This is a genomic window from Hyphomicrobiales bacterium, assembly GCA_016710435.1.
Lineage (GTDB): Bacteria > Pseudomonadota > Alphaproteobacteria > Rhizobiales > Aestuariivirgaceae > Aestuariivirga.
Genome location: JADJVV010000044.1, coordinates 1 through 47,720, shown reverse-complemented (window position 1 = coordinate 47,720; position 47,720 = coordinate 1). Strand labels below are relative to the sequence as shown.

61 protein-coding genes and 2 pseudogenes are annotated in these 47,720 nt (G+C 62.0%); 20 read left to right on the top strand and 43 right to left on the bottom strand.

Annotated features, from left to right (window positions below; all coding sequences use genetic code 11):
• Positions 1-221: 221 nt before the first annotated feature.
• The 22 genes and pseudogenes from IPM06_21570 to IPM06_21465 all read right to left on the bottom strand — a co-directional run bounded on the left by IPM06_21570 (position 222) and on the right by IPM06_21465 (position 19,250).
• Positions 222-686, bottom strand: a pseudogene (locus IPM06_21570) (lysozyme).
• Positions 679-936, bottom strand: coding sequence for a hypothetical protein (locus IPM06_21565; protein MBK8773001.1), 258 nt, complete (start codon positions 934-936; stop codon positions 679-681). Before IPM06_21565 ends, IPM06_21570 begins: the two are co-directional and overlap by 8 nt.
• A 96-nt stretch (positions 937-1,032) precedes the next feature.
• Positions 1,033-1,233: a hypothetical protein gene (locus IPM06_21560; protein ID MBK8773000.1), complete on the bottom strand. Its 201-nt coding sequence runs from the start codon at positions 1,231-1,233 to the stop codon at positions 1,033-1,035.
• A gap of 113 nt (positions 1,234-1,346) precedes the next feature.
• The gene (locus tag IPM06_21555; GenBank protein MBK8772999.1) at positions 1,347-1,685 is read right to left on the bottom strand and encodes a hypothetical protein; all 339 of its coding nucleotides are present in this window, start codon (positions 1,683-1,685) and stop codon (positions 1,347-1,349) included.
• Positions 1,673-1,825 (bottom strand): hypothetical protein, encoded by a 153-nt coding sequence (locus tag IPM06_21550; GenBank protein MBK8772998.1) that lies wholly within the window; start codon positions 1,823-1,825, stop codon positions 1,673-1,675. Before IPM06_21550 ends, IPM06_21555 begins: the two co-directional genes overlap by 13 nt.
• On the bottom strand, positions 1,822-2,292 hold the full coding sequence (locus tag IPM06_21545) for a hypothetical protein (protein MBK8772997.1): 471 nt from the start codon (positions 2,290-2,292) through the stop codon (positions 1,822-1,824). Before IPM06_21545 ends, IPM06_21550 begins: the two co-directional genes overlap by 4 nt.
• Before the next feature lie 392 nt (positions 2,293-2,684).
• A complete protein-coding gene (locus IPM06_21540; protein ID MBK8772996.1) occupies positions 2,685-2,852 on the bottom strand; it encodes a hypothetical protein in 168 nt (55 codons plus the stop codon).
• A gap of 624 nt (positions 2,853-3,476) precedes the next feature.
• Positions 3,477-3,977 (bottom strand): hypothetical protein, encoded by a 501-nt coding sequence (locus IPM06_21535; protein MBK8772995.1) that lies wholly within the window; start codon positions 3,975-3,977, stop codon positions 3,477-3,479.
• Positions 3,978-3,979: 2 nt separating this feature from the next.
• Positions 3,980-4,528: a hypothetical protein gene (locus IPM06_21530; GenBank protein MBK8772994.1), complete on the bottom strand. Its 549-nt coding sequence runs from the start codon at positions 4,526-4,528 to the stop codon at positions 3,980-3,982.
• A gap of 11 nt (positions 4,529-4,539) precedes the next feature.
• Positions 4,540-5,007, bottom strand: a complete 468-nt coding sequence (locus tag IPM06_21525; protein MBK8772993.1) for a hypothetical protein — start codon at positions 5,005-5,007, stop codon at positions 4,540-4,542.
• Between the two features lie 22 nt (positions 5,008-5,029).
• A complete protein-coding gene (locus tag IPM06_21520) occupies positions 5,030-5,188 on the bottom strand; it encodes a hypothetical protein (protein ID MBK8772992.1) in 159 nt (52 codons plus the stop codon).
• 41 nt (positions 5,189-5,229) lie between these two features.
• Complete coding sequence (locus tag IPM06_21515; GenBank protein MBK8772991.1) at positions 5,230-5,826, bottom strand: hypothetical protein; 597 nt, start codon at positions 5,824-5,826, stop codon at positions 5,230-5,232.
• 23 nt (positions 5,827-5,849) lie between these two features.
• Positions 5,850-8,723, bottom strand: coding sequence for a PLxRFG domain-containing protein (locus IPM06_21510; protein ID MBK8772990.1), 2,874 nt, complete (start codon positions 8,721-8,723; stop codon positions 5,850-5,852).
• Positions 8,724-8,800: 77 nt separating this feature from the next.
• Positions 8,801-12,382, bottom strand: coding sequence for a hypothetical protein (locus tag IPM06_21505; protein MBK8772989.1), 3,582 nt, complete (start codon positions 12,380-12,382; stop codon positions 8,801-8,803).
• Positions 12,383-12,465: 83 nt separating this feature from the next.
• Positions 12,466-13,695, bottom strand: a complete 1,230-nt coding sequence (locus tag IPM06_21500; protein MBK8772988.1) for a hypothetical protein — start codon at positions 13,693-13,695, stop codon at positions 12,466-12,468.
• An 11-nt stretch (positions 13,696-13,706) separates the two neighbouring features.
• Complete coding sequence (locus IPM06_21495) at positions 13,707-14,660, bottom strand: hypothetical protein (GenBank protein MBK8772987.1); 954 nt, start codon at positions 14,658-14,660, stop codon at positions 13,707-13,709.
• An 11-nt stretch (positions 14,661-14,671) separates the two neighbouring features.
• On the bottom strand, positions 14,672-14,884 hold the full coding sequence (locus tag IPM06_21490; protein MBK8772986.1) for a hypothetical protein: 213 nt from the start codon (positions 14,882-14,884) through the stop codon (positions 14,672-14,674).
• 22 nt (positions 14,885-14,906) lie between these two features.
• Positions 14,907-15,386: a hypothetical protein gene (locus IPM06_21485; protein ID MBK8772985.1), complete on the bottom strand. Its 480-nt coding sequence runs from the start codon at positions 15,384-15,386 to the stop codon at positions 14,907-14,909.
• Complete coding sequence (locus IPM06_21480) at positions 15,383-16,480, bottom strand: hypothetical protein (GenBank protein ID MBK8772984.1); 1,098 nt, start codon at positions 16,478-16,480, stop codon at positions 15,383-15,385. The genes IPM06_21485 and IPM06_21480 overlap by 4 nt, the downstream gene beginning before the upstream one ends.
• Before the next feature lie 48 nt (positions 16,481-16,528).
• Positions 16,529-16,783 (bottom strand): hypothetical protein, encoded by a 255-nt coding sequence (locus IPM06_21475; GenBank protein ID MBK8772983.1) that lies wholly within the window; start codon positions 16,781-16,783, stop codon positions 16,529-16,531.
• A gap of 998 nt (positions 16,784-17,781) precedes the next feature.
• On the bottom strand, positions 17,782-18,852 hold the full coding sequence (locus IPM06_21470) for a hypothetical protein (protein MBK8772982.1): 1,071 nt from the start codon (positions 18,850-18,852) through the stop codon (positions 17,782-17,784).
• Between the two features lie 8 nt (positions 18,853-18,860).
• Entirely contained in the window at positions 18,861-19,250 is a 390-nt protein-coding gene (locus tag IPM06_21465; GenBank protein MBK8772981.1) for a hypothetical protein, read from the bottom strand.
• A 741-nt stretch (positions 19,251-19,991) separates the two neighbouring features.
• Between IPM06_21465 and IPM06_21460 the strand changes: the two genes are divergently transcribed.
• The gene (locus IPM06_21460) at positions 19,992-20,789 is read left to right on the top strand and encodes a hypothetical protein (GenBank protein ID MBK8772980.1); all 798 of its coding nucleotides are present in this window, start codon (positions 19,992-19,994) and stop codon (positions 20,787-20,789) included.
• 45 nt (positions 20,790-20,834) lie between these two features.
• On the opposite strand, the gene IPM06_21455 is transcribed toward IPM06_21460, so the two are convergent.
• From IPM06_21455 to IPM06_21360, 20 genes are all read right to left on the bottom strand, one after another.
• Entirely contained in the window at positions 20,835-21,380 is a 546-nt protein-coding gene (locus IPM06_21455) for a hypothetical protein (GenBank protein MBK8772979.1), read from the bottom strand.
• 308 nt (positions 21,381-21,688) lie between these two features.
• Positions 21,689-22,942, bottom strand: coding sequence for a hypothetical protein (locus IPM06_21450; GenBank protein MBK8772978.1), 1,254 nt, complete (start codon positions 22,940-22,942; stop codon positions 21,689-21,691).
• A 2-nt stretch (positions 22,943-22,944) separates the two neighbouring features.
• Positions 22,945-23,718: a hypothetical protein gene (locus IPM06_21445; protein MBK8772977.1), complete on the bottom strand. Its 774-nt coding sequence runs from the start codon at positions 23,716-23,718 to the stop codon at positions 22,945-22,947.
• Positions 23,719-23,727: 9 nt separating this feature from the next.
• The gene (locus IPM06_21440; GenBank protein MBK8772976.1) at positions 23,728-24,096 is read right to left on the bottom strand and encodes a hypothetical protein; all 369 of its coding nucleotides are present in this window, start codon (positions 24,094-24,096) and stop codon (positions 23,728-23,730) included.
• On the bottom strand, positions 24,093-24,257 hold the full coding sequence (locus IPM06_21435) for a hypothetical protein (GenBank protein ID MBK8772975.1): 165 nt from the start codon (positions 24,255-24,257) through the stop codon (positions 24,093-24,095). Before IPM06_21435 ends, IPM06_21440 begins: the two co-directional genes overlap by 4 nt.
• A 31-nt stretch (positions 24,258-24,288) precedes the next feature.
• The gene (locus IPM06_21430) at positions 24,289-24,588 is read right to left on the bottom strand and encodes a hypothetical protein (GenBank protein MBK8772974.1); all 300 of its coding nucleotides are present in this window, start codon (positions 24,586-24,588) and stop codon (positions 24,289-24,291) included.
• Positions 24,589-24,591: 3 nt separating this feature from the next.
• Positions 24,592-25,023: a hypothetical protein gene (locus IPM06_21425; protein MBK8772973.1), complete on the bottom strand. Its 432-nt coding sequence runs from the start codon at positions 25,021-25,023 to the stop codon at positions 24,592-24,594.
• Between the two features lie 56 nt (positions 25,024-25,079).
• On the bottom strand, positions 25,080-26,081 hold the full coding sequence (locus tag IPM06_21420) for a N4-gp56 family major capsid protein (protein ID MBK8772972.1): 1,002 nt from the start codon (positions 26,079-26,081) through the stop codon (positions 25,080-25,082).
• A gap of 80 nt (positions 26,082-26,161) precedes the next feature.
• Positions 26,162-26,752 (bottom strand): hypothetical protein, encoded by a 591-nt coding sequence (locus IPM06_21415; protein ID MBK8772971.1) that lies wholly within the window; start codon positions 26,750-26,752, stop codon positions 26,162-26,164.
• A 79-nt stretch (positions 26,753-26,831) separates the two neighbouring features.
• Entirely contained in the window at positions 26,832-27,725 is an 894-nt protein-coding gene (locus IPM06_21410) for a hypothetical protein (protein MBK8772970.1), read from the bottom strand.
• Between the two features lies 1 nt (position 27,726).
• Positions 27,727-27,966, bottom strand: coding sequence for a hypothetical protein (locus IPM06_21405; GenBank protein MBK8772969.1), 240 nt, complete (start codon positions 27,964-27,966; stop codon positions 27,727-27,729).
• Positions 27,963-30,110 carry a hypothetical protein gene (locus IPM06_21400; protein ID MBK8772968.1) on the bottom strand — a complete coding sequence of 716 codons (2,148 nt, stop codon included), beginning with the start codon at positions 30,108-30,110 and terminating at the stop codon, positions 27,963-27,965. The genes IPM06_21405 and IPM06_21400 overlap by 4 nt, the downstream gene beginning before the upstream one ends.
• A gap of 9 nt (positions 30,111-30,119) precedes the next feature.
• On the bottom strand, positions 30,120-31,064 hold the full coding sequence (locus IPM06_21395) for a hypothetical protein (protein MBK8772967.1): 945 nt from the start codon (positions 31,062-31,064) through the stop codon (positions 30,120-30,122).
• Positions 31,065-31,573: 509 nt separating this feature from the next.
• A complete protein-coding gene (locus tag IPM06_21390) occupies positions 31,574-32,590 on the bottom strand; it encodes a GIY-YIG nuclease family protein (GenBank protein MBK8772966.1) in 1,017 nt (338 codons plus the stop codon).
• On the bottom strand, positions 32,590-32,832 hold the full coding sequence (locus tag IPM06_21385) for a hypothetical protein (GenBank protein ID MBK8772965.1): 243 nt from the start codon (positions 32,830-32,832) through the stop codon (positions 32,590-32,592). The genes IPM06_21390 and IPM06_21385 overlap by 1 nt, the downstream gene beginning before the upstream one ends.
• Positions 32,829-33,272, bottom strand: a complete 444-nt coding sequence (locus IPM06_21380; protein MBK8772964.1) for a hypothetical protein — start codon at positions 33,270-33,272, stop codon at positions 32,829-32,831. The genes IPM06_21385 and IPM06_21380 overlap by 4 nt, the downstream gene beginning before the upstream one ends.
• Before the next feature lie 2 nt (positions 33,273-33,274).
• Positions 33,275-33,469 (bottom strand): hypothetical protein, encoded by a 195-nt coding sequence (locus IPM06_21375; protein ID MBK8772963.1) that lies wholly within the window; start codon positions 33,467-33,469, stop codon positions 33,275-33,277.
• Complete coding sequence (locus tag IPM06_21370; GenBank protein MBK8772962.1) at positions 33,466-33,774, bottom strand: hypothetical protein; 309 nt, start codon at positions 33,772-33,774, stop codon at positions 33,466-33,468. The genes IPM06_21375 and IPM06_21370 overlap by 4 nt, the downstream gene beginning before the upstream one ends.
• 70 nt (positions 33,775-33,844) lie before the next feature.
• Positions 33,845-34,159, bottom strand: coding sequence for a hypothetical protein (locus tag IPM06_21365; GenBank protein MBK8772961.1), 315 nt, complete (start codon positions 34,157-34,159; stop codon positions 33,845-33,847).
• A gap of 156 nt (positions 34,160-34,315) precedes the next feature.
• A complete protein-coding gene (locus tag IPM06_21360) occupies positions 34,316-34,672 on the bottom strand; it encodes a hypothetical protein (GenBank protein ID MBK8772960.1) in 357 nt (118 codons plus the stop codon).
• 922 nt (positions 34,673-35,594) lie between these two features.
• Here IPM06_21360 and IPM06_21355 point away from each other — a divergent pair.
• The 13 genes and pseudogenes from IPM06_21355 (at position 35,595) to IPM06_21295 (ending at position 42,301) form a co-directional block, all read left to right on the top strand.
• Positions 35,595-36,020, top strand: a complete 426-nt coding sequence (locus tag IPM06_21355; protein ID MBK8772959.1) for a hypothetical protein — start codon at positions 35,595-35,597, stop codon at positions 36,018-36,020.
• Positions 36,021-36,998: 978 nt separating this feature from the next.
• Entirely contained in the window at positions 36,999-37,205 is a 207-nt protein-coding gene (locus tag IPM06_21350; protein ID MBK8772958.1) for a hypothetical protein, read from the top strand.
• A gap of 113 nt (positions 37,206-37,318) precedes the next feature.
• Positions 37,319-37,519, top strand: a complete 201-nt coding sequence (locus IPM06_21345; protein MBK8772957.1) for a hypothetical protein — start codon at positions 37,319-37,321, stop codon at positions 37,517-37,519.
• Positions 37,509-37,724, top strand: coding sequence for a hypothetical protein (locus IPM06_21340; GenBank protein MBK8772956.1), 216 nt, complete (start codon positions 37,509-37,511; stop codon positions 37,722-37,724). Before IPM06_21345 ends, IPM06_21340 begins: the two co-directional genes overlap by 11 nt.
• 198 nt (positions 37,725-37,922) lie before the next feature.
• Positions 37,923-38,129, top strand: coding sequence for a hypothetical protein (locus IPM06_21335; GenBank protein MBK8772955.1), 207 nt, complete (start codon positions 37,923-37,925; stop codon positions 38,127-38,129).
• On the top strand, positions 38,126-38,347 hold the full coding sequence (locus IPM06_21330) for a hypothetical protein (GenBank protein ID MBK8772954.1): 222 nt from the start codon (positions 38,126-38,128) through the stop codon (positions 38,345-38,347). Before IPM06_21335 ends, IPM06_21330 begins: the two co-directional genes overlap by 4 nt.
• A gap of 267 nt (positions 38,348-38,614) precedes the next feature.
• A pseudogene (locus IPM06_21325) lies at positions 38,615-38,907 on the top strand (pentapeptide repeat-containing protein).
• 200 nt (positions 38,908-39,107) lie between these two features.
• Complete coding sequence (locus IPM06_21320; protein MBK8772953.1) at positions 39,108-39,314, top strand: hypothetical protein; 207 nt, start codon at positions 39,108-39,110, stop codon at positions 39,312-39,314.
• 166 nt (positions 39,315-39,480) lie between these two features.
• Positions 39,481-39,912 carry a hypothetical protein gene (locus IPM06_21315; protein ID MBK8772952.1) on the top strand — a complete coding sequence of 144 codons (432 nt, stop codon included), beginning with the start codon at positions 39,481-39,483 and terminating at the stop codon, positions 39,910-39,912.
• Positions 39,913-40,253: 341 nt separating this feature from the next.
• Positions 40,254-40,973 carry a hypothetical protein gene (locus IPM06_21310; protein ID MBK8772951.1) on the top strand — a complete coding sequence of 240 codons (720 nt, stop codon included), beginning with the start codon at positions 40,254-40,256 and terminating at the stop codon, positions 40,971-40,973.
• A 141-nt stretch (positions 40,974-41,114) separates the two neighbouring features.
• Positions 41,115-41,543: a hypothetical protein gene (locus tag IPM06_21305; protein MBK8772950.1), complete on the top strand. Its 429-nt coding sequence runs from the start codon at positions 41,115-41,117 to the stop codon at positions 41,541-41,543.
• A 269-nt stretch (positions 41,544-41,812) separates the two neighbouring features.
• A complete protein-coding gene (locus tag IPM06_21300; GenBank protein ID MBK8772949.1) occupies positions 41,813-42,070 on the top strand; it encodes a hypothetical protein in 258 nt (85 codons plus the stop codon).
• Between the two features lie 33 nt (positions 42,071-42,103).
• On the top strand, positions 42,104-42,301 hold the full coding sequence (locus IPM06_21295; GenBank protein ID MBK8772948.1) for a hypothetical protein: 198 nt from the start codon (positions 42,104-42,106) through the stop codon (positions 42,299-42,301).
• A 699-nt stretch (positions 42,302-43,000) separates the two neighbouring features.
• Here IPM06_21295 and IPM06_21290 read toward each other — a convergent pair.
• Positions 43,001-43,405: a hypothetical protein gene (locus tag IPM06_21290; protein ID MBK8772947.1), complete on the bottom strand. Its 405-nt coding sequence runs from the start codon at positions 43,403-43,405 to the stop codon at positions 43,001-43,003.
• On the opposite strand from IPM06_21290, the gene IPM06_21285 reads away from it, so the two are divergent.
• The 6 genes from IPM06_21285 (at position 43,398) to IPM06_21260 (ending at position 46,792) form a co-directional block, all read left to right on the top strand.
• Positions 43,398-43,913, top strand: coding sequence for a hypothetical protein (locus tag IPM06_21285; GenBank protein ID MBK8772946.1), 516 nt, complete (start codon positions 43,398-43,400; stop codon positions 43,911-43,913). The genes IPM06_21290 and IPM06_21285 overlap by 8 nt on opposite strands.
• Positions 43,892-44,803, top strand: a complete 912-nt coding sequence (locus IPM06_21280) for a hypothetical protein (GenBank protein ID MBK8772945.1) — start codon at positions 43,892-43,894, stop codon at positions 44,801-44,803. The genes IPM06_21285 and IPM06_21280 overlap by 22 nt, the downstream gene beginning before the upstream one ends.
• Positions 44,804-44,935: 132 nt before the next feature.
• A complete protein-coding gene (locus tag IPM06_21275) occupies positions 44,936-45,331 on the top strand; it encodes a hypothetical protein (protein MBK8772944.1) in 396 nt (131 codons plus the stop codon).
• Positions 45,324-45,689, top strand: a complete 366-nt coding sequence (locus tag IPM06_21270; protein MBK8772943.1) for a hypothetical protein — start codon at positions 45,324-45,326, stop codon at positions 45,687-45,689. The genes IPM06_21275 and IPM06_21270 overlap by 8 nt, the downstream gene beginning before the upstream one ends.
• Positions 45,690-45,881: 192 nt before the next feature.
• Positions 45,882-46,418: a hypothetical protein gene (locus IPM06_21265; protein ID MBK8772942.1), complete on the top strand. Its 537-nt coding sequence runs from the start codon at positions 45,882-45,884 to the stop codon at positions 46,416-46,418.
• Entirely contained in the window at positions 46,415-46,792 is a 378-nt protein-coding gene (locus IPM06_21260) for a hypothetical protein (protein ID MBK8772941.1), read from the top strand. Before IPM06_21265 ends, IPM06_21260 begins: the two co-directional genes overlap by 4 nt.
• Positions 46,793-47,720: the final 928 nt, after the last annotated feature.

The following is a 47,720-nucleotide window of genomic DNA, read 5'->3' as shown; positions in this document are numbered from 1 at the left end:
CGGGAACGAAACGACCGATAAAGGCCATGGTCGTCCCCACGACTTTCGGGATACTCCCGTGACGCCTTCTACGTCCACAAAAACATCTGCTGCAACCGCTTCCGCGCCTCTATCAATACTCATCATCGCCTCGCGTCGGATCGGTAGCCGCATTGTCGATTGCACTGTCCAGCATGTCGACGATCTTGTTACGATTCGCCTTCATGTCCAATGATCCGCACTCACGATGTTTCTCCTATACATTGTTGGTGTTCCTGCTGCCGGCGGATAGTGAGTCCGCGCAACGACTTGCCTTTGAACTTATCCCAAACGAGTATCTGCTGGCATGCGCCAATGTAGTCTCCGGCGTTTAGCTTGCGCACCAGTGTCGAACCACAGAACGCACCGGGGCCGATGTTGTACGCCGATTTACGTAAGCGTCATACTCGTGCTGATGCAGCGGAACCCTGACGCAGTGTTTTAGCGCGCCTTCAAATTTTGTACGTCATCGCAAAGCGCGCTCCAGCGCCTTCGGCGGCGTAATCGTGTCACCGAGGCTTGACACCATCGGTCGTGCCGAAGCCGATCGTCGGAACATCACCGGGCACCGGCACGTACGCCCGGTCCCGGTAGCCCTCGAAGATCGCAAGGCTCACCAGCGCAGTGGCAGATAACGACAGGGCGGCGGTAGCGCGTCGATCAATCATTGCCGGCCTTAAATTCTTCGTCTGTCGGACGGTCTGTGGCTCGACGTTCCAGATCAGGCTGGTCGAGGATGCGCGCCACAGTACCTATGCAAGCTGACAGTGCCGCAAGGATGGAAAACACACCCTGTGGTATTCGATTGGCGAAGATCAGCGGTGCCGCATCTATACCGGCGAACAAAGCGGCGACGAGCATCCAGCGGATAGACCACGCCTTCGTGATGATGCGCTTCCAGTTCTGTACCAGTGTCATCCTCGTATCCCCAATACCTCGGTGATCTTCTGATGCGCAGCCACTGGGTCGTGGATCAGCACCATCACGAATGCGGTGACGGCCCGGAACAGTCGCTTAAATATTGTCGCAATCATGGCGGTGCTTGACCAATGGGCACTGCGTGCAAATGTCGCCCCTGCGTTCCTCTTTGCGCCGGTCGAAATCCCCGGACTTGACATATTCCTTGACAAGGTTGAAATGCTTTTGCCGAAAGTAAAAGTTGATCATCGCCGCCGTCACGCCGCCGCCGAAGGCTATGAACAGACCAATGAACATGCCAGTTCTTGCGACGTGATGCCGAAGTACGCGGCGATCCCAAGTCCGCCCGCCGCGGCTGCCGTGGCGACCTTCTGCGTAACGGGTACTGCGATGGTTTCGTGGATGTTCATTCACCTTCTCCTTGCCCATTCCTTGGCGGAATCGAGATTGATCACGGCTTCACTGCCTTCTTCAACGAGTCCTGAAACCTCGTCATCGAGTCGTTGTAGCGCCGCGCCAAGCTCGGGCCGGTCGAAGCAGGCTCGGTCAGGACTGTCGGGAGTGGAGGCGGCGACGGGCACGTAGCTGCCACGGGTACGGGTGTTGCGCAGGCGCTGATTGTCAGCGCGCAGAGTATCGAGATCGCGTTTCGTGGCAGCATCGGTCTGCTCCTTGTTGAGTTTGTCCCTGGACTCCTGCGCCGCCGTCGCCTTCTGCGCCGCCACGCCTTGCGCCTTCACGGTCGCCACGAAGCCATCGAACTTGGATTGTACCGCATCAGCCGCCAGCCCTGCGCCGTCCACGCGGCGCCGCCGGCCACGCCGCCCGCCGCGGCGATCCACAGGATCAGCAGCGGGTTGCCGACGATCTTACCCAGTATCCAGTTCATGGGGCCTCCACGAATGTTTCACGGCGCCCGGTCGCCACGAACACTTCGGAGAAGCCGTGTTCGACGAACAGCTCTTGCGGGCGTATCACGCCTCCCGACAGCGGCGGCGACAGCGCGCCCGCGTACCCGGTAGCCAGTATGCCAGATAGGTTCAAGGCGAACGATGGGGCTAGCAGGCCGTACTGCCCCGTGCTGGCAACGCCGGTGAGCGCGACGAACGTCCCAGTCGATGGGCTGAGCGTACCTACCGCGCCGGTAGCGGACACGCCCGAGACGGACAGGCCGAACCCCGGAACGAGTACACCTGCCGCGCCGGTAGCGGACACGCCGGCGACGGATAGACTGAAGCCCGGAACGAGTAGTCCGACAGCCGACGCGCCGGAGACGCCGGCAAGCGCGACAGTGGTTCCAGAGACTGGGGTCAGCGTGCCCGCAGCGCCTGTCGCCGCCGCGCCTGTAATGGACAAGCTGAACGCCGGCGCAAGTGAACCTGTGGCTCCAGTGCCGACGGCGCCGGTGAGCGCGACAGTGGTGCCGGTGACTGGAGTGAGAACGCCGACCGCCCCCGTGGCCGCCGCGCCGGCAAGGGCCGCGATGATGGATGGAACCAGTAGTCCGACGGCGCCGGTAGCCGCGGCGCCGGTGAGTGCGACCGTCACCCCTACCGTTGGCGTGAGTGTGCCTACCGCGCCGGCGGCCGCCGCGCCGGACAGCGCTACAGACATCGACGGGGCCAGCGACCCTGTCGCGCCAGTAGCTGCGGCACCGGTGAGTGCGACCGTCACCCCTACCGTTGGCGTGAGGGTACCTACCGCGCCCGTGGCGGCTACGCCAGCAAGGGCGTTGGTGATGGTGGGAGCTAGCGCCCCGCCGCTCCTGTGGCGGCTACGCCTGAGAGCGCGAGCGTCGCACCCCCCGTACTCGGCACCCAGATGTCTATCGGCGGCGATTCGAATATCTGCCACGGATTATCGACCAGTGCCCAGGCTTCTGCCGCCGTGAGTGAGACGTTGAGCCACTGCGCCAAGGCAATGTTTCCACCCCACGGATAGAGCGCTACGCTGCCATTGTATTGGCCGTATGCCAGGCGAGTAAGCGGGACAAGAGCACCGACGTTTGTCGAGGAGGATGCACTACTACGGCTCACAGGTCCTGCGCCGTAAACCCTTACATCTGTCGCCGAGCCAAATACTGCTACAGCTGTAAACTGTTCGCCAAAGTTGAAAATCTGCGCGCTAGTAGCCGTTGCGCTTGTCGTGCCTCCTATATGCTGCGCTGCTACAGAGCCATCGCTTTTGCCAAAAAATCGGACTGTTTTATCGCTCGCCGTGGCCAACATGGACGGGCAGCGAAAGTCGACCGCGTTGAAGGGCGTCGACCCCGCGAAAACAAAACTCAGCGGGTAGTTGGCAGAAACAGCCAGATTGCGTAGGTAGCCGTTTGTATTGTCAGTGAGGGAGATTATCCGCCCTTGCCGTGATACCCCGGAAGAAACTCCAGAGCCCGCAGTCAGGGGGACGCCAGAGGTATCAAGTAGGCCGAAGCCGCCAGGCTGCAAGCCGTAGAGCGGGCGCAGTTCCTGCCTTACCCTAAGCGGGTCTTGCGGCTGCTCAACCGCAAGATCAAACTCCTCTGCGAAATACCCCGCCACTTACTGCCCTTGGACGTAGAACGGAACGATGTCGAAGCGGAAGTTTGAATCGGTCGCATTGACCGTCGCACCGCTGGCGTTGTAGGCAACGATGCTCATGTACCGCTGCGTGAACTGGAACTTTCCAGATGCGACGCACTTCTCACTTGCTGCCGCGTTCTCACTCACGACGTAGCCGATTAATCGCAGGTTGCGGCGCATGTCCACGTCGCCGAGTGCAGCATCACTTGCGCCGATGTCGCCATCTATTTGCGTGCTGTCCGCGTCAGGGGCTCCAGCGACGTACAACTCCAGCCCGAGACCCTGCGTCGGTGTTGCCTGAAACTGAACCTCACAGGACCACTCATACCAAGACGGACGCGGCGCAGCACCCCAGTCGATCTGATCGGATACGCGGCCGTTGGCGTTGGTCACACCTTCCACCGAAAACGCCGATGCGGCTCCAGCCTCGCCATTGACGAGCTTCGAGGTTCCCTTGCGGATGTAGCTCTCGTTGGCCATGATCAGCTATTCCACATTTCGCCAATGTCATTGACGTTGAGATCGCCCTCGAATACCAGATTGCCTGGAATGCCAGTAGTTCCAGTGCCAGTTGCGAATACACGTTCCGCAACCGTTGCCAGTCGAGTAATGGTGGCTTTTACGCGGCTTGCTCCTGCCCAGCCAGCGTCTTGCGTAGCGCCTCCAATGCCGGACGGGACGTTCTGTAAAGCGTCAGACAGTCCAGCGCGAAGGTTCGGCCTGCCCGTCCCGATGCTGTCGCGTCCTTGCAACAACACTTGCAAGTTGATCTGCTTCGACTGGCACAGCAGCAGGCGATTGGTCTGGATTGCGCTGCCATCGGGCGCGTCTGCCGGCGTGAGGCGGTCCCACAGAATGGCATCGGCTACCTCATCGGCCGGAACGGTGCTGCGCCACACGTAGAACGTGCTGGGCAGGTTCAGTAGGCGGGCCAATTCGGTGTCGTTTCGGCTTGCCCCTGCTGCTTGCACTGCCGGATCGACCGACGCGAGAACGGCGGCTTTGAGTGTTTGAAGTTGTGCTGGTGTCATGGTAGTGCTCCTTATGCGATCCGAAGCAACGCATTACTGGCGTCGTTGGTCGGCATGGTCAGCGTGAACGTGCCGGCCGTGATCGACTGCGACGAGAACGTGTGCACGCTGATCTGCTTGTCGCTCTGCGAGCTGTTATACAGCACGCAGGCATCGAACGCGCCCGACGACGTGAGCGCAGCCCACGTGAAGCTGGCGCTCGGCGTGAAGATGCCCGTCGTGCCGCTCGTGCTCGGCGCCGTGGCCATCGTCACCGTGACGCCGCCCTGCGTGTAGTTGCCCGACGCCGCGAGTTCGCCGGTCGTGTTATACACGGTGTCCGCGACGCCACGCGACGCCGATGCCAGGAACAGCGCCGCCTTGACGACGTCCGCCGTGGATACGGTGCGTGCGGGAACCCCCGTGCCGGGGCCGAGGGCGTGGATACCTGTGAGAAGCTCCCCTTTGAACGACGTGCACATGCCGGCGCTGTTAGCCATTTGTCATACTCCTTTGAGTTAATTAGAACAGTGAAACGCTGGCGGCGCCAGCAACGGGTTTAAGAACGACGGCGGCGGAACGATGGACGAGTTCGCCGTCGTGCCAGTATTCAACCCACTCGGTCGTCTCGTTGGCGTCATCCAGCCCGCCGGTTCGCTTTTCGAGCAGGGACTCGTCCATGAGCCCCCTTGGTCGTCGTGATCAATGCCATTTCAATCTCCTCAAGTTGTGGTTACTTCGGTATCTACGGTGACGGCGCCCGACATCACGAGGCTCACTACACCGGTAGCCGACACCAGCTCCAAGTCATACACGCCTTCCAGCCACGTGATGGCCGCCGTGTCGGCTGCCGAGATGGTAAGCGCAATAGTTTTGGCGGCGTTGTCGAGCGCGATGCGTGCGTTGGTCGTGTCGAGCCGGAGCAACTCGGTGCCACCGACGACATCCTTGATGGACATGCGCGCCGTGAAGCCGGTCAGGTCGACAGGCGTCTTGTACTGGAGATAGCCACCGGACGTGTACGTCGAGTAGTTCGTCGAGTTCACGTCGTTCAGCGCCACGGTGCTCGTGTCAGGCACTGTCGCGCGACGGTAGTCCGTGGATCTGGGCGGCGTGTTCTTGGCGTTGATCTGCCGCATGCCGCCGGCCGACACGACCGCCACGCGCCAGCCGTCGGGGACGCCGTGTGCCGAACTGGTGATGACAGCCGGCGCCGCCTTCGTGATCGCCGTGATGGCGGCGTAGACGAACGGCAGCGTCGCCCAACGAACGATCAGCGAGAACGTCTTGCCTTGCTCTATCTTCAGGTCGTCGGTCATCGTATGTCCTTCATTTCATTGTATCACTGCGCCGTGACGTCGGCAAACTCGGCGCCCAGGCGGCGTCCCAGCAGGATCTGTTCCCTGCGGTTCAGTGGCATGCCGGCCAGCATGATGGCACGCCGCGTCGCCGCCGGGTTCGACAGGATCGGCATCATGGGGTTCTGGGCGTTCCACTTGGCGCGCAGGTCGAGGACGCGCGCTACCTGTTCGGCGTCGTCGGCACGGTACGCCTTGACCAGCCGGGCCTCCAGATCCTGGCTGACCTGCGTGTGGAACGCCTTGGTCTGGATGATGATGCTCTCCATGTCGTTCGCCTTGGTCACCGCCGCCGACGACAGCCCGGTCAGTTGCAGGATACCGTCGACAGTTGAGACATCAACTACTTTCCGCCCCCTGGAGTCGGATGCGTAGCCGGTGCTGAGCTGCTCGGCGCCCTTGACCAGGTTACGGGCGGCGATCGGGCCGCCGGCTCGCAGGGCGTCCGCCGCCCGCCGCCAGTCGCCGCCCGCCGCCGCGCTGACGAGCGGGCCGGCGTTGCTCAGCGCGTCGTGCAGCATCGAGAACGGCGCGCCGGCGATCTCGGCGAGCACGCGCCCCTTGTCGGCGTCGGCGGCGCCGATGCGCGTGCCGGGGATGAAGCCAGACGATACGCGAGTGGCCACGCCGATGCCGGTGATCTCGTTCACGACGCCGCGCATGACGGCGTCAGACAGGTCGGCGGCGCCGATGGCGTCAGATGCCGACTTGATGGCGTTGCGCATGGCGCGGCGGCTGTTGAATGGCGAGTTGAACAGTTGCTGCGAGATCACGTCGACAAGGTTCAGGATCTCCTCGGCGAACGGCAGGCCCTGCACGCCGGCCATCGCCGTCAGCCCGAGCAGCATGTACACGGCGCTCTTCGGGCTCACCTTATACATCAGCGCCGCGGCTTCGATGATGAACAGCGGGAACGACTTGAACTGGAACATCAGGGCGCCGAGCGGGTTGTTCATTATGCCGGGGCGATTATTGACGTTGTAATTATTTTGCGTCTGATCCACCGTCTCGCTGGCGAAGCGGAACAGTTCCTGCCCCGAGAGTTTCTTGAAGGTGCCGTCCGCCTGCCTGACGCCGCCGCCCGTCGTGGCGATCCTGTAGGCCGCCATGAACGACGCCAGTCGGTTGGTCTGCTCGGCGACTCGGAACGGCGTCATCCAGACCTCGGCGGCGCGCTGGACGTTGCGACTCCTGGAGTACAGGGAGCCCTGCGAGATGCCGAGCATCATGTGGATCTCGGTGTCGAAAATATGATCTGCCGCCGCGACGATGGCGGCGCGCATCTCCTTGCCGATGCCGGCGGCGTCCAGCCGGGCCGCCGTCTCTGGGTCGGGGTTCTTCATCTTGTCCATGTCGCGCAAGACGTTGTAGTGCTGCCACGAGTCCTTCCACGTCTTCAGCGACGTCATGGTGGCGTTCAGGTAGTCGGTGTGCGTCGACAGGTAGGGCGTCAGCACCATGGGGATCGACAGCGTGTTCACGGCGGCGCCGGAGATGGAGCCGCCGATGAAGTACATGACGCCGGCCGTACGCATCTTGGTAGCCCACTCGCTCTGCCGGTCCGGCACCAGTGTGGTATCTGCCATGGCGTTGGCGCGGTCCCGGTAGAACCCCGACATGGGGCCGTCCTGCTCCCACAGGTTATGCGGCACGCCGTCCTCGCGCCGGCCGAACGACTCGCCGACAGTGATGACTGGCTCGCTGGTCACGGCGTCGATATCGGCGGCTACTTCGGCGCCGTCAAGGGCGGCGTCGAGCACCGGCGCGAAGCGCGCGTAGGCGATCTCACTCGTCGTGTTGACGCCGAACTCGTGGAGCACGCGCATGCTGTCGCGGGAGAACCCGGCCAGGCCCTCGCGACGCATCATCTGCGTGCGCACCAGCGAGTCGGCGTTCGTCATGGCAACGACCAGGCGCTCACGTTCGGCCTGCGAGATGTCGATGCCCTGCCTGCGCAGCGTGCCGAGGAACTGCTCAAGCGAGACGCCGGTATCGCGTTCGTTCTTGCTGCGCCTGCCCATCTCGACCTTCAGCGCGACGCCCGAGCGTTCGATCTCCTTGGCGTAGGCGAGGGCCGCCGTCTTCGCCTGACTCGGCGAGTTGAAGAACTCCAGGCCAGCCTTGACCCGCTTGCCGTCCGGCGCCTCCATGTAGACCTCGACGCTGTAGTCGCCGTACCGGCGCAGCGGGACGTAGCCCTGATCGAGTAACGCCGTCATCTGCTCCTGCCGGCCGGTCAGCCACTTCTCGTAGGCTTCGGCACCTAGTTGGCGCCTACGTGTTTCCTTCTGGCTGTCGAACTGGCGCCGCAGCACGGCGGCGATCATGCCGGTAGCCTGGTCGTACAGCTTGCGCTGCGCCGGCGTCAGCGTGTTGAGCAGGTCGGCGAGTTCCTGCGACGACGTCGAATACTTCTCCAGCGTGCGCGTCAGCATGACATCGAATGCTGCCTTGCGGTCGGCATCGGATGCCCGGTACCAGTCGGGGACGCGTTCGCGCACCAGTTGCTCGCCGAGTATCTTGCGATAGCGACTGTAGGTGTTGAACGCCTGGTAGACGTTCTTGAAGCCCCGCGACGACGCCGAGATGAAGTTCGGCGTCGACACGTTGTTCGTCCACCACCTGCCGATGCCGCCGACGATGTCATCTTTGGCGACGCCGAGCAGGCGCGTCAGCAGGTCGCTGGGGGCCTTCGCGTTCTCCACCAGTCGCGCGTACTGCTCGCCGATCTGCACGGCCTCCAGCTCGCCGCCAGCCATGCGGTTGCGCATCTCGACGGCGGCACGGGAGAACAGCGGCAGGCCGTTCGCCGCGGCTTCGGCGAGCTTCGGGGTGATGATGAAGCCGGGTTGCTGCATCACTGGGACTTCGCCCTGCCAAATACGTCGAGCGCCTGCGCGTTTTCCTTCGTCTGGACAAAAAGGCCGAATGACCATCATCCAGCCTGACTACCGCTTATGTCCCTGTTGTCCGAACAGCGGGTGCCCACTGCGTATGCAACCCCCTTACTCCCCACCTTCCCGCCGCCGAGCTTCCGCAGGATCTCGTTGGCTACTGACGGCACGATCTTGTCGTAGTAGCCCTTCATGCCTTCGCCGCCGACTTTGAGGTCTACCCCCTTCAGTTCGTGATTACCGGCCCCGTTGAGTTCGGTCTCCAACAACTTCTGCGCCGCATCCTTGCCAACATAATCGGCGATCTTCTCAGGCGTGACGCCTTGTTCCTTCAGCACCTGCTGGCCGCCCTTACGCGCCGACAGTTGCTTGTTGTAGGGGTCATAGTGGAGTGAGTCAATATGCTTGCTAAGGTCATACCGCTCCGCCTGCTGCTCGCCCGTCGTCCACGCCACGCGGTCGAAGCCGTTCTCGGCGGCGTAGCGGATCATGCGCTTCAGCACCAACGCGGTCCAGGCTTCGGTCTTGCCGACGAAGGGGGCGGAAAAGGGTCCACCTTGTCGCTCAGCAGCGAACTTTATTGCTGCCTCCTCTGAGCGCGCGCCCCATCCTATTCCTGGCTCGCCAATTTCGCGTCCCTTTGCGTCATACACGCGGTATGATTTGCCGTCGGACGAGAATCGCCCTGTGTCTTCTGCGCGCCATCCTGTAGTGTCAGGCTTGAACCCCTCCTTCCGCCCTTTCTGCGCCCAGTCCGACTGAAGCTCTTCCAGGAACAGCACGCGGCGGCCGCTGGCGTCGACGCGCTCGTTGAAGCGGACGTGGGCGAGGATGTTCGGCTGGTCGAAGTGGGAGGAGCGGAACTCGTTGTTGACGTCTGGCGGGTTGCGTAGTATATCCACTTCGTCTTGCGTCAACACTCTTCCACCTGCCCTCTTCGACATAATACGCTCATACTCATCGAGTCTTGCATCCGGCAAAGTCAGCAGCAACTCGCGGTAATTCGTGCCGCCCGGTAGTTGGTAGCCGGAGAATTTGATGTCTGCGGTATATTTATCGTTGTGTCGTTCGAGGTAGGCTTCTGCCTGCGGATACGAATTGCCAACGGACAAAATTTCCTCTGTTACATTATCGATGACATTGAACTCGCCTTGTCCATCGGTCTCTATGCGCAGCGATGATCGTTCACCCAACATCACTTCCTGAACCTGAACGCCGTGCTCGCCAAGGAACGCCATGACTTGGTCCTTGGTGATCTTGCCGCCGCCCTTCTTTCCGAAGTCGATGTTAGGTAGCGCCTTGATCGAGTACCGGGCCTGCGCGCCGCTGTCACTCCGCGCCGCGCCGAGACTGGCAACCGTCTGCTCCGCTTCCGCTCTGGTGCGCGCGTACATGCCGAGATCATCGACCTGCTCCCACGGGCCACTACCGTCTCTCCACTCTTCTATGACGGCGAACCCCGACTCGTGGATGGGCATCCCGGCCTGCAAGTCCAGCCACTCGTTCAAGCCGACGGCGTCGAGTTCGACCTGCTTGACCGCGCCCCTGGCTACCAACCCCTTGATCTGATCCCGCCAGCCCTGCGCGCTCGCCTGCCGGGTCGGCATGGCGGCGACGGCGTCAGTCAGCGCCGAGTAGTACCACGAGTTGCCGCGCGCCCGCGACTCGTACGCCGCCCGACCCTCTGGCGCCACCATCTCGCGTTCCGCCATCTGGCCGCTAGCCAGCGCGACGAACACGTCTTCGATCGACTGGAACCCCAACCCGTTGACGGCGTTGGCGACGCGTTCGAAGAACTGCTTGATCTTCTGCCAGGCGCGGGCGAGCGCGCCGTCAGCCTGGAACTCACCGCGCCGCCAGAACTCGAAGGCGTAGGCCCGCGCCTCGGCCGGGACGCCAGTGACTTCGTCGGTCAGCCGGGTGCCGTTCTCGCGGTCGTACTGCTGGAGCCTCTGCTTCAGTTGCTCGAACAGCGGCTTGCCGTCGCGCAGCGCGTTGGCGACAACCTTCTTCTCGCCGCCAGTCAGCAGCCAGTCCTCGGCGAAGTGGTAGCCCTCGTGGTCGGCTACGCTCAGCCCCTCCTTGGCGTTGGTCGCCATGCTGATGACTGCCTTGAGCGGGCCGACGCGCGTGTAGGAGCCGATGTGACCACCCGGCGCGGCGGCAAAGGTCGACACCGTAAGTTCAGGCCGGTCGCCGATGAGACCGAGCAGCCGGGCGAGCAGCGCCGTGCCCTTGGCGCGCATGGCCTGCGTGTAGGCGTCCAGCGCCGCCGTCTTGGCTGCTGGGGATAGGGCCTCGAACTCGTCTTGGGTTAGGGCGGCGCGGGATTCGGACTGCATGCCAGCCTGTACTTTCTTCCATTCGTCTGCGGTCAGGTACTCTTTGTTTGCGTGGAAAAATTTAGCCGCTTCCCACTTCAGATCACCGGATTTAGTTCCATCGTTCGCAGCGGCCTCTCGCCTCACGCTCTTGAGTTTGCTACCTACGTGCGGGCCATAACTGCCACCATCTTCAACTGGGTGCAGTCCGATTTCAGGCTTAGGTCGCGCCTGAAACTCAAACGCGGCTACGCCATCCTGAGACACAGTACCGGAGGTGCCCGAAAACGAGACTGTGAATTTCGAGTCCGGGAAATTATCCCGCAAGCCCAATAGATTGTTCGCCACGTTCTCAGTCACAAACCGGACTGGGTAGCGCTGGAACTGCGTCCCGCCCTCAGTTACGCGCGTGCTAGTGCCATCACTCCGAACATGGTAGATTGATCCGCGTTCTCCAGACGCGACATAATCTGCAATCAGATCGTTTGCGCGCCGTGCTCTGCCTGCTTCGAGCCTCTCTTGTATCGACTGGCGCGGCGATGTCTGTGGTTCTGTCGCCCCCTTCGAGAACTGAGTCCGCGCCAGCCCGACGCCGGCGTTCACGGCCTTGGCCATGTCGACGGCGTCGGCAGTCACGCCGAGGCCCTTCAACGCGGTCGGCAGGTTCTTGGTGACGTACTGCTGCGCCGCCTCGATGGATCCGGTCTTGGCGGCTTCCTGCACGACGCCGCGCATCGCCTTGGCAAACTTGGCGGCGACCTTGGCCTGCCCCTTGGGGGTCTTCGTCTTGGTTGCCGCCATCGTCGCGGCCAGCGGCTCGATCACCGCCATGGCGTTCTCTTCGACGGCTGCCATCTGTGCGGCGGCCTCGTTCTTGACGGCCTCTCGCGGCGCGCGCTGCTCGACTCTGGCAAGCGCTACTTCGCGGCGAGTCAGCGGCGGCGTGGCGAGGCTTTCCTCAGTCGTGGTGAGCGGCATGCGCTGCTCGCGGAACAGCGCGTGGACGCCCTTCACGGCGCGGTCGACCTGCTCGGCCTCAGCCGGCGCCGGCAGGTTCGGGTCGGCGATGGTGTCGGAGCCCAGCGGCGCGGCGCGAGCGGCGATCTCCGGCTGTACCAGGTCGGGCACGGTGCCCGTGCGCTCGTACGGCGTCGGCGTGCCGGGATAGTCGATGGTGGGGAAGGTCAGTGGTGTTACTTCTTGGGCGGGCGCTTGCCCTTCGATTTGCAGGCCATTGGTATCTCCTTGTGGGGTTAGGGCTTGTCGTGCAGTCTCTATCTGTGGAGTCAGTGCATCCACCATGTTCCTGGCGGCGAACACCTGGCCGCCGAGTTCCTCGATCTGTGCTCGCGCGGCCTTGATCTGCGCCGTCGCCGCCTTCTTGGCTACCGTGAGTTCGCTCTTGGTGCGCCGCTGGCCGGCTCCATCTTGGACTCGTTGTCCAGTTGCGCGCGGGCAGCCACCAGCGCGTCGTGCTGTTGCTGGGCCTGCGTTACGGCCTGCCCCAGCGACGTCAGTTGTTCCGTCGCGGCGGCGTGCTGCGCCACGAGGTCGGCGTGCATGGCTTCGGGGGTGGGGGGCGCCGGCGCCGGTTCGACAAGGCCTGCGGGTGCCGCCGGCTCCGTGGGTGGCGCCACGACGGGCTCCGCTCCGGCTACCGGACGCTGCATGCTGTTTACGCCGCCTGCGATGCCGCCGGTCAGGACGCCCATGATGGCGCCCATCACGCCGGAGTTCAGGTAATCGCTGCCGGCTTCCGGCCCGGACAGCGGCTGGTTAGCTGACGCGCGTTCGATCGCCGACTGCGCGGTCTCCTGCCCGGCCTCGAACGCGCCGACCCTGGCGGCGCCGACGCCTACATCCTTGGCAACGGCACCGATGCCGGCGGCTCGCGGGGTCAGCGCGCGCTGGGCGGCACCCATCAGCCCCATCTGGCGGGCGAGATACACGGGAATCATGGTGTCCAGGGCGCCGGCGGCGAGCGCGCCCGTAGCCATCTGGAGCATCGAGGCGTTGTTCTCGGGCTTCAGTCCTTCGGGAGCGATCTGCCCGAGTTCCATGCCGACAGCCGAGGCGCCGAGACCGAGCCCGGTGCCGAGGTCGGCCGCCTTCACAGCCGACGCTATGGCCGCCTCTCCCGGCGTCGCTACGCCGGCGGCAGTCTTGGCTACGGCGGCAGCCTTCTCTGCGGCGCTGACGCCCGCAGCCGCCCGCGTGGCCCCCAGCGCGCCAGCCGCCAGCCTGCCGCCGACACCGCCGGCGACGGTCGTGGCCAGCATCGGCAGTTGGTTGCCGACCGTGTACTTGACTAGGTCGGCGGCGGCGCCGAGCCCCGGCCCGACTCCCTGATCGAACGCGGCGCCGACATCCTCGACCTGCATGCGGTACGGCGCGGCCTCGGCGGCGGCGCTCTCCACGACGCCGGCGCCGTAGTCTTCCAGCGGCTTGGCGCCGAGCCCGCGACCGGCGTACTGGAGAACGCCGCCGCCGATCGACTTGAGGTCGGCGACGCCCGTCTTCAGGCCGCGCCTGAACGGGCCGGGCTGCGGTGGCGGCTCGACCAGTTGGTCGATTAGAAGGTCGCCAACCGGGGTGTATGTAATCGGGGCAGCCATGTACTCAGCACCTAGCCCCGCGTGCCGCCCTGCTCTGCCAAACTCTTTGCCATCCTCGTGCGCTCGTCTTCAGTCGCCTCACGCAGCGGCTTGCCGTCCGTACCCATCAGGTATATTCTCCCATCAGACCCCTTACTGAAGGCCCCCTGTTGTCTGATCGGAACAGATCTGGGCACCCCGTCCTCGACTATGACCATGTTCTTGTCGGCACCAATGGTAGGCTGATTCGCCAGCGGTATTTTAATGCGGTCTGCTGAGGCTTGTAGACCCGACAGGATCAGCCGGCGCTTTTCGAGATCGGGTTCCGCAGCAGCGATCCGGTTAAGTTCCGTCAATTTCGCCGTCTCGGCGCCCGTCTTCATGATCTCCGGCAATTTCATCCCCAGCGCCTGCGCTGCCGAAGCTGTAGCCGCATCCCGTTTCATGTTCATCGCGGCGCCGAAGAATGACGCCAGGCTGCCGGGGGCAGCTTGAAACCGCGAGGCGGCGGCCGGGGCGTTCGTCCTCGGAGCCAGGCTGGCCGCGATATCCTTCGCCCGCTCTGCATCGGCCGCAGCGCCTGTGAAGCGAGTCACGGGGCCGTTCGGCCCTGCGGTTGTGTAGACGCCCGTATCTACTGGTGTCATCCCGTACGGGGCCGAGTTACCTGCTATCGCGGCGGCCGGAGCAGTAGGCGCGCGTACAGCCCCGAAGTTCACCATCTCTGGGCTGCTCGCATCAATCGCGTTATCCAATTTGCGCACGTCGGCTTGCGCCGCAGTCGGGGCAGTAAGCGGGGCCAACCCAAGAAGCGCGCGCATCTTATCCCCGGCGTCCGTAGACTGCGAGCTGACCGGCGCCGTGTTCCCGCCTAGCGCGCCGAATATGTTCTTCAACGTGACCCTCTGCTCCGGCGGAACTTCGGGGGAATTGCCATAGTAGTCGCGGTAATCGTATCCCGCGGTCGCGCCATATCCTGTAGCCATGATCGTTCCTTTTACGTTGACTGCATCGCAACCGAGAGCGTGCCTATCGACCCCATCAACTGGGTTAGGATTGCATAAAACTTCTCACTGGCGTAGTGCGCGCCTTCCGTCCTGAATTTGAGCGCCGCCACAGCAGCTTCCAGTTTTGCGCGGGCGTCGGCAATCGTCATCTCACTGATCTGGATATTCTGCTGGGTTGTCGACTTCAGCACTTCCTGCTGCAACGCGCTGCGCCCGAGAATTCCTTCATTGTATCTTGGTGGCGCCAACTATCCCATTGAAATACTCGATCTGTAGCCGACCGGACTGGATCTGGCGGTCTATATCGACTTTGTACTGCTCCAACTGCCCTTGATACGCCGCCAGTTTCAGGCGCGCTTGCTCTGTCTCCTGCTGGAGTTTGCCGAGCTGTACCTTGGACTTGATCTCGGCGGCGCCGACCTGGCCGACGAACGCCCGCACCTGGGCTTCAAATGCCTGTACCTTCGCCGTCTCGCCCTCTATCTGTGACCGGTACATGCCAAACTCGGCGACCTTGGCCTGCACCTGCGCCGTGTAGGTGTCGACCTGCGATCGATAGGCTTCCAGTTTGATGCGTTCGATCTCCGCCTGCACCTTCGCGGCCTCCATCTGCACACGGAAGATGCCGACTGTCGTCTCCACGCCCTTCAATTGCGCCAGATACGTCTCGACCTGGTTACGCTGGAGTTGCGCGCCGACGTTCACCGCCTCTCTACCTGCGCACGGTATATCTCAGCTTTGGCCAGTTCGCCGCGGATCTTGTCGGCAAACACTTCGGCTTCCACGCGGTAGGCGTTCACGCGAGCACTGTACCGCTCCACGAGGGCCTTGAATATGGCAACGGAGAACTCTATTGTCAGCCGGGCCACATTCAGGGCGCGCTCCTGCACGGCGTTGTGGAAGTTGATGAGGATCTGCTCGACGTCCTTGACTTCGCGAAGGGTGAATTGGCGATTCTCCACAAAGAGTTTGCTGCGCTCCAGCGTGATGTCCCGTGACGCCGACGACACCTTGTCCTGCATCTCCTGATATGCCCTGTCGACGTAGACGCTCAGCTCGCCGGGCGGCAGCGGGAAGCCGCGGGCAGCCATCGCGCGGCCGGCGTCGCCGATCCTCGACATCATGGCTTCGACTTCGCGGTCGCGGGCGCGGTTGAACAGCGCGATCTCGTCGGCGGTCTCGATGCCGTAGCCGCCGTTGACCAAGTTGTCGAGGAGGATGGCTTTCAGGGGGTCGAGCAGGATGGAATCGTAGGCGGCCTCCGCGAACTGGAACTGCGCGGTCGGGGCGACCAAGTCATCCAGCGGGGGGATCGCGCTGAACGACGGCAGCGCTATAGACGGCGGATCAGGCAGTGCCAGCGCGGCAAACGTCGGCACTGCGGGGAGATTGAGCAGCGGCGCAGTAGGTATCGTCGGCGACGTGAAACTCGGCGCGGCATTCGGGGAATTCGGGAGGTTAGAACTAGGGACAGCGGGGAAGTTCAGCGTCGGCGGAACCGCTGTCAGATCAGGCACGGCGACATCAGCGACGGTCGAGAACGACAACGTCGGGGGCGTGGGCACCGCAGCTGACACGATCGCGATGTTCGGATTGAATCCTACCTGCTGTAGAGAGTCATTGATGTGGGGGACAGTGGCGTAGTTGTACGCATCTGGGAGAATGGAGTCAATATTGAACCCATTCGAGAAGCTAACTTCCGTGGCTTCCAGAAGGGAATCCAGATAGCTTTGCGCCTGCTCAGTGAAGTCCGCAACAACCGCCTGCTGGGCGGCAAGATCCTCAGCAAATGCCATCATGCACCCCGATTCATGTAGTAAGACTCCTATGGCCTATGCTACATAGTATCATAGTTTTCGAGTCACAAAGGCCATGGCGGTGTCAGCCTTGTTAGGCGCCGGCACGCCATCCGTGACGTCTGGCAGGTCTACTTCAGTGCGCGTGAGCACCAGCCGGTTCACTGTCGTCGGCCTGCCGATGAAGTACCACGGCATGTCGGCGTGCACGGCGAAGAAACGCAGCGTGCTCGCGTTCAGTCGGCACCCCGGCAGTTGCTGGAAGTCCAGCATCCAATACTCCTCGATATCGACTGCGTAGCTCATATCTGCGTGTTCCTGACCCCGTGGAACAGGTAGGTGTTCTGCGTGTTGTTCTTTATTACTGCCGCCCCCTTCCGCATATCCGCCGCCGCCACCCTAACTTTGTCCATCGGCGCCGCCGTGGTATTTGAAGCCGGGTAGGCTCTACTCCACCCGAGAGTACGATCCACTGAAAGTACACATTTCGGCCACTTCTTACCGTCGAAAAAGAATTCTGATTGATATACCTGAACACCAGCCCAGGCCCTGCAAAACCGACATCCCGACCGGCGGTTACGTCAACGCTGGTTTCCGCCCCGCTTACTATCGATGCACCATCAATGCCTATATCCTGAGTGCGCACCGTTGTCTGCGTTCTATAGGTTGCTTGCCCATTAACATTGAATATAACCCCATCTTGATCGGGAGTAATGTTCCCATAAACAACCTGATAGCGCTCCAAAAGATCGGCCAAGTATGCAGATGTGTACGCTGCGGGCGAATACAGATCCCCGTTCAGTAGTCCGACAGACCACAGAGGCGCCTGTACACCTGAAGACCCCGGGAGGTATTCGCTATATGTATGATCTAGGTCAGGGTCGAGATAACTATTCCCGTAGCTTTGGAATGACACGTACTGATTGCTAGTAACCGGAGCCCCATTCTCAGCCAAGTACCACGCCTGCAATAGTGGTGGACATGCGGCTGTAATATCTATTACTGTCTGAATATTAGCCGCCCTCGCTATGGCTTCAGTACCGCCGCGCCATACGTATTCGTCATTCGCATATTGCGTGGCCTCCGAGTCCGCGTGACTCTTGGTAACTGTTTTGCTGTCGGTGCGGATCATCGTCGTGGAACTGCCCGCCGGCGGTAGGGTACACCGCACAGCGTCTGCTTCGTTTCGACGTGCTCGTACCTAGAATCCACAGCCGCGGCGGCGTCACGCTGGATCTTGGCTACGCATGCCGGTTGCGCCAGAGTACATACTGCCGTCGCGCAGTCGATGCTGAACACATAGGCTACCGCCGCATGCACGTTCTTGCTGCCGAAGTCCTGCCAATAATACTTGCTGGTCGCAGCCCCCAGCCGGTTTCCAGAATGCCGGCGCACACCGAGCCGTCAGCACTGAAATGTGGGGCTTGGGCGAGAATCGACTCGTTAGACAGCGTGCTCAGGTTGATGTATGGCACTTCGATAATCTTTACGTCGAACGTTCCATCCTCGCGCTCGTCATACAGATAGAACCCGGTGAAGCTGTATGCCTCGAAGAACAGGTCTGGATTACCCTGCACTAGATTCGTCTGTATGGGGTCAACGAACCACCGCACGCACAGCACGCGCAGGCGTGGCTTGTCGTCGACCATGACCTCGCATGCGGCTGTCACGGGCCACGGCACCACCGCCACGCGCTTGCCATTACGGTAGACGGCGCAGTGACTGCCATACCCTAATTCTGGCTCGGTGACAGTGAAGTACCGATCTCCAAACAAATGAAACGCGCTATCGGGGGCAGTATATGCTTCTGACCGCCGCGGGTAGTACGTGCGCTCGTATGCCAATTGTGTGTAGAACGTGCCGGCCGCCGAGGTCGAGAACTCCCTGTAGTCGTTTCCGCACGCATCCATGCTTCCTATGCCGTGCCAACTTATCACGTTCGGCGAATCGCCGTACCACGTACTCGTCCCGCATACGCCCAACTGGGGTGTGTATGCGACCACATCGGTGTCCTTGTTTATCGTCGCGTGCATGACCAATCTGCCTGGCAGCCGATCGCCTACAGACAGCAGCGGGTGTTCGTCAGCGGTGGACTCAGTAACTCTGACCCCGCTTACTCCGTTCCTGTAGTTCTCCCGTACATCGTCTGGATCAGGAGGTAACGCGGACGCTACTGGATTGAACGTGAAGTCGAACCCGCCCGAAACCACGATGACCCGCTTCTCCGCGGCGCTCCTAGTGATGATGCATACTTTATCGTTGATCAGCAACGCCTTGCGCTCGCCGATTCGTATATTCTTGGTGAGCGCGTGCGCCTGCGCAGCCTCGTCGGCGTCCTCTTTCGCGCAGATCAGTCGTAGCCGTACGTTTCCCATGCCGCCTGCTACATCACCCGGCGGCGGAGCTTGGTCGGCATCACGAGCACGTCGTTCAGCGAGAAGTCGGCGCCACCCACGTTGGTCACCGAGAACTGCCAGAAACGTGATTTCGGCCCCTTGCCGACCGGCACGCGGCGCTGCTGTATGCCATGCAGGTGGTTCCAGTCGAGCGCGTAGGTTCGCGTGCCACCCTCGGTTGTGATCGTGGAGAACCTCATGTCGCCGTCCGTGCTGTAACTGGTGTACGCGCGCGGCACACGCTTGTGCTCCGACGAGCCGAACGACTCCTGCCCAGTAGTCACTGTGCTGTTGATCGGCACGCCGGCGTCGTCGCTCTGTAGCCCGATCTCGACAAGCCCCGCCGGGCCAGCGGCGACAACCTTGCCATTGAACACGGCATAACTGTTGGAACTCGAAGGCGTTGTACTCCGTGAGCGCACCGCGGCGCGTGTTCAGCGCCCACGTGCGATAAGTTCGCCGATAGCGCCGCCACTACTGTCGCGCTGAGGTACGGCGGCGACGCGACGACGGATGCCATGACTATGTACGCTGGATATCCGGCTGCCGCCATGATAGGTGTGGCGGCGCCGAGGATCAGCGCCCCAACCGCGCCAGTCAGCGCCTGGGCTTGCAGCGTCGGGGCGCGGGCAAGCAGCGCCGCCTCGATTACGTTGCCGGCTGCTATGGCGGCGCTCAACTGCGGCGGCAGCGCCGCCATGTCCGCCGTGATGATGGCGGGGTTGATGGCGTCGGTCGACAGGAGCGGTGTCGCCGCGACTGCGGTGACTGTGACGACCCCCCCTACTAGGAGCGTAGTGTCAAACGTTGGTGCTGGTGCCGCCAAGTCTATGCTCGCCCACCCGATCTCAACTTGGGTGGCTGGGGCGGCGATATCTACCGTCACGTCAGCCCCAACAAGTGATTCGGCATACAAGATGGGTGCCGGAGCCGCGCACTCTAACCCGGTACGTGGGAGATGTGTGATGCCCAGTATTGGCGCCGCCGACGATACATCGACACCATTCGACCCGGTATCTAGTGTGGGTGAAGTTGCAGATACTCCTACCGACCCTAGCGCTGCACCTATAAGGTAGGGCATGGTCCCTATCGCGCCTTGCCAGGTGCCAGATGATGGCATGGAACGCGCTGTCCAGGTGATGCCGTCCGGAGACGTATTGGCATTCGTGGTGCCTGCTACAGCGCAGAACACCGACCCGTTCCAGGCTATAGAATTGCATCCGCTTACTGCCAGCGTTCGCGGCGTCCAAGTGATGCCGTCTGGAGACGTGGCTGCGGTCGTGCCAGTCTCCGATATCGCACAGAACACCGAGCCGTTCCATGCAATGTCGACCCAGTTAGTCGATGACGGAAGCGTTCTAAGTGTCCATGTTATGCCGTCGGGCGATGTGGCGGCATTGGCGCTGCCGTACGCTATGGCACAGAACACTGAGCCGTTCCACGCTATCTCACGCCAATTCGCTGATGCCGGCAGCGTCCTTGAGGTCCAACTAGCCCCGTTAGCGGATGTGGCTGCCGCCGTGCCGCCGTACGCTATGGCACAGAACACCGTCCCGTTCCACGCCAGCGATATCCAGGTGCCAGATGACGGTAGCGTCTGGGCAGTCCAGGTGATGCCGTCCGGAGATGTAGCCGCGATCGTGGTGTCTGCTACGGCGCAGAACACCGACCCGTTCCATGCTATCGACCGCCAATTCGAGGAAGACGGCATGGACTGCGCAGTCCACGTTATGCCATCGGGTGAAGTAGCGCAGGTGCCGCTGACCACCGCTATGGCGCAATATACAGACGCGTTGCGCGATATCACCTGCCAATTCGCGGAAGACGGCATGGATCGCGCGGTCCACGTTATGCCGTCAGGCGATGTGCCGCTCCAGATCCGCCAAACGTACAGGCTACAAATTGGTCAGACATGACGCACGCTCCTTACCCCCGCCTTGTCTTAGGCAGGGTAGGAAGAATTATGCCGCGGAACGGTGAAGTTGAACGCGCTCAGGGTCTGCACGGCGCCGTACGTGATGCTGGTGGAACTCATATTCATCTGAGCCCCAGACGTGGCCACGGCACCATCCATGCGAAGGTACGGCACCCGAATCCAGTGCGCCGGCGTCAGACACGGACCCCTTGACTCGGAACCACCCGGCAGTCTGCGTGCCGACTGCTACTGCCGTGCCAGACCATGTCTGCGTCACGTCCTTGGTGATCAGGCCGGCGGCGGCGTTGTAGTCCATCTTGAGCCCGTTGACCGCATCCACGCCAGCTGTGCCGCCGCCGGTGCCGGAGCCGAATGTCGTACTGGTGACGGCAGAGGTCAGCGTAGTCGATGTGATCGTCAGCGCGGCGGAGTTCAGGAGCGCGCCGAGCCCCGGCACGGCGGTAAGCGTGATGACTGCCGTGCCGCTGTTCGTCGCCGTTACCCACTTGTTCTTGGGGTTGCGGTTGATCTTGAGGCATACGTCGGCCGCCGTCTGAATCAGAGATGTGTTGTACGCCGTCGAGCTACCCATGAGTTCCTTGCCGAGCAGCGTGAGGGTGTCGACAGACCCGGCCCCGTACCGACAGCGTCAGGACGCCCAGCGCTCGGGTTTCGGGGAACGCGTCACCACTAGATGTGAAGGTGACGAGCAGCGTGCCTGGTGACCGCGAGATCAGGAGTGGCTGGCTGCGAGCCCGTATAGACTTCGATTATGCCCCCATCTAGGGCGTCCTTCCATGAACCGGTAGACGCGATGAAATTCTGGAGGGCGGGAGAGAAACGTAGCGCCATAATAATTACTCCTTTTAGATGTGTGTTGGGGTGTATTGATTCAGTGTATCACGCCACCACGTTGCCGGCGGTCTCGGCGCCCTGCATAGTGCAGACGTATTGCCCGATGCCACGATGCCGGCGGGCTACGCCGGCGCCACGAGGTTGGATAGGGTAGGCGAACCGGTCTTCGGTCAGGTTGAGCACCTGCCCGCCCGGCTTGCCGACGCACAGGCCCCGCTGCGTGGCGAAGAACGCGACTTTACCGACGGTGCCGCCCTGCCCCAGCAGGTTGCTGTCGCCGTACGCCAGGGTGCCGGGGATCACGCCGTACTGGGCGATCTCCTGGTACCGCCACGCGTCGGGAGAGTCCCCCTGTATCCAGATCAGGCGGCCCGACGTCCCCACATACATGCCGCTGCCGTCCGGCATGGGGGCCAGCATGGTGACGTCGCCGCCGAACGGCACGGACTTGCGGAAGTCGAACAACTCGGGCGAGTAGGGCTCGCTCGGATACACGTAGTCGGCTGCCGCGACAAGCAGGTTGCCGTTGTAGTTCGCGATGACGTCGCCCGGTGGTGGCGGCTGGAGGAACTGCGTGATCAGCGGCGACGCGCCCGGCCGGATCGTGTCGATCAAGAATGTGGTTTGGGCGTTCGGTATGATGCCGACCTGGTACAGGGTCTCGCCGCCTACCGAAGTCGCGTAGATGGCCTTGAGCGCTACCGTGGGGTCGGCAGAGACCGGCACCGATGACAGCGATACGCCGCCGGTAGAGCCCAGCGTGATCGTGCCGGCTATCCTGGCGCCGCTCTCCTGACCGTCGCTGCGGAGGTACGTCACGGCGTACTGGTACAGCCCCGCCAGCAGGTCGCCGCCGACAGCAGCGGCTGCCGGCCAGCCGGGCACGGCGAGCCCCCAAGATCGGCTGGCGCCGTTTTGCACGACGCCGCTCTCGACGCCATTCGACCAGAACACACGCTGGCCCACCATCTCGTAGGCAAGCGGCCTGCCCGGCGTCAGGCCGGCGCGCAGCGTCGTCGTGGTGTAGTCGGGGTTGATCAACTTCAGGGCGTCGCCGCCGACACCCAGGCATACGCCGTCGTTCGCCCATACGTCGCGGTCGACAGAGGCGGTGACGACGGTCGAGAAGCCGCGACGACGACCGATGCCAAGGGCGTCGTCGATGTCCACGTTCAGCGCCGCCGTCAGGTCGCCGGGCGCGAACGCGTCGGCACCGACTGTGTTCCGCAGGCCGCGGAAGTTGTCGAAGGCGAACAGGCCCTCCTTGGGGTCTAGCGGCGCCGCGTTGCTGTTGTCCACCACTAGCGCCCCAGCGTTGCGGTGGCGCTACTGAATCCCCACCGATAGGTACTGGCTTCGGCCCGCTGGCGTTCCTGCCGGGCCTGCCGCACCACTTCGTCGAACGCGGTCAGCAGGCGTCGTCCTTCTACCTTCTGGTCGGCATCCACATTGGGTAAAGTAAGGGCCTTGCCTGCGGCGAATTCGCAGAGTTGCAGGTGGAATTCGGCGGGAACCTCTGGCTCGGCTTCGACGTCGTCAAGCGTGAGTTCGTTGATCGGCAGCCGCGCCACCTTCATCGCTACACGTAGGCCGTTCTGGGCCGACGTGGGTGGCGGAAACACGCGGACGGTGCGCGACCCCGCATCAGAGGCGATCGCGAAGGGGGCGCCAGACAGCGTGGCGAAGCCGCCGGCCAAGCTGGCTGCCATGCCGTACTCGACGGCGTTGAACACGTCACCGGGGTATGGGGTTCCCAGGCTCGTGTCGCGAAGCTGCGCGTCTTCCGTGCGGCCAAGAACGGCGGTCTGGTTTGCCGGCGTGCTGTCGAAAACTCTTAGAACACTGGGATGGAGATGGTACAACGACACGCCGGTGCGCAGCGTTATGATGCCGGCCGGCGCGACGCCGTACTCGACGATTGCCCACGCGCGTCTTGCGAGGATTCTGGCGGCTTCGTTGAACTGGCGACACAAAAACGCATCCGACCACAAGTCGTCGTTGTCGCCTTCCACGAGTTCCGTACGGTCGTCGAGGACTTCCGACGCACAGTACGCCAGCATATCCTCAAGCGTCATAACAGCTCCTTACGCCGCCAGAGCGGTCTCGCGCAACGCCTGATCCTTCTCGCGCTCCTGGAACGCCTTGTACTCTTCCGGCGTAGCCTTGCCCTTGACGGAATATGGGAAACGCTGTACTGGTCGCGTGACGTACCCGCCCTGGCTCTGGATCGTTATATCTTCGACACATAACGCCAGGCAGTCTTCCACGAAGGCGTGCGGGACAATCACTTCCCTGCCGCGAGGGACTTTGATACACAGGCCCCCCAACGACAGCGGCACGTAGGGCAGGTCCTGCTTGTTCTGGCCGCGGAAGATCTCAATCTTGTCGTAATCCAGCGGGAAACCGCGCGTGTCGGTGGGCAACTCGACGTCGTCGCCAGACAGCACCTTCATACGCTTGTCGCGGGCCTCGGCGAGGAACTTGGCGTGACGGCGTCCTCGTCGAACTCCTGCGCGGCCTGCGTTTCGGCTTTGATGCGGAGGCGGGCGACGCGCTGGGCTTCAGTCTCGTCGGCTTCCGGCGTGCCGGTGAATTTGTCGTTCAGTTTGCTCATGATTCAGGCTCCTGTTTTTAGGTGTGTGGAGTCAATCTTCTTCGTTCGCCATGCGTGAGGCCTCGGCAAACGCACTTTCAAACTCTTGCTGCGGGATGCTCTTGAGCGCAGCCTCGATGATCTTGATCACGTCCGGCACCGTCGCCGCCGCGTAGCTCTTGGTCATATTGCCGGTGTAGGGGTTGCACAGCTCTGCGCCGCCCTTACCACTACTCTTCTTCGCCGCCTTTTTCGCCGCCTTTTTCGCCGCCTCGATCGCGGGAACGTCTGGCACGGTTACTTCAAACCCGTTCTCCAGACGTTCGATCGAGACGCGGTAGGTATCGGACACGGTTTAGCCTTCGGCCAACCACACTACCGTATCGTTGTCCGTGCAGATGCCGGAGTCAAACGTGACGGTAACGACGCCGGCCGGCGTTGTATCAGCCGAACCGCCGGACTGGCTGGCAGAACCACCGGTGCCGGTGCGGGTAGCGACGACGATCTTGTCGTCGGTCTCAAGGGTGCGAGTTCCGGCGGCGACGGTTTCGAGGTAGTCGCCGGAGTTCATGCCCTTGTACCACTCCTGGGTGATGCGGTCGGTGATGTTGGTGATCTTGAAGTACACCGGACTGAAGCCCAGCGTCAGTGTCATCACGCCGGCGGCGATTGAGGCGTTGTTCGTGGTGGACACGTCGGAAGCCGCCGTGTAGGTGCCGCTGATCGAGCCCTGCGTGCGCTGGACCGGACCGCAGTTGATGTTGGACAGATTGGTAGGGGTGGTCATGTGAGTCTCCTAAAAAGTTGGTTCGACGCCGGGGCCGTAGCCCCAAGCAGAGTGGATTACAGCGTGACGGCCACCATAAGACGATACCCCCACAAATCGTTCAAAATCAACGATGTTTGTGCGCACTTCCAACCCAGCGTGCCGCGCTGGTTCAGCGGGTCGGCGGTGCCGGACGAGCCAGGGTTGTGGGCGATCAGCGACATGGCGCTCGACCCCTTCAGCGGCACGATACCGTAGGCGTCTCTGCCAAGGTAAATGACCGGATACACGTCGGCGAAGCCGCCGGTGTTGCGCATCGTGGTCGAGGCGCCGCCATACACGCCGGTCGCGCCGAGGTACGGCGTGAACAACACGCTGCGGCAGTACCGCACGTCCTCGACGGAGCCGTGCTCGCCAGGGAACAGCTTGGTCTGCCCGGCGTACTGCTTGGCCGGGATGTAGCCCTGCATGTTGCGGATGTCGTTGGTCACGTCGGGGTGATGGATGGCGACGAAGCCGGCCTCGACGGGTTCCGTGCGGAAGTCCGGGCTGGACGACACGACCTCGTTGATGTACTTGCCGCGCTGGCGCAGCAGGGCGGCGGTCGCCGTGCGCTGCGCAGCCAGGGTGATCGGCGTATTGACGGTCGTGATGCCGCCGTTGGCGTAGCCGACCTGCGTGCCGGCCTTGATCTTGTTCCAGCGCAGCGTCTCGACCGTCTCAGCCGCCTGCTGCATGCACAGCGACGAAAACTCCTTGAGCAGCGGATCTTCGTGGGTGTCCTGCATGAAGCCGGAATACGGGATGAAGTCGCCGAATTCCTCCAGCGTGGCCGTGTAGTCAGTGATGGTCGGCTTGGTGCCGCTGGGCGTCACGCCTTCGACGAGCGCCGTGGTAGCCAACGGCAGGGCTTCGTAGCGCCGGAACTTGGCGACGTTCGTCGAATTGGTAGGCATCACGAACGTCTGGCCGAACTTCTCCAGAACCATGTCGGCGTCGTGGCGCTTCAGGAGGGGGGCAATGGCATACGCTGCCGTGCGATTGGAGATGTCGCCGGACGTCAGGAGAGCGGTGGTCATGGTGTTTCCTTTCGGTGAGTTTGGGTGTTGTTAGCGTCCTCTGCCGGCTCACCTATGGAATCGGCATGATGCGGTCGGTCTTAGGCGTCGTATCCTTGCAGCTCGATCAGGAACTTGCCGGCCGTGTACGTGGCGGCCGTGCCGGCGGCGCCGCCGGTCAAGTACAGATACTGGCTCGTCGCGGCCGGCTGAGCAATCGCCTTAACCAAAGCCAGAGTCCAGTTGCCGCCAGCAGTGATCAGCGCGGTCTCGGTGAGGGCGGCGACGCCGCCGTCGAACACGCCGGTGCCTTCGGTGGCGGAATACAGGTCGATGTCGGCGACGCCGCCGGCGGGGACTTCAAGGCAGGTCATTCTGCCGCTGAGTAGCGTGCCGCTGCGGGCGACGGAGACCTGACCGATGTGCGCCGGACTGGTGCCGACGCCGATGATGTCGAGGTCAGTAGTGGATGACGCCAGGCCCGTGAGATCGATGAGGATCGTGGTGGTAATGAGTCCGTTGTCTTTCGTGACACTGGATCGATACACGGTGCCGGTACCGGAAGTGATGCCGGCGCCAGCTTCGAGTTGCATCGTAGTGCCGGCGAGCATTTGGCGCAGAAGCCGTTTTACCTCGGGGTCAACGATCGCTGCGGCAATGTCTTTTTCGGTCAAGGGGTTGGTAAGCGCCACGGAGATCTCCTCGCGTTAGGTTAGGGTTCGATCATTCATATAACCAGTATTCCACCTTTTTACCTTTTGTGCAAGGGGGTTACTTCATGGCCGCCACGGCCTCGGCGAAAGCCCCCGCGAAGTCATTGGGGTCCGGGGTGCCCCTCGGCGTCACGGCGACGCGCCGCGAGCCGACCGGCGTCAGGTCTTCGGCTCCAGCAGGAGGCGGCTTCGGAACGGGCGCTGGTGCAGGCGCGGCCGGGGTGGCTACTCCAGTCGCCTTCTTGAAGTCATTCACCAAGGCTATCACGTCCTGCGTCGTGCCGCGGTCGTACACCGCCTGCGCGCCAGCCTGCGCGTACGACGGCAACGTCTTGATCCACGCGGGCACCTTCGCGATCACGGCGTCGTAGTCGGTGTGCGCGGCGTGCAGGGCGGCAACGTGGGCCTCGATAGCTGATGTCGTCACCGTGTTCTCAACTGGCGCCAGCCGGGCCTCCATCTGTTCGGCGAACTTCTGCACGGCCTTGTATACCCTGGCGTTTATGTCGCGGTCGATCGACTTGAGGCGGGCGTCGATGGCCTTGGCCTCGCTCGGAAACTCCTTCCTGAACTGCTCCAGGGCCGCGACTTCGTCCTCGGTCGGCGCGTAGGGCGTGATACTTTCCTCCAGGGCCTCGCGCTCCGCCCTGGCTTCCGGCGTCTCTGCCGGTGCCGGCGCAGGGGCGGTGTGGCGGGGGCGTGCTGGCGCGGGGGCAGGTGCTGGCGCGGAGGCAGGTGCTGGCGCCGCGGCAGCTGCGGGCGCTTCGATCGGTTCAGGGGCGGCCTCCGGCGCCGGCGCGGGCTCGGGCGCTGGCTCAGGTGCTGGAGTCGGCGCGGGAGTCGGCATGGGAGACGGCGCGGGCTCAGGTGCTGGTGCCGGCGCGGGGGCCGCATCCATCGCGGCCACTACCTCCGCAAATGCGGCGTCAAAATCATCGTTCTCGGTTGCCATGTCATGCTCCTTGTAGTTGTTTGATGGCGGGGCCGTCGTCGATCAGCTTTATCAGCCGGGCCACGACGCGCGCCTCGCCTTGTTCTCGGATCAAGTCGTCGCCCGCCATGCCAATCCACTCCGTATTGATGCGGGCCTGCCGCGCGTACAGCCAGTCGCGCATGGCTTGCAGGCCGCCTTCGTTCCGGCACTGGAAAATGTTCAGTTCGGTCTTGTGTTGTTCCTGCTTGATCACGTTCATGTCGCTGCCCCTGTCGCGGGTCTGCTAGCCGCCTGCCGCGCCGTATCGGCGCCGTGTGCCGCCGTCAAGGCCTGCGCGTGCCCGACCTGCCGTCCCGTGTCGGCTGCATGCGCCGCCACCAGCGTTTTTGCCCGGTCGACGCTGTGCTTGTTGCCGGTGTTGATGGCGTCGATGATGGTCTGCAACACCGTCGTTCCGACCGCCGCCTGCTCGGATGATGCCTTGGCCTCGTGCTCCAGCGCCTTGCTGAGAACCTCCTTGACCTGGCGGTGACGAGGTCCATCTGGCCTTGGGCCATGGCGGCCTGCTGCCTGGGCGTTCCGCTGGATGATCTGCTCGGCCTTGTCCTCGTCCTCCATCAGGTCGTCGATGGGGATGTCGTTGGCCTTGGCGCGTTCGATCAGCAGGGCGCGCGGCTTGATGTGCGGCAACTCGTCTGGCGTCAGGCTCGCCTTGAACTCGGCGAGCGACTGCGCCAGCACTTCCTTCGCGATCAGGCTCGTCGAGCCGCGGGCAATGATGTTGTGGTCGCCGTCGCGGCTCTGGTCGGCGTCGTACTTCTTGTTCCACGCCACGAGCGCCGAGATCATCGATATGGTGAAGGTGTCGTAGTTACGCACGGTGTCGCGCACCGGCAGCGCGGCGGCGCCGAGGAACATGCTGGCGTTGCGCTGCGTGCGAAGCGCCTCGCTGCCGCCACCCGACGTGTCGCCCAGCGACGCCGGCGGCAGCCCGGACTCCTTGTCGCCGAAGCTCAGGAACAACTGGATCAGCGGCAGCAGCTCGTGGATGTGACTGTCGATACTGACGTTGCGCACCGCCGGTATGGCGTCGGACTGGCCGCCGTTGCTCTCGCGCAGCCACGACTTGTGCTTGCTGAGTGCCATGGACTGGCCCGGCGTCAGCATGTCGGTGTTGATCTCCGCCATGGGGCCGATCACGCCGGCGTTGTCGAGGGCGGCGCGCACCGTTTCGTTCAGGCTGACCTGCGAGTCGCGCAGCGTGTCGCACAGCCCGTTGCCGAGGATGGACAGGTCGTCGTCCTCGAACACGAAGATGTGGTGGTGCTGGACAGTCTCGCCAAGCGGCGCCAACTTCGCCTTGATGGTGACGTCGTCGATCATCCACACGTTACTGTGGAACGATCGCCCGAGGTCGGCGTCGGCGATAGTCACGCCGGCGCCGCGCAGTTCGTGCCCGGTGACGTGCCCCCAGTACGACAGCACTTCGTACTTTCGGCTTTCCTTGCCGGAGATCGCCGCCTGCGCACTCTTGGGTTCGCCCTTCATCACGGACTCCCACCACTGTGCCTTGTAGTTGCCCGACTGGTTGCGTTCCAGGTAGTCGGTTATCCTCGTCGCGATGAAGTCGGGGCGCTGCGCGAGTTCTTCTACCTCGGCGCGCGTCATGATGTGCCTGTCGAACTTGCCGTCCTGTTTCGTCAGGTCGGTAGCCGTCATGTCGGGGTAGTGGTTCCACACCGGCAGGAACTCAAACAGCGGCTTGTACTTGTCGACTTCTACGGCCTTGTAGGCGCCGGTGTTGACGTCGCGCCGCCAGGTGCGCGCCTTTACCTTCTTGTGGAACGGCCCCGTCAGTATGCCAATATTGTAGATCGTCGCCGACCGCACGACCTTGCGCGCCAGCGTGACGAACTCCATCTCCTGGAGGTCGTCGTCGATCTTCTTCTCCATCGACTCGGCCTTACCCTTGGCGAACTCGCGGATGCCCTTCTCGATTTCGGCGTCGCTGAGTTCGACTTGCGAGGCGTCGCCGCCCTGCGCCTTCTCCTGCACCAGACTGTCGAGTACCTGCTGCAACTGCTCGGTCGACAGGTCGGGCAGCGGCGACGCCCGCACGCCGTAGTTCTTCTCGGTCTGTGGCCAGAGCATTTGCATTAGCCTTGCAATTGTGCCGCGCACCATCCACGCCGTCATGCCGGGATATGCCTTTGACCTATCCGCCGGTATCATACTCAGCACTTCAGGGTCATATATCTTCCGCACCTGATAGAGGTTCTTCATCCAGCGCTCTTCGATCTGACGGCGGTCGCTGACATGCGTCGGCCACAGGGCGAAGATGCGCCGGCCGAGCCCGTTGAGTGCGTCGTCGTTGATGGCAGGGGGTAGGGTTGGGGTGTCCATGATTTTTCCTTAGCGTGGTGTGGCGTATGGGTTGACGTTCGCCGGCGCGCGGACGGCGCCGCGTTCGGTGTTTTCGGCTTTCCGACGGCCGCCGCGCTCGAAATACATGCAACCATATTCGCAACTTTCCCCAATATGGCTGTGTTCGTTGGTTTTATCTACTTCAGCAGTTAGCCTACCGTCTTTAAAAATCTTGAACATGTAGCCGCCGCCTAACGCCACGATCAGCGCTTCCGCACCAGGGTCAACCAGAAACATTTTGCGACCGTAGTCGCCGTTGCGGGATAGGAAGTAGTCAAGCGCGCCTTGGCGGTGAACTGGAGCGTTGGACCACGCAAATTTTATTTTGCCGAGCCCTTTGTTTTTGTACCGACGGAATACATCCGCACACGAAACTTCATCCGATTGGCTTCCGGTCCCGCCTGCGGGGTCGCCCGTTACGAATATGTCGAATCCATCATACTTACGCCGTAAAAGCGGCAGCAGCTTCTCCTCAATCGCCCGCTCCAGTCCCATACCAAACGTGGCGATTGCGTCGAACACAAGTACCTGGCCGAACGCATTCTGTTGCATTAGACAGAATGCGGGGGTTAAGCCAAAGTCAGCCGAGATAAGCAGTAGGTTGTTCTTATCTGGTAGCAGCGGGGCCTTCGCTACATGCGTGCCAATATCAAATAGAGGATGGACAGGCTTCCCGCCCTTCGAGCGGCCGTATTCGCACATGACATAAGTGCGGATATAGTCAGCAGTCTTGTTTTCGACCAGCGCTGGGTAGTAGTCCTGCGGCAAAAATTGCAAATTCTCTGCGGCAGGGTTCACCACATAGTCACTGCCGTCACGCAACATCGCCGGCGGCTGAATGAACACGTCCCATTTGTTCGGCTTCGCTTCTGCTGGCTCATCAGGGTTTCGCCCTGTTAGCATGCTGTGCCAATATGATCCGATCTCAGGCATGTTCGAGTCCCCCCAAACGCCGACCCATGTAGGCCCGCCCTCTTCTATTCGGGGGTACCGCCCAATCCGGCCATCGAGTGCTTCCACAATCGCACGAGGGATGTCGCGAAACTCGTTCAAGTACACCCCGGTTAACTCGTATGACAACAGGTTTTTAACGTCGTCTTCTGTATCCAGTGGGAGAAACACGACCTCGCAAAAAATATCATCCTGTCGAATGGTGTATGTGTTCGTGAGCCCGTGGTAGTTGCCTAGCGACCCATTTGGAAACTGGTCGAACCACGTCTTCATGGTCGTTGAGCGGAGCTGCGGTCGGGTCTGGCGCACCACCGCGAAACGTGTTTTCCGCTTCCCATCTAGTGTCGATGGAGCTTGCATAGCCGCGCGGCGCGGAATGTCAGTTTGTGACCCGACTGATTTTCCTGACCCGAACGGGCCAAGAATGAACCTATGCCTCGCATTACTCTGCATGTATGCAGACACAACTGGCGGGAACGTGCGGTTGATATTCAGCATTGCTTTGCTCGTTTCGCGGCAAGTGTTGCTTTCACAGCGGCGGCAATCTTGTCTTTTTGCGCTTGCGTGTGTGGTAAGCCCGGCTTTCCTTTTTTCCCCTTCGATATGTTCGCTGTATGCTCTTTGGTTTTCGGCTTCCCTAACATCGCCGCAGACTGCTTTTTGCGAGACGCCTCGGAGCGCTGTATCCCTACATGCGCGGCAGATAACACGCTCTTTTGTTCTTCGGTGCGCTTCCCCCCAGTAAGTCCCGCGGAGATCGCGGTCCGCCACTCAGGGGGTAGCGTCTTACCTAGAAGGTGCGTATTCCCTTTCATGCGACTGGAAATTGCGGCGCTGATTGCCGCTCGGTGTTCCGCGTACTCTGGAGTTGCATGCCGTTCTGCCCGCTTGGCTGCCCGCCGCTTCTGCTGGGCATCCGTCTTTTTCGCCCGTGCTACCTCCTCAGTCTGCCGCAGAACGGTAGCCCGGCGCGCGCGTATTGCCGCCCGCTGGTTAGCAAGGTGCTCTTCCGTATGCACGCGCCCCTTCTGGAATTGGCTTAACTTCAGCCGGGTCTCGGCAGTAACAATCCGATTCTTCCCTGCCTCGGCCATCTTCGCCCGCGTTTCAGGCGTGACTATTTTTCCCTTGTGCGCCATACCGATCTTGGCTTTGTGGGCGGCTTCGAGTTTTCTTCCTCGCGTGGGGGAATGGGCGTCTACCGCGATGTTGTACTCGGGCTTCACCTTATCCAGCAACTGCTGCTCATAAAACAAGAGCATACTTGGCTGACAAGTCAAGATAGGAAGGAATTTGAATGCCTCCTCGCCATACTTAGCCCACGCGCGCTGGAGCTTCTGGTTGCCATGGCGCTGAGATTGGAGTTCCCGTCGGTGCTGGCGCCATCGACGATTGAAATTCTTCGCGCTGCCGATATACCGTTTCCCATTCGCGGTATTGATGATCTCGTAGATGCCCGATTGGTTCTCCATTGGAATTTGACCTGCGTGATTGGGAGAAAGTTCCATCACGCCACCTGCGGCTCGTCGGTGTTGATGCGGTGCTCGAACCGGTGGCCGTCCATGCGCTCCAGAGTCAGCGTGTCGCCATCCTTGTCGATCAGCCGCACGAGGTCGCAGTAGCCGCGCTCGCCGGGCGGGCCGACAGCAAGCTCGCCGGTAGCGAAGCCATGGGCGTGCAGCACCGCCTCCAGGGCGCCGGCGGCGGGTCCGTGGAGGCAGCGCGGGTGGATGATGACTCTAGCTGTCATAGGTGGAAATAATCGACGCCGTTGCCGCACTCCGAGGACAGCGCGGCCGCCACATCGACTGCCTGGCGGGCAGTACTGCCGAGGTACATCGCCGCCAGCGCGAAGTCACGGCCGGAGCCCCAGGCGGAGAACTTGTCCTCGACGCGGACGGCTACCGGCTGGCGTTCGTAGAACCGGCAGCCGTTCTGGTCAGCCACGATCAGGCGTGCCCACGAGCCCTTGTCCTTCTGGCACGCCGGGAACGCGGTGGGATCGGCGCCGGCTTCGTACCACGACGCCATCAGCTCGCCGGAGTCCTGGTCACCGGTCCAGGCCAGGTACTCCGGGAACCTGTCGGCTCGCTTGATCTTCCGGATCTTGGTCGTGGTGAAGTGCGCGCCGGCGCACATGGCGCGCTTGTCGGCGGCGATCGTCTTGCCGTCCCAGGCTACGACGCTCATGCTCACGCCTCCTTGATGACGAGGTACCGCGTACTCGTGATGTACGTGTTGTCGCCCGTCATGGCGCACGGCGAGTGGAGGATCTCTTCCCTGGCCAGCGTGTCGGGCTCGCCTTCCGGATAGCCCTTGTCCCACGTCTGCACGACGATCTTGACCGTGCCTGTGTCGGCATTCTCGATGCGCACGCGCTTGGTCACAGCGGCTCCTTCTTGTCATGGGAGTGCTTGGGAGCGGCTTCGTCGGGCTCGTCGGAGACAAGGCCCGCGCTCAACTCTGCCTCAGCTTCTGGGCTGAGGGTCAAATCGGCACCGGCGCCATCAGCAGGCGGTTCGTCGGGCGCCGTGTTGACGTCGGACAGCGCGTAGAGTTCGGCCTCTGCCGCCCGCCACGCGGCGGTCAGGTGGGGCTGGTTGGCGGCGGGGAAGCCGCGGCTGGCGGCGTCGTCCAGGGCCTGGCGGGCGGCTGCCAGTTTCAGTTGGGCTTCATGGGTTGCGGTGTTCATGCTAGTTCTCCTTGTGGTGGTTGGGTGCTGCGGGGGTCTTGCACGTCACGCTAGTTTTTTGCATGCCGTGCTAGTTTTCCTGCCGACTGAAAAGGTGTTCGCGGAGCAAGTAGCCCTCCAACGCCCAAATCTTGTCGCGGGCGTTGCTGCGGGCGATCTTCTTGCCCAGATCGACGTCGAAGTTCTCGGGGCTCGCCGCCGCGCTCTCGCCGGTAACGGTGAAGCCGTTGCGCAGCCGCAGGCAGCACACCGTCAGCGTCGTGCCGGGGAAGACGTGGTAGTCCTCGCCGGTGATCACGGCATCAATCTTCTCCGGGTAGAGTCGCGGCGCGTTGAGGCCCTTGGCTTGGATTTCGGTTTCGATTGCCTGTTCGTCTATGCTCATGTCAATTCTCCTGGTCTACGGTTAGTGCTTCTCGGGTTGATACTACTTGCTGCGGGGCTTGGCCGGCGAACGTGATGCTGAGCGTGAGGCCGCCGCCAGTCTTGCCGTCATCTTTCACTTCCTTGGGCTCCAGGCCGGCAACGCGGGCGCTCCATTTTATCGCGTCTGCACGCACCGCCGCACTCTGTAGGGGTCGGTGGCAATGTCGTGGGCATAGGGCAGCAGCTCGCCGGCGATCAGCTTCGCCTTGGTGCGAAAGCCTAGACCGGACTCCATGACCTCCTTCTGGGCGTGCTGCATCAGCGCCACGAACGCCGGGCTCTCTACCAGCGCCACGGCCTGGTCGTCGGTGTAGCCGTACCTGGCGAAGATGTCGGCGGCGTCGTCGACGTGCAGCGCCAGTTCCACGGCCAGCCTCTCATGTGTCTTGCGGTAGATCTCCGGCACGTCCTCCAGCCTCGCGGCTTGGCGCAGCGCGGCCGGGCTTTCGTGGGGGTCTGGTATCTCATCCATGCCGGCAGTATCGCATGCGGGCGGCTAAGTGTCAAGCAGTTAAGTTCTTTACACTTTACTATGGGAGGGGGCGGGGGTTTTTGGCGGCGGCAGCATGACAGGCGAGTAGTATGAGGTTGTCATATCATGCTACGGGGCGGCAAAAATTTTGGTGTTATGAAGTTGTCATATTCGGTTTTTCGGGCGGTCGTGTGCACAACATGGAACGAACCCCCGCCCGCGCGCCCGCGTTCCCCCCAACCGCCCGAACCCAAAACGCATAGCCGCGGGGAAATGTCGGCGGCATGGCGGCCGTGCGGCATGGCAGGGCAGGGCGGGCAGGCAGCAGAGCGGAGGGCGGAGGGGGCAGGGGCAGGGCAGGGGCAGGGCAGGGCAGGGCACCGGGGCAGGGCAGGGCAGGGCAGGGCAGGGCAGGGCCGGATCGATCTCCGGCCGCCTAACAGCTGGGCGTTAGCGCGGCGCCGACGCCAGGACGCTAAAAAGCGCTAAATCATACAGATAAACCTGTTATAACCTTATAATTATATGCATTATTTAGGCATGATGCGACAATAATAAGATAATATGAATGTCGGGCGGCCGCGACGTAAACCACTGATTTATAAGGGATTCGGGCGGCCAGAAAGTCTATATATATATATATAAATATATATTATTTTAATTAATCTGTAGTTTACCTGTACCACTTCATGAGGAACTTTGAAAATAATAAGAAATTATATGTTTCGCGCGCAAAATACTTGCGCCCTCACCCAAAAACGCGATATAATGCCCGTTATACGGCGTGATGCTGTATTATCCGAAACCCAAATGCTTGATTTCATTGGCGAAAGCGCTACATGTGCTTATTTTATTATTGTAAAAGTTTCAAAATAATAGGACTTTTATCGCCATTATTTTTAACCTTTTTAGGACATAATCCATGAAAAAGCCCGAATCCCTGACCTATTGCCCTTGTTGCGGCACTCCAAAACCCGATTGGGACTATCCCGTCGGCGCCCGTATCTGCACGCTGTGTTCAATGTTAGACGTATCGGCCGCCGTGCATTTAACCCGTGAGACCGTGAAACGCGAGTTAAATGTGACGGAATACACCCTAGCCGGCCGTAAATCTGCGCGAATTAAAGCCAGGCTAGATATGTATGCCCGTCTTGGTAAACGCTGCACGGCCTGCCATAATCGAAAACCTGCCGACGAATACCACGCCAGCGCGCCGCAATCCGATGGCCTGCAACCTATGTGCAAGGCCTGCAACAAGATCTGGATTGCCACCATGAAATCCGGCGGCCGCCAGGCCTGGCACGCCGTACGCGCCGCCATGCGCGCCGCCAGTCCGGAAGGCAAGTGACAATTTTGGTCAGTCGACGTCACATGAAAGTGACAATTCTGGGCACGCGTCAATTTCCATGCCAGACTGCGCCGCCAATAAAATCAATGGGTTAGTAACTGGCATGGCAACTGCTTTACATCGGGCATGCAACAGTTTTACGGCGCCGCGGCCGCTACCGCGGTAACCTGTGAGAGGGGACTACCATGGAATACCAAGTGATTGTCGGCAACATCGGCACCGTCTATACGGGCGCCAACAAACGTGAGGCGTATGCCTCATTCCGCGAGTATCGCGACCAGTCCGCCGGCGACTACGGCCGCGCCGCGCGCGAAACCGTCACACTGCTGGCCGCCGGCGTCGCACGCCGCGAATACATGCCTAAGATCCGGTTGCCGTTGATCAAGGATATCCGCGCCCTGCTAATCGATCTCAAATCGGCCATAGACGACGAATACCGCGCCTATGATGATTGCGACGTCGACGATACTACGCCGAGCATGCTGGTTACTATCGGCGCCGACGACTCCGGAGACTGGAGCTGGCAAACCGGCGACAACAGTTACAGCGGCGGCGCCTATGGTTATCCGCACTGGGCCCTTGTCGCACTGACGCGCCGCGCCAATTGCACCGAGCTGGCGCGCGACGCCGTCGCCCAAATCGCCGAGTTGATGACGTCAAACCCCCCCCCCCCCCCCCCCCCCCCCCCCCCCCCCCCCCCCCCCCCCCCCCCCCCGCCCGCCCCCCCCCCCCCCCCCCCCCCCCCCCCCCCCCCCCCCCCCCCCCCCCCCCCCCCCCCCCCCCCCCCCCCCCCCCCCCCCCCCCCCCCCCCCCCCCCCCCCCCCCCCCCCCCCCGCCCATGAAACCGCGGCCGCACTATAACACTGCCTTGCTCACGGCGATTGCCCTGGCGCTGCGCCAGCGCGCGCAGGGGCTACTAAATGACGAGCAAGCCTACCATGCCATTTGTAACGCCTATCTAACCCATGGAGTGCAATCATGAGCGCCGCGTACAAGCCCCGATTCATCCGGCCTGACCAGTCCGCAGAGTTGATAAACCTATGGCATTTGGCGCGTACGGCGCTATCCGGAAAAGAATGCACGCGATATACGCGCATGCTTTGGGCATCACGCGAGTTCGCGGCCGCGCATCCGGACATAACGCCGACTGCCGCGTACAAGGATCTTGACGGCCTGCTGGCCTGACTTAACCTGGAACCCTTGGAGAATCGACTGGTAATCTGACCCCAGACCTTTGCGCCGACTCAACCCGGCGCCTAGGTGTAGGGCCAAACCGATCAACTGAAGAGGGGAATACCATGGAACTGAACATCACAGAATTTTTCCGCGCCGCCGCACCTATGGACTACAGCGCCAGCGCAGCAGAGATAGGCGACGACGCCGGCCGCCAGACCTGGCTTGCCGCCGTCGAGGATGCGCCCGACTGGCCGCTACTCGACACCGAAGAGAAACGCGAGGCATTCCGGCGACCACGCCTGCGGTTTTGGGGTGTGGGATGAGGAAGAGATTGCCTCATGGTCTGGCCGCGAATTGACGGCGCTGCTAATCCAGATGATTGCCGGCGACATACGCGACGCCGACCTGTCGCCGGACTCCGACGACGCCGACTGGATAGCGTATGAGGCACGCGCCGCGGCCGGGCAGTGCGCCGGCAACATCTTCCGCGCCGATGACGGCGACGTCTACTATTACATCGGGAACTGAAGTCATGAGATTCTATTACCTGCCGAAAGGCGAATATAAGATAGGTCAACTTGTGGAAGTCGGGGGCCATCGCATGCGAGTCGAGTCCTATTCGCATACTGGCAAAAACCTAATCGCTACCACAACCCAAGGGGCGCCGCGGTTCATCCGCGCCGTTATCATCCTAACGGGTGCCCCGTCAATTGAAGGAGTTACAGCATGAACTACGCAATTCAGTGCACCGACATCATTACCGGTGAAAAGGGGGATTTTGCTTTCGACACCGCGGAATATCTAGCGGCCGATGCGCCGCTCCAGTTTCGTGCAAAGTCGCCTATTTTCCAGAACCTTGACCAGTTGTTCACTTGGGCGAAAGAAAATAAGGTCGGTCTGTTCTGTCGGCCGGTAAATTGGGGCATGTCATGACCAGGCAATCCAAAATCATCAAGGCCCTGGCGGATTGGAATATCCCATTCTCGGCGCGCTACATTGGCGAAGATGACAGGGATCCGGATCCCGAGCGGGATATCATGGATCACTGGCATGTAACCGTCGGCAAGTACAGAACCGACTTTTACACCGGCATCGGGCTACGCGGACCGACGGCCCGCCGCGGTTCTGCACCGCCTGCTGGCGGACGCTGAAGCCGTCGACATGTCGTTCTATGACTGGGCGGGCAATCTAGGATACAACGTGGACAGCATAAAGGACCGGGCGACCTATGACGCGCGTTGTGAGTGCGGGTGGGCCATGCGGCGCGAGTTCACGCGGTCGCAGATGGATGAGTTGCGGGATCTGTTACAGGATTACTAACCCGCTGACCCCAGACTTTTGCGCCTCAGGAGGGGGCGCCTAAGTGTAGGGCCAGACCGGGCCGCGCGGCACCGCGGCGCACTGAAGAGGGGCACAACGTGGACATAAAAAATAGGGCGGGAGTAATCCTACGGGCAGTAGCTGGCGACACGCTGCGCGAGGCCGACTTGTACGGGGCCGACTTGCGCGGGGCCGACTTGCGCGGGGCCGACTTGCGCGGGGCCGACTTGCGCGGGGCCGACTTGTACGGGGCCAACTTGAGCGCGGCCGACTTGTACAGGGCCGACTTGTACGGGGCCGACGGAATAATCGGAGCCGGTTACCCAGATGGGTGGACTGCATATGGGTGGCAGCGCGATGGGCGCCTATCTATTCGCATCGGATGCCGTGAAAAGCGCCTAGATGAGGCCCGCGAATACTGGGCCGACAAGCCGGACCGCCGTGAAGTCTTGGCGGCAGTCGAGTACGTCGCCGCAGTGGCGGCTATCCGCGGGTGGCAGCTATGAACCGCCCCGAACCATTTGCATGGCGTGAAGCCGTCGCGGTGTTCGCAGTCCTGAACCTGCTGGCATACATGTTGTACGCGGCGACATGAGCGCCGTCGCGCACTACCACGCCATAATCGCGCACGGCCGCGCCCTCGCCGAGTGCCTGCACGATCGCCGCGCCGTATCGGACTCGCGGCAGCGCATCAGCGTCGCCTATGATGAAGCGCACGGCAGGTGGAACTCATTTGATGCGATGGTGTCAGAACGTATTCAAGGCGAAGCCGCGCCCACAACGAAAGGGGAACCATGAAACCCAGAACCGCGGACAACGTCGTTATCGGCGCCGTGCTGGTCCTGCTCTGCACTACTGCCGCCGCGACGTGGGCGGCAGTCCACTACCGCGACGAAGCCCGACAGATACGCGCTACATGTACGCCCGCGCCCGCCGTTGTAAAATCAGCCAAGAGGATATGGACATGATCACCGCCACACTGCTCAACAACATGGGCACCGAGCACGCCCTGAACGCGCTGCGCGCCGAACTGCCGGATGACCTCATGTGGCTGGTCGACTGGGTTGAACGGCTGCAACCCAGTGACGACGAGTGCGCCATCCTCGAGGCAGTGGAAGAGGCGGGCTTCACGCCGGCCAGCATCGCCGCCCTGGGCGCCGCCGAGCTGGACATCGAGAACCTGGACACCACAGTCAAGATGATCGACGCGCTGGCCGACGCCGACATCAACACCGTCGACAATCTCGGCGCCGCGCTCGCCCTCCTGTCCCGGCTCGACGACGCCGACATCAACACCGTCGACGAGTTGAACACCGCGCTGGCCCTCCTCGACAGATTGGAAGATGCTGGCGTAGAGACGCTCGCCCACCTTGACGCCATACTGGAGTCAACATAATGTTCGGCGCCGAAGGCGTCCGCGTGGACTGACGGGTTGGGCGGCGAAATGAATCGCAGGACGCGAACAACAACTGATGGAGGCAATCATGGCCACTACTGGCTTGCTGCGGGCCTAGCGCGGCACCGGCTGAAATGCCGGCCATTTTATATAGAGCGTAGAGCCGGAGACGGCAGGGGTTTGCGCGCCCCGATGAAGTTGCGCAAGGGCAATGGCGTCGCCGGGTTGAAGCGTGGCCCGCGTGGACTGGTGACGCCCAACGTTTGAGTTGAGGGGGCTGAGCGGCATTATCGCGTGGCTCCGCTGGAACGATTAGTTAGAACGCATTTAAGGAGAAGACGATGGGAAGAGAACTGAAGCGCGTGCCGTTGGATTTTCAGTGGCCGATGGACAAGCCGTGGAGCGGCTTCCTGAACCCGCACTACGCGAAGAGTCACAATTGCGCCGCTTGCAGTGGCAGCGGAGCCACAACGGCAAGCCAGCGCCTTGGCGACCTTGTGTCGCTGCTGATGCTGTCAGGAACCGACGCGCTGCGAGGCGCATGCCACCCGTATTTGTGCGAGGCCCCACTTTACAGCACGCAAGGAAAGACGTGCGGCGCGGACATGGCAGAACTGACTGCGGGCCTTGCTGGCCGCACACCGTCATTCATGGGGCACGACGCCTGCGACAAATGGTCTGCGACGAAGAAGATCATTGCAGCAGCGGGACTGCCGGAAGAGTGGGGGACGTGCCAGGAATGCAACGGTAACGGGACGATCTGGGAATCTCCGGAAGCCGAGCAGGCGGCAGACGACTGGACGCGCAGCGAGCCGCCTACTGGCGACGGCTACCAGATTTGGGAGACTGTCAGCGAAGGCAGCCCGATTTCCCCGGTGTTCGCCACGCCAGAAGAATTGGCGCAGCACATGGCCGGAACGCGATGGGGTGCCGACAAAGGCAGCAGCGTTGAAACGTGGTTGAAGTTCATCAACGGCCCCGGATGGGCGCCAAGCATGGTGATGGACGCGACCGAAGCCGGCGCGATTGCCTGCTGCTTACCTCGGTGCTTGGGACGATAGTCGCAAGCTCAACGGCGAGGGGCTTGGAAATGGCGCGCATGGCGGCTGAATACCGTGACCGCTAACGATCTAGGTAACCGGCGCCAAGTTCGGCAGCGGCTAGCATGGCGCAGCCTCCGCTGGAACGCCGGGTTAGCCATCATGTTCGGAGAGAAAATGGACATTTTAGAAATTGCGATTGCACAGCGCATCGGTGGCGCAGACGGAGAAATGGTTGAGGCGCTATGCGCTGAGATATGCCGACTGCGCAGTAATGAAGTTGTGGCGTGGGTGGTCGAAGACGGAATAACGATCAGGGAAGATTTTGCGGCAATGCTCGGATGGACTGGCGCGACCGTTGGAACTGGCCGTGCTATCCCGAAGTCTTGGTCGCCCATGCTGTACTCGCCAATGATGGCTAACGTGGAGTTCAGCGGAGGCTGCGCCGTTGAGCACGCGATGTCTGTTGATGCCGAAGCTGTCGGTTGGGCATATGGAAAGTGCGTTGCGCTCGGCCTGGAGAACGGAAGCCAAGAGAGCGCCATGATGATGGACCGGCTGAAGCTGATGCTCGGCGGCTATGGGGTCTAACGTGATGTGTTCGCCATCTGGCGTATAACTCTACCGCACCGACTCCACGCAATCCTGATGAAGCCGACGACACTGCCCGAACGTCTCGATAGCCTGGTACTCCCAGCGGCTAGCATGGCCCCGCGGCCGCCGACACGCCGGCGCCTGACCCGACAACAGCAGGCCGACCTGCTGCTGATGGTGCGGCAGCGCCACGCCCGGCGACGAGAGAAGGCTGGGCAGCCCGACTCGCTGTCGATCGACAGCCTACTCAAGAAATGGAGGACGTGATGACGATGTTATCGGACTACCTGAAAGCTGAAGAGGCCGACGTCGACACCGACCCCGGCGAGTACAGCCCTGGCGGCGAGTCGTGCTGGTGGCGACGCCGGGGCAGCCACCACGACCCCGTAAAGACCCACCTGCGCGACCGCACGGTAGAAGCCGAGACCGAAGCCGTGCGAGCGGTCGCGGAACTAAATGACGGCCTCGCGGTCGGAGTGCTGGAAGAACAAGAGGCCATTGGCCTGTTATCAACTGATGAGTGAGGGAAGAATGAACGAACACCGAAGGGTAACAACATGACGTGGCCAACCCCAGACCTCGCCGCCACGCGCGCCGCCGTCGACCGCAACCTCAGCCGCTGCATGGAACTGATCGAGACTGATCCCACGCGCGCCCTACAGGCCGCCGACGCCGCCCGCGCCGCCATGCAGGATCTGTTCTATCAGGTCTGGCACCGCCACCACACGTCAGGCACCGGGAGGGCGACGCGATGACTAGCGACCAGCAGCAGATCTACGACGACCCCAAGGCCATGCCGGAGCAGACATGATCCCTAATGAGTGCGCATCTAATGACTCGCCTTGGCTTATCTGCAAGCCTTGCGTGTCAGATGGAAAGTGCAAAATTGCCGACCAACTCCGCGCCGCGCAGGTTGCGATACTGAGAGAGGCGGCCGAACAGGTCGCCCATGTCTACGGCGAGGGCGAGCCTATTCGGTTTATGCTGCTCCGCATGGCTGATGGTCTGGACGAATCATGCCCCTGATGCTAGACGACATGCGCGCCGAGTTCGCGCGGTTCCCCGGTCGCGGACCCCGCCGCGCGGTTCCGCATGGACGCCGCCCTGGCGCACGTCATCGCGCTGGCCTACCGCGCTGGGGTTGAGGACGGCGAGAAGGCGGACCGCACGCCCGACATGTGCATGTGGGTCGTCACTAAAGGCGGGCGACGTATATGTCAGCCGCCTAAACTCTATCATCGTGACGGGCCGGGTGCCTGCGAGTGTGCCACGCGAGGCCCTGACTACTGCGAGGTACATGCGGCATGATGGATACCATAGTATGCGATTTCGAGACATACTACGCCGCCGACTACACGCTGTCGAACATGACGACGGAGGCGTATGTCCGTGATGGCCGTTTCGAGGAGATCCTGCTGGGCGTCAAGGTGAACGACACCAAGGCGTTCTGGCTGCTACCCGACCGCGCCGCCGCGTTCCTGCGAGAAGAAGTGGACTGGGCCGACACGGCACTCATTTGTCATCACAGCCACTTCGACGGCCTCATCCTCTCCCATCACCACGGCATCCGGCCGGCCATGCACATCGACACGCTGAGCATGGCGCGCGTGCTCGACGGCCCGAAAGCCGGCAACTCGCTGCACGACCTCTGCATCCGCCACCTGCCCGGTCGCAAGGGCGACTACGTGACGTTCGCCAAGGGCAAGCGCGCCGCCGACTTCAGCAGGGAAGAGCGGGCGGAGTACGGCGCCTACTCTGTCAACGACTGCGAGCGTACCTACGACCTGGCGCAGATATTCCCTGGAGCAGATGACGGCGGCGGAGTTGCAAGTCATCGATACCGTAGTGCGTATGTTCACCGAGCCGGTATTCCTGGGCGACGTCGACAGGCTCCGCGGCGCGGTAGCGACGGAGCGCCGGCGCAAGATCGACGTGCTGCGGCGCATCGGCATGCTGTGCCCAGTGTGCGGCGGCGATGGCGCCGACCGAACCCAGGCCATCTCGCCCGACCTCGTGCTGCCGTGCAAGAAGTGCGCGGGCACCGGCGTCGACAAGAAGATCGTGGGGTCCAACGACAAGCTCGCCGCCCTGCTGCGGGAGTACGGCGTCGAGCCGCCTGTAAAGACCAGTCCCACGACCGGCGAGCAGATCTACGCCTTCGCCAAGACGGACCCCGGCATGCAGGATCTGCTGGAGGACGAAGACGAGGAGGTCCGGTGCATCGCCGAGGCGCGCATAGCCGTGAAATCGAACATCGTCGAAACGCGAGCCGCACGGTACCAGCAGTGCGCCGAGCGCGGCGCGATGCCCAGTACGTGTCCTATGGAGCCGCGCACACATTTCGCATGGGCGGCGGCGACAAGATGAACTGGCTGAACATCTCGTCCAAACACAACGAGAACCGCCCCGAACTCTCGGCCATCGCGGCGTCCATTATGGCGCCGCCCGGCCACAAGATCATCACGGCCGACTCGGGGCAGGGTGAAGCCCGCATCACAGCCTGGCTGGCTGGCCAGCACGACCTCGTGGAGGCGTTTGCCCAGGGTCGCGACGTCTACAGCGAGCACGCATCAGTCATTTATGGCCGGCCGGTTGATCGGAAACTGAAAATAGTTCAGCCAGACGGAAAGGTTGTGGCGCCTGACCACATACCTGGCCAACTAGGCAAGGTTCAAATTCTGGGATGCGGCTTCGGAATGGGGTACCTGAAAGCCAGCGCCGAGCTGCTCAAGGGCATGCTGGGGGCGCCTCCCATCCAGTTCGGGATGGCCGACATGGAGACCCTGCAAGTCGACCCGAGTCGTTTCCTCAACAACCCCGGCAAGGTGAAGGAGGTATCCGAGTTACCAAGTCGTTTAAACCTAAACGATATGCTCATCCACGCCGCCGTGACTAATGCGCTGATTGATCGGTACCGCGCCAGGATGGACAAGATTGTCGCCTACTGGGGGCTCATGGAGCAGGTCATTGACGCCATGATTGCCGGCCGTGAGATGGTGTTCGGCGCGCACGGCGTCATGCGTACCGCCAAGGACAAGATCTGGATGCCCAACGGCTTGGCCATGCGATACGACGGCATCTCGCGCGACGAGCACGGCCAGGCCAGTTACTTCAATGGTCGCAACCGGTTGAAACTTTTTGGCGCCAAGTTGGTCGAAAACACCGTGCAGTGCATCCACTACTGCATCGTTAGTCGGCAACTGCTGGAGATCAGGAACTTATTGATAGTGGCCCTGTTCACTATGACGACGTCGTGACTGTAGTACCAGAAGACGCGGCGGCGGACGCGCTGGCGTTCATGGTTCAGGAGATGAGCAGGACGCCAGACTGGGCGCCAGGCTGCCGCTCATCGGCGAAGGTAAAATTGGAGAAAAAGTGAAGGGGGCATCATGATTTTGATCGGCCTGGCAGGAAAAGCAGGAAGCGGGAAAGATTCAGTCGCAGACTATCTCGTGCGGCACTATGGCTTCATCAAGTTCAGTTTCGCCGACGCCCTGCGCCGCGAAGTGGCGGCGGCGTTCGGCGTCGTTGACGGCCTGCTGCGCGACCGCGACACGAAGGAATGGAGCCGCCCCGCGCTGGCGCTCCGGCATTGTTTCGACGCTGGATTCGTCCCCATCGCACGCGCTGAGATTGCCAAGTGGCATCACGACAGTTACTTCGACCTTGACGCCCTCCCGCTGTCGCCCCGTCAGGTTCTCCAGTGGTGGGGAGTGAATTCAGGCGCGCCCAGAACCTTGGCTACTGGCTTGACCGGGCCGATATCTGGATCGACCGGTGCGTAGTCAGGCGCTGTACCCCGAATTCGTGCCGCAGCTCTTCGTGTGCTCCGATGTGCGGTTTGCGAACGAGCGGGAGTGGGTGCACATGTGCGGCGGCAACGTGTGGCACGTCTACAGGGACTCCGTCGCCGCCGTCTGTGCCCACGAATCCGAGAACCCGCTGCCGGTGCGCGCCGACGAGCGCGAGATCTTCAACTACCACACGCTGGAGTACCTGCACAAGGGCGTCGACCAGTTGCTGTCGTCGGCCGCCAGGTTCGTCCGCATGGAGCCGCCGGCACCGATGACAGAGCCGCAGTTTCCGGACTTCGGACAACCTGGATGGGTGAGGGCAACAACATGGACAGCTATGAATGGTTGAGGCTGTGCGCGGCGCGCTACCAGGCCAGCGGCAGCATGACCCCAGAACAGGCGCGGAGTCCGCCGAGATCGCGCTGGAAGTAGAACTGGAATGCGGCGCCGGACTGAGCACCGACCCGCAGCGGCGGCCGATGCGGACATCGAGTGTTGGGATAACGACGGAGACTAAGAATGAAGCCATTAGTGATTTATCATGCCAACTGTGCCGACGGATTCTGGCGCCGCCTTCGCGGCCTGGCTCCGGCTGGGCGACAGCGCCGACTACGTGGCGTGCCGATACGGCGAAGTTACGACGCCGGCGGACTTCGACATGAAAGTCTCGCTGGCTGCAAAAGACAACGACGTCTACATCCTCGACTTCAGCTTCCCGCGCGAAGTGATGGACGCCTTGTTCGCGTCGGCCAAGCGTGTCGTCTGGCTTGATCACCACCTATCTGCATTCCAAATGTGGTGCGACGACGGGGAACGCGACTTCTACCAGTCATTCGGCGGCGCAAAAGACGCCTACATTGTTCTCGACAACAACAGGTCCGGCGCCCTGATCGCCTGGGAATACTTCTGCCCCGGCACCGAGGTTCCCAAGTTGATCCAACATATCGACGACTACGATCGCTGGCAGTTCCGGATCGATGGCACCAAGGAGTTCAGCAAGGCGCTGTGGAGCTACGCGCCGTGGTCGTTCGCGCAGTGGCGGGATAACTTTGCGCAGGACTCCGATGCCGAGGGATGATTCACGAGGGCGCCGCCATCCTGCGCGCCCACGACCAGAACGTGCAGAGTGTAGTGAAGGGCGGCGCCAGGAAGTGCTCTGTCTGGAAGTTGGTGGATGGGGTCGAGATCGAATATCAATTCAACCTGCCTGGCCTCGCCGCCAACTGCCCGCCGCACCTGACCTCTGATGTCGGCCACGAACTCGCTGTGCAAAGTGGCACCTTCGGCCTGTGCTGGACCCTGAACCAGACCAAGATGGTAGCCAACTGCTCGCTGCGTTCCAATGGCGACTACGACGTCAGCGCTGTCGCCAAGGCGTTCGGCGGCGGCGGACATCGAAATGCAAGCGGTATGGAAATAGACATACAAGTGCTCCTATCATGGCTTCGCTAGACTTCCACACCATTAGCAATACTGGCTGCTGGATATTCTCCCAGGTAAGCCCGGCCAAGACGGCTACGGGAAGCTGAAAGTGCGGGGTAAGACTGTTCGAGCCCACCGGCACTACTACACGGGTGTATGTGGGGCCAATACCTTCAGGGCTGTGGGTACTACGTACAGGTGCGACACTCCTATGTGTGTCAATCCACGACATCTATATGCTGGTACGCAGCCGGAGTAACGAGCATGATAAAGATGAGCTGCCAGAGGGCGCAGGCCGCCGAGCCCCGCAATGGAACTCGTTCTGAACGTATGTTGCGCGGTGCGGCGCACTGCTTCGGTGAAGAGGAGTGCCGCGCGCAGCAGCAGCGGCGCTACTGCCGGCCGCCAAAGGGACGCCTCTTACCACCCAATACAAAGAGCGCTTGTCTCCTCTTAACGCAGAACAGGTACTTAGAATCCGCGCAGACGCCAGGCCACAGCATGTTATCGCATCCGGAATATGGAGTAGGGCAATGACTATCAGCCGAATTAAACGCAGAGAACGGTGCGGGTACACATATGACCCGGGCAAGAGAAGAACAACATCGATGTAGCGTTGGCATGTACGACTCTAACGCTTCCGGCCTGATCCAGGACCATAATTATGGGGCCGGGCATGATATGCCTCCAGACCCGCGCGGCAACGATACCGGCTTCGCCAACGACACTACGCTACAGAACTTTCGAGGACTGGAAGCAGGCCGGCGTTCTTCGTCATTGGTCGGGAAGTACGAACCTGCGGTTTAACAGGAAGGAAGAAATGACCTCGCCAACGGTTACACTCAGCGCCGAGTACCCACCAGACCCCGGGAGTTCCGCCGCGTCAGAGCCTGGGCATCCGCCCAGTTCGCGGCAAAGAGTACCGACAGCACCGCCTCGGCGTGGCTCCGAAAGGCTG

Excerpts from the sequence above, each read along its gene's own strand:
- IPM06_21260 (MBK8772941.1), top strand. The coding sequence starts at position 46,415 with ATGATTCACGAGGGCGCCGCCATCCTGCGCGCCCACGACCAGAACGTG.
- IPM06_21265 (MBK8772942.1), top strand. The coding sequence starts at position 45,882 with ATGCCAACTGTGCCGACGGATTCTGGCGCCGCCTTCGCGGCCTGGCTC.
- IPM06_21425 (MBK8772973.1), bottom strand. The coding sequence starts at position 25,023 with ATGACCACCCCTACCAATCTGTCCAACATCAACTGCGGTCCGGTCCAG.
- IPM06_21400 (MBK8772968.1), bottom strand. The coding sequence starts at position 30,110 with ATGGACACCCCAACCCTACCCCCTGCCATCAACGACGACGCACTCAAC.
- IPM06_21535 (MBK8772995.1), bottom strand. The coding sequence starts at position 3,977 with ATGGCCAACGAGAGCTACATCCGCAAGGGAACCTCGAAGCTCGTCAAT.
- IPM06_21565 (MBK8773001.1), bottom strand. The coding sequence starts at position 936 with ATGACACTGGTACAGAACTGGAAGCGCATCATCACGAAGGCGTGGTCT.
- IPM06_21310 (MBK8772951.1), top strand. The coding sequence starts at position 40,254 with ATGGGAAGAGAACTGAAGCGCGTGCCGTTGGATTTTCAGTGGCCGATG.
- IPM06_21295 (MBK8772948.1), top strand. The coding sequence starts at position 42,104 with ATGACGTGGCCAACCCCAGACCTCGCCGCCACGCGCGCCGCCGTCGAC.
- IPM06_21525 (MBK8772993.1), bottom strand. The coding sequence starts at position 5,007 with ATGGCTAACAGCGCCGGCATGTGCACGTCGTTCAAAGGGGAGCTTCTC.
- IPM06_21480 (MBK8772984.1), bottom strand. The coding sequence starts at position 16,480 with ATGATGGCATTTGCTGAGGATCTTGCCGCCCAGCAGGCGGTTGTTGCG.
- IPM06_21385 (MBK8772965.1), bottom strand. The coding sequence starts at position 32,832 with ATGACAGCTAGAGTCATCATCCACCCGCGCTGCCTCCACGGACCCGCC.
- IPM06_21315 (MBK8772952.1), top strand. The coding sequence starts at position 39,481 with ATGATCACCGCCACACTGCTCAACAACATGGGCACCGAGCACGCCCTG.
- IPM06_21330 (MBK8772954.1), top strand. The coding sequence starts at position 38,126 with ATGACCAGGCAATCCAAAATCATCAAGGCCCTGGCGGATTGGAATATC.
- IPM06_21280 (MBK8772945.1), top strand. The coding sequence starts at position 43,892 with ATGGGCGGCGGCGACAAGATGAACTGGCTGAACATCTCGTCCAAACAC.
- IPM06_21495 (MBK8772987.1), bottom strand. The coding sequence starts at position 14,660 with ATGGCTACAGGATATGGCGCGACCGCGGGATACGATTACCGCGACTAC.
- IPM06_21470 (MBK8772982.1), bottom strand. The coding sequence starts at position 18,852 with ATGGGAAACGTACGGCTACGACTGATCTGCGCGAAAGAGGACGCCGAC.
- IPM06_21370 (MBK8772962.1), bottom strand. The coding sequence starts at position 33,774 with ATGAACACCGCAACCCATGAAGCCCAACTGAAACTGGCAGCCGCCCGC.
- IPM06_21455 (MBK8772979.1), bottom strand. The coding sequence starts at position 21,380 with ATGGGTAGCTCGACGGCGTACAACACATCTCTGATTCAGACGGCGGCC.
- IPM06_21410 (MBK8772970.1), bottom strand. The coding sequence starts at position 27,725 with ATGGCAACCGAGAACGATGATTTTGACGCCGCATTTGCGGAGGTAGTG.
- IPM06_21505 (MBK8772989.1), bottom strand. The coding sequence starts at position 12,382 with ATGGTGGATGCACTGACTCCACAGATAGAGACTGCACGACAAGCCCTA.
- IPM06_21335 (MBK8772955.1), top strand. The coding sequence starts at position 37,923 with ATGAACTACGCAATTCAGTGCACCGACATCATTACCGGTGAAAAGGGG.
- IPM06_21515 (MBK8772991.1), bottom strand. The coding sequence starts at position 5,826 with ATGACCGACGACCTGAAGATAGAGCAAGGCAAGACGTTCTCGCTGATC.
- IPM06_21360 (MBK8772960.1), bottom strand. The coding sequence starts at position 34,672 with ATGGATGAGATACCAGACCCCCACGAAAGCCCGGCCGCGCTGCGCCAA.
- IPM06_21390 (MBK8772966.1), bottom strand. The coding sequence starts at position 32,590 with ATGGAACTTTCTCCCAATCACGCAGGTCAAATTCCAATGGAGAACCAA.
- IPM06_21345 (MBK8772957.1), top strand. The coding sequence starts at position 37,319 with ATGGAACTGAACATCACAGAATTTTTCCGCGCCGCCGCACCTATGGAC.
- IPM06_21440 (MBK8772976.1), bottom strand. The coding sequence starts at position 24,096 with ATGAAGGTGCTGTCTGGCGACGACGTCGAGTTGCCCACCGACACGCGC.
- IPM06_21365 (MBK8772961.1), bottom strand. The coding sequence starts at position 34,159 with ATGAGCATAGACGAACAGGCAATCGAAACCGAAATCCAAGCCAAGGGC.
- IPM06_21395 (MBK8772967.1), bottom strand. The coding sequence starts at position 31,064 with ATGCCTGAGATCGGATCATATTGGCACAGCATGCTAACAGGGCGAAAC.
- IPM06_21500 (MBK8772988.1), bottom strand. The coding sequence starts at position 13,695 with ATGGCTGCCCCGATTACATACACCCCGGTTGGCGACCTTCTAATCGAC.
- IPM06_21300 (MBK8772949.1), top strand. The coding sequence starts at position 41,813 with ATGACGATGTTATCGGACTACCTGAAAGCTGAAGAGGCCGACGTCGAC.
- IPM06_21320 (MBK8772953.1), top strand. The coding sequence starts at position 39,108 with ATGAGCGCCGTCGCGCACTACCACGCCATAATCGCGCACGGCCGCGCC.
- IPM06_21435 (MBK8772975.1), bottom strand. The coding sequence starts at position 24,257 with ATGAGCAAACTGAACGACAAATTCACCGGCACGCCGGAAGCCGACGAG.
- IPM06_21510 (MBK8772990.1), bottom strand. The coding sequence starts at position 8,723 with ATGCAGCAACCCGGCTTCATCATCACCCCGAAGCTCGCCGAAGCCGCG.
- IPM06_21350 (MBK8772958.1), top strand. The coding sequence starts at position 36,999 with ATGAGCGCCGCGTACAAGCCCCGATTCATCCGGCCTGACCAGTCCGCA.
- IPM06_21520 (MBK8772992.1), bottom strand. The coding sequence starts at position 5,188 with ATGGACGAGTCCCTGCTCGAAAAGCGAACCGGCGGGCTGGATGACGCC.
- IPM06_21550 (MBK8772998.1), bottom strand. The coding sequence starts at position 1,825 with ATGAACTGGATACTGGGTAAGATCGTCGGCAACCCGCTGCTGATCCTG.
- IPM06_21405 (MBK8772969.1), bottom strand. The coding sequence starts at position 27,966 with ATGAACGTGATCAAGCAGGAACAACACAAGACCGAACTGAACATTTTC.
- IPM06_21285 (MBK8772946.1), top strand. The coding sequence starts at position 43,398 with ATGTTCACCGAGCCGGTATTCCTGGGCGACGTCGACAGGCTCCGCGGC.
- IPM06_21560 (MBK8773000.1), bottom strand. The coding sequence starts at position 1,233 with ATGTTCATTGGTCTGTTCATAGCCTTCGGCGGCGGCGTGACGGCGGCG.
- IPM06_21355 (MBK8772959.1), top strand. The coding sequence starts at position 35,595 with ATGAAAAAGCCCGAATCCCTGACCTATTGCCCTTGTTGCGGCACTCCA.
- IPM06_21275 (MBK8772944.1), top strand. The coding sequence starts at position 44,936 with ATGATTTTGATCGGCCTGGCAGGAAAAGCAGGAAGCGGGAAAGATTCA.
- IPM06_21445 (MBK8772977.1), bottom strand. The coding sequence starts at position 23,718 with ATGACGCTTGAGGATATGCTGGCGTACTGTGCGTCGGAAGTCCTCGAC.
- IPM06_21530 (MBK8772994.1), bottom strand. The coding sequence starts at position 4,528 with ATGACACCAGCACAACTTCAAACACTCAAAGCCGCCGTTCTCGCGTCG.
- IPM06_21460 (MBK8772980.1), top strand. The coding sequence starts at position 19,992 with ATGGAACGCGCTGTCCAGGTGATGCCGTCCGGAGACGTATTGGCATTC.
- IPM06_21380 (MBK8772964.1), bottom strand. The coding sequence starts at position 33,272 with ATGAGCGTCGTAGCCTGGGACGGCAAGACGATCGCCGCCGACAAGCGC.
- IPM06_21420 (MBK8772972.1), bottom strand. The coding sequence starts at position 26,081 with ATGACCACCGCTCTCCTGACGTCCGGCGACATCTCCAATCGCACGGCA.
- IPM06_21305 (MBK8772950.1), top strand. The coding sequence starts at position 41,115 with ATGTTCGGAGAGAAAATGGACATTTTAGAAATTGCGATTGCACAGCGC.
- IPM06_21475 (MBK8772983.1), bottom strand. The coding sequence starts at position 16,783 with ATGAGCTACGCAGTCGATATCGAGGAGTATTGGATGCTGGACTTCCAG.